Origin of the sequence: Kitasatospora saccharophila, assembly GCF_039529925.1 — a bacterium.
GTDB classification, from domain to species: domain Bacteria; phylum Actinomycetota; class Actinomycetes; order Streptomycetales; family Streptomycetaceae; genus Kitasatospora; species Kitasatospora saccharophila.
In genome coordinates this window covers 54,658-110,228 of record NZ_BAAANS010000029.1, presented here as the reverse complement: position 1 = coordinate 110,228, position 55,571 = coordinate 54,658, and the positions used below count along the sequence as shown (strand labels likewise).

The window sequence follows — 55,571 nt, the reverse complement described above, 5'->3', positions numbered from 1 at the left end:
GGGGGCGGGGGGGGGGGGGGGGGGGGGGGGGGGGGGGGGGGGGGGGGGGCGCCGGCCGGGGGCGGGCGGCGGCGGGGCGCCGCGGCCGGCGAGGCCGCCGGAGAGCTGGGCGGGGCCGCCGCTGGAGGGCAGCAGGTCGTGCCGCGGGGGCGGCGGGAGCGCGCCGGGACCGCCGCGGCCGCCGGAGCGCTGGACGGGGCCGTCGTAGGAGGGCAGCAGGTCGTGCTGCCGGGGCGGGGGCGGGGCGCCGGGCCCGCCGCGGCCGAGCGGGCCGGGGGCGCCGGGGAGACCGGTGGCGCCGGGCAGCAGTTCGCCGGGGCCGGTGGCGGCGGGCAGGCCCATCAGGCCAGGCGGGCCGTCGGTGGCGAGCATGGTCGCCGCGTAGTTGACCGCGGGCCCGGGCCCGGCGGGGGCGGCGGGCGCGCCGGGCGCGGGGTACGGCGGGGTGGCGCCGAGCGGCACGGGTGCGGGCGGCTGCACGGCCGGCGGCGCGGGCGGCACCGGCCCGGGCGCGACGGGAGCGGGCGGCACGGGCGCGGCGGCCACCGGTGCGACGGGCGCGGGCGGCTCGGCGATCCGGTCGGCCTCGGCGGCGACCGCGGCGGCCCCGGCCTCCAGCAGCCACTGCGGGGGGCTGAGCAGGAAGGAGGTGGCCTCGACGTCGCCGCGCACCGGCTTGGCGGCGCCGGCCGGGTTGGGGGCGCTCCCGGTGCCGTACAGCTCCTCGTACTGCCGGACCACCTCGTTGACCGGCAGCGGCGGCCAGAGCGTGCTGGCGCCGCTGTCGCGGGCGATCACCAGGCGCAGCGAGCTGCCGGGGCCGCCGGTGTGCTCGCTGCCGTCGACGGCCCAGCAGACGTAGCCGAGGTCGAACTCGCGGACCTTCACCTCGCGGTGCTGCGAGCGCGGCACCCCGGCGTTGATCCAGTCGTCGGCGGTCTCCTGCGCCTGCGCGTACGTGGTCACCACGTCTCGTCCCTCCCCTGTTCCTTCGGTCAGTTCGCCGGGACGGCGCGGGCGAAGCCGCCGTCCACCATGAGTTCGGCGACGGTCTCCAGCTCCGCGGGGCTGCCGGCCAGCCGCAGCAGGAACGCGTCGAAGCTGTCGCCGCAGGGCAGCAGGAGGCGCTGCACGCGCTGTTCGACGGGCTCCTCGGAGCCGTCGTCGCGGGCGTCGTCGTAGGGCAGGAAGCCGACCGAGCCGGTGCCCTCGCCGCGGACCTTGACGGTCAGCAGGCCGCCCTGCAGGTAGGCGACGGCGAGGTGGTCCTTGGTGAGGTGGTCGCGCAGGCACTTGTTGGCGTACACCAGGTCGTCGGTGCCGTACTCCTCGCTGAGGGTGAGGAACGGCTGGTCGACGAGCAGGCCGAGGTCGACGTCGAGGGCGACGCCGACCGGGCCGCGGCCGCCGGTGACCTTCAGGAAGTCCCGGTAGGCGGTGGGCAGCGGGTGGCCGAGGCGCTGTTCGGCGCGCTGGACGAGGTCCTCGGTGACGGTGACCGGGTCCCCGCCGTCCTTGGCGAGCGAGAAGTGCGCGGGGCGGTGGTCCTGGAGCGGGCGGGTGCCGCGGCGGCCGTGGTCGGCGGTGGAGCGGGCCAGGCCGCCGTGGTGCCGCAGCAGGGCCTTGACCTCGACCGGGACGAGTTCCATCCGGCGCCAGCCCTCGGGGGCGCCGCCCACCGCGTGGTGCCAGGTCCAGCCGGGCGGGGTGGCGACGGCGCTGTCCAGGTCGGCCCAGAGCTCGTGGCCCTGGGTGTAGAGCGCGGCGTTCGCCGACACGTAGTCGGTCAGGCGCAGTTCGTCGACGCCGAAGCCCTCCGGCGGGTCGGCGACCTCGGCGACGGCGGCCGCGTACGGCGAGAAGTCGGGGTACCCGTTCTCGTCGACGTGCACGCCCCGGGGGTGGCGCTGGGCCCGGACCGGGTCCGGGAACTGCACCACCTGGCCCGCGTAAGCCGCGTTGGGCACGGCGGTGGTGCCGGGCCGACCTGTCGTCATCTGTGGTCCCCCACTGGCAGAAGCCGATGTCCTCGGGGACCAGCGTAGGGCAACGGCCGTTCGCGTTCGGGGGCACGGGCCCACCCGGCCGGACCGCCCGCCCGGCCGGGTGTCCGGCGCGGGTCAGCGGCGGCGCAGCGCGGCGGCCAGCGCCTCGGCCACCCGGGCCTGTTGGTCCTCGGTGAGCTGCGGGAACAGCGGCAGGGTGAGCAGTTGTCCGGCGGCCCGCTCGGTGACCGGGAAGGCGCCCTCGCCGTGCCCGAGGTACCGGAACGCGGGCTGCAGGTGCACCGGGACGGGGTAGTGGACGCCGGCGCCGATCCCGGCCTCCTGGAGGGCGGCCAGCACGGCGTCGCGGCCGCGCTCGACCCGGACCGCGTACAGGTGCCAGACGTGCTCGTTGCCGGGCAGGGTGCGCGGCAGGGCGATGCCGTCCAGGCCGCCGAGCAGCTTGTCGTAGCGTTCGGCGGCGGCCCGGCGGGCCTCGTTCCAGGCCGGCAGCCGGCGGAGCTTGGCGCGCAGCACCACGGCCTGCAGGGTGTCCATCCGGGAGTTGAAGCCGAACTTCTCGTGGACGTACTTGCGGGCCGAGCCGTGGTCGCCGATCAGCCGCACCGCGTCGGCGAGTTCGGCGTCGTCGGTGACGACCGCGCCGGCGTCGCCGTACGCGCCGAGGTTCTTGCCGGGGTAGAAGCTGGTGGCCGAGATCCGCCCCCAGCTGCCGGACGGCCGCCCGTGCCGGGTGGCGCCCTGCGACTGGGCGCCGTCCTCGACCACCGGCAGGCCGTCGGCGATCTCCAGCAGGCCCTCCATCGGGGCGAGTTGGCCGTTCAGGTGGACGGGCAGCAGCGCGACGGCCTCCCCCGTCCTGGCCGCCGCCTGCTCGACGTCGATCAGCAGGTGCTCCTCGTCCGCGTCCACCAGCACCGGCCGCAGTCCGGCCCGGACCACCGCCTCGGCGGTCGCCACGAAGGTGTTCGCGGGCAGCACCACCCCGCCGCCGGGCTTCAACTCCAGCGCCCGCAGTGCCAGTTCCAGCGCGTCGGTGCCGTTCGCCGTCCCCACCGCGTGCCCGGCGCCGCAGAACGCCGCGTACTCCCGCTCGAACGCGGCCACGTCCGGGCCCTTGATGTAGGCCCCGCTCGCCAGCACCGCGTCGAAGCCCGCGCGGACCTCGTCGGCGATCTCGGCGTGCGAGGCGTGCAGGTCGACCAGGGGGATGTTCGTCACGAAGGTGGGACCTCTCAGACCAGGGGCGCGAGGAACTGCGCGATTCGGAAGACGAACGACGGAAAGACCGCGGCAGGGGCGGGGGGCGCGCGTGGTGGCGCCCCGCGTCAGCGCCCCAGGGCCGCCTTGAGCGCCGAGACGACGTGCTCGACCTGTTCGTGGGTGAGCGAGTGGTAGAGCGGCAGGATCAGCGTCCGGGCGGTGATCTCCTCGGTCACCGGCAGCGGCACCCGCCCGGTGCCCTTGTACGGGGCCTCCAGGTGGGCGGCCATGATGCCGCGCCGGGCGGAGACGCCGTCGGCGGCCAGCCGGGTCAGGACCTCGCCGCGGTCGGGGGCGTCCGCGGGCAGCCGCAGCCAGAGCGACTGGAAGTTGGAGCTGCCGTGCGCCGGGTCGTCGACCAGCCGGGCGGCCAGCTCCTCCCCCAGCGACTCCCGGTAGTGGGCGGCGAGTTCGCGCCGCCGGGCGACCATCGCGGGCAGCTTGCCGAGCTGGACGAGTCCGATCGCGGCCTGGACGTCGGTCATCCGGTGGTTGAAGCCGATCTCGTCGTAGGTCTCCACGACGCCCGCCCCGCCCGCGCCGGCGTGCCGGTCGGCGGCCGAGACGCTCATCCCGTGCTCGCGCAGCCGCCGCAGCCGGGCGGCGAGTCCGGCGTCCCGGCAGGTGACCATGCCGCCCTCGCCGGTGGTGAGGAGCTTGCGCGGGTGGAAGGAGTACGCGGCGATCTCGGCGCCGGCCCCGGCCGGGCGGCCGCGCAGCAGGGAGCCGGCGGCGCACGCGGCGTCCTCGACCACGGTGATGCCGCGCGGTTCGGCCAGCGCCCGGATCGCGTCCAGGTCGACCGGGACGCCGCCCTGGTCGACGGCGACGACGGCCCGGGTGCGGTCGGTGAGCAGCGGGGCGACGGTCTCGGGCGTGAGGTTGCCGGTGACCGGGTCGACGTCGGCGAAGACCGGGGTGGCGCCGACGTAGGTGACGGCGTTGGCGGTGGCGATGAAGGACAGCGAGGGGACGACGACCTCGTCGCCGGGGCCGGCGCCGGCGCCGATCATCGCCAGGTGCAGGGCGGTGGTGCAGGAGGAGACGGCGACGGCGTGCGGCACGCCGACCGCCTCGGCGAACGCCCGCTCGAACGCGGCCACCCGGGGGCCCTGCGCGACCCAGCCGGAGCGGACCGCCTCGGCGGCGGCCTCGGCCTCCTCCTCGCCGAGCCACGGGATCATGACGGGGATGGTGGACATGGTGGTGCTCCTTCGCATCACGCACGGTTCCGCTTGGCGCGGTCCTACGGGGGTGGCGGCGGCCGTCCGCCTGCCGGGGGCCGCCCGCCCGCCGGGGGCCGTCCGCCCGCCGGGCGGCTGTGCCCGACGCGGCACTAGACCTGCTCGCGCCACCAGGCGACGAGCCTGCGCAGCCCGTCGGTGAGCCCGAGTTCGGGCTTCCAGCCGAGGTCGCGCTCGGCGGCGGAGACGTCGGCGAGCCGCCGGACCACGCCGCCGGCGGTGCCCCGGGCGGGTCCGTGCTCGACGTCGAGGTCGGAGTCCATGGCGGCGAGCAGCGCGTCGGCGAGGCCGCGCAGCGAGACCTCGGTGCCGGAGGCGATGTTGTAGACCCGGTCGGTGACGGGGGCGGCGGCGGCCAGCAGGTTGGCCCGGGCGATGTCCTCGGTGTAGACGAAGTCCATGGTCTGGGCGCCGTCGCCGAAGATCAGCGGGGGCTGTCCGGCGGCGATCCGCTCCATCCAGCGGATGAACACCTCGGTGTAGCGGCCGTGCACGTCCATCCGGGGGCCGTACACGTTGAAGTACCGCAGGGCGACGTAGTCGAGGCCGTACATGGCGTGGAAGCTGCGCAGCAGGCCCTCGTTGAAGACCTTGGCGGCGCCGTACAGGGTGTCGTTGTGGTACGGGTGCTGGGTCTCGGGCGTCGGGAAGACGTCCGCCAGGCCGTAGACCGAGGCGGTGGAGGAGGCGACCACCTTGCGCACGCCGGTCTCGGCGGCGGCCTCGACCACGTCGAAGGCGCCGTCGACCATGACCTCCAGGGCGAGCCGGGGTTCGGCGGCGCACTGGGTGATCCGGATCGCGGCGAGGTGGAACAGCACGTCGGTGCCGGGGCCGAGCAGTTCGCGCAGCAGGGCGCGGTCGCGGATGTCGCCGTCGACGACCCGCAGTCGGCCGGGGGCGGCCAGCTCCTGGGCGCGGGCCAGGTTGGCGGCGCGGCCGCGGACGAAGTTGTCGAGGACGACGACCTCGCGGGCGCCGGCCTCGATCAGCTGGTCGACGACGGTGGAGCCGATGGTTCCGGCGCCGCCGGTGACCAGGCAGCGGGAGCCTTCGAGGGGGACGGCGGCGTTCATCGGGCGGTGGCCTTCTGCTGGGCGGGGAGCTGGCGGGTGATCAGACCGGCGTCGTCGGGGCCGTCCAGCGGGACGGTCGCGCCGCCGAGTTCGAGGCTGCGGGAGGCGGCGTGCAGCAGGCGCAGCACGCGCAGCCCGGCGCGGCCGTCGGTGAGCGGGGCCCGGCCCTCGGTGATGGCGGCGGCGAACTCGCCCATCACGTTGCGCAGCGCCTCCTGCTCGACCAGCGCGGGGGCGACCACGTCGCCGACCCGGTAGGAGATCAGGGCGCGGTGCCGGATGGCGTCGGTGAGTTCGTCGGGAGGGGTGAGGTCGACGCCGCGGTCGTGGACGGCGAGCCGGGCCTGCGGGTTGAGGTCGTCCCAGACCAGGGTGCGGCGGGAGCCGCCGATCAGCGTGGTGCGGACCTTGGTCGGGGAGAGCCAGTTGACGTGGCAGTGGGCGAGCGCGCCGTTGGAGAGCCGGAGCGTCAGGTAGGCGACGCAGGCCCGGCCGGCCCCGATCGGGTCGGCGGCCTGGGCGCTGACGCCGACCGGTTCGACGCCCGGCGGCAGCACGAAGTCGAGGATGGACAGGTCGTGCGGGGCGAGGTCCCACAGCACGTCGACGTCGGGCTGGACCAGCCCGAGGTTGATCCGCACCGAGTCGAAGAACTGAATGTCGCCGATCTCGCCGCCGTGCACGAGTTCGCGGATCCGCCGCACCACCGGGGTGTAGCAGAAGGTGTGGTCGCACATCAGGACCAGGCCGCGCTCGTCGGCGAGGGCGACCAGGTCGGCGGCCTCCTCGACGGTGGTGGTGATCGGCTTCTCCACCAGGACGTGCTTGCCCGCCTCCAGGGCGGCCCGGGCCAGCCGGTGGTGCGCGCCGGCCGGGGTGGCGATGGCCACCGCCCGGACCCGCTCGTCGGCGAGCACCTGCTCGTAGGAGGTGGTGGAGGCGACCGTGGAGTACTCGCCGAGGACCTTGCGGGAGCGCTGTTCGTCGAGGTCGCACAGCCAGTGCAGCCGCAGTGCGGCGGTCTGCTGGGCGTTGCGGACCAGGTTCGGCCCCCAGTAGCCGGCGCCGACCACGGCCAGGCCGATCCGCCGGTCGGGTTGCTGTTCGGTGCTGCCCGGTGTGGGCACGTGTTCCCCTGGCGCCTCGTGCGCCACGACGTTCGACCCCATCGCAAGACCCCCCTTGCCGCCGCGTCGCTCGAACGGTACCGGCCCGGCCGGGCCCATCGGGGCACAATCGGCAAAACCGGTGCGGGCCACCAGGGGCGCGCGGGGCGGGAGTTCGGCCCTGCGTACACCTCCGCACGCCCCGTGTCCGCACCCCGGCGCGGCGCGTCGCGAACCGGTTTGGCAGGCTGGACGCCCTGGGGTGAGGATTCACTGTCCGTGGGTCCCGCTACCCTGCGTCATCCACCGTCCGTCAGCAGACCCCCGGCAGCGGAGAACTGCCGGTGCGCCGCACCACAACGCCGAGGAGCAGTCATGGACCAGTCGGGCCCGCCGCCCGTGTTGCGCCACCAGCGCGACAGCCTGCTGCCCGCGGTCGCGGCCGCGCTGTCGCTGCGCGGCGGCGACGTGCACACGCTGGCCGGGGACAAGTCGGAGCTGCCGCCGATACTGCACCCGCTGGTCGGCGAGTTCCTGGCGGGGCTGCCGGTGGAGAAGCGCGAACGCTTCCTGGGCCGCTGCCCGGAGGCGGCGCTGCTGTCCCAGTACCTCGGGCAGGTCGACGCGGCCCGCTCGAAGCGGGCCTCGCGCAAGCCGATGACGGTGCAGGAGGCGCGCAAGGCGCTCAAGGGGGCCCGGATGACCACGCTGCGGATCCGCGAGGAGGGCGACCCGGCGCACGGCACGCACGCGCCGCCGTGCCGCTCCTGCGCCCCGCTGCTGGAGCACCTGAACGTGGCCAGCGTCGCGGTCGGCCCGCCCGCCCGCTAGCGGTCCCGTCCCCCGTCCCCGAACCACCGGAGCACGCCCTGAACGCCAGCACCGTCCGCACCCAGCCCCGCTTCCCCGCCGACGTGGCCGCCGCCCTCAAGCAGGCCGGCTGGCACCCGGGCCGCTGGGAGATCCGGCAGGCCGAACTGTGGGCCGACGCCCTGGTCGCGCACGGCGGTCCGCTGGAGCCGCAGCACGCGGTGTTCCCGGCCGCGATCGAGGCGTGGGCCGAGTTCGGCGGCCTGGCCTTCGACGTCCCGGGCGCGGGCGACACGCTGGCCCGCACCCCGTTCCTGCTCGACCCGCGCTGCGGCCTGCACGCCCCGCGCACCCTGGCCGACCTCGGCCGGGCCCTGGACACCCGGCTCGCCCCGCTCGGCGAGGAGCTGTACGGGCAGGCCCTGCTGGCGATCGACGAGCGGGGCCGGGTCTACAGCCTCGACCACACCGGCGAGTGGTACCTGGGCCCCAGCGTCGACCGGGCGATCGGCACCCTGGTGCTCGGCCGGGCCCCGCACCGGCTGCGCACCGCGGACGCCGCGGAGTAGGCCCGACCGGCCCCGACCCGACCCGGCCCCCGGCCCCGGCCCCGGCCCGAGCCCCCGGCCCCCGGCCCGGTCAGCCGGGCGGGGCCACCGCGCGCCGCAGCCGGGACGGCAGCACCGCCTCGACCCGGAACCCGCCGTCCCCCTCCGGCCCGGCGTGGAAGGCCCCGCCGAGCGCCACCACCCGCTCGCGCATCCCGACCAGCCCGTTGCCGCCGCTGGGCAGCGCCACCGGCGCGGCGGCCCCGCCCGGGCACTCGTTCACCACCGACACCCGCACCCCGTTGGGCACGTACGCCAGCAGCACCGACACCCGGGCCCCGCCCGCGTACTTGTGCGCGTTGGTCAGGCCCTCCTGCACCACCCGGTACGCGGTCTGCTCGGCCTCGGCGACGTAGGACCGGCGCTCACCGCTGACCGTCAGCGCCACCGCCATCCCGGCCACCCGGGACTGCTCCACCAGGGCGGGCAGTTCGGCCAGGCCGCCCACCGGGGCCTCCACCTGCTCCTGCGCCTCGGTCATCCGCAGCACCCCGAGGATCTCGCGCAGTTCGTCCAGCGCCTGCCGGCCGGTCTCGCCGATCAGCTTCGCCGACTGCTGGGCCTTCGCCGGGTCCTTGGGGACGATCCGCTCCACCGCGGCGGCGTGCACCACCATCAGGCTGACCCGGTGCGCGACCACGTCGTGCATCTCCCGGGCGATCCTGGTGCGCTCCTCGACCCGGGCCCGCCAGGCGCGCTCCCGGGCCTGCTCGGCCAGCAGCGTCAGCTCGGTCTCCAGGCCCAGCGCCCGGTCCTTCAGCGACTCCACCAGCCGCCGCCGCGCCCCCACGTACAGGCCGGTGACCATCGGGGCCACCGCCATGCCGACCGCGACGAACGCCGCGATCACCGCCAGCACCCAGGTGGGGGGCAGCGGTTCGGTCGGCGGCGTCTTGGGCGGCGCCGTCATCGCGAGCAGCACCATGCCGAAGGTCTCGACCATCGCGACCGCCGACAGCACCACCACCCGGGCCCGCCGCGAGGGCCACTCCCAGGTGGCCGCGAGCGTGTACAGCGACACCACCAGCAGCACCACGCCGAAGAAGCCGGGCACGAACACCAGCGCCACCACCACCGGCACCACCGGCCACCGGCGCCGCACCACCAGCGACGCCCCGGCGAGCGCCCCCAGCACCACGCACACCACCGTGGCGGCCGTCCCCCAGTGCAGCCGGTCCCGGACCAGCCCGTACGCGCCGACGGCGCACTCCACCCCGGAGACCGCCGCCAGTCCCACGTCCAGCACCGCGCTGCGCCTTCGCGCCCACCACCACAGGCCGTCCCCCGCCGGCTTCTCACTCATGCCCGACACGATACGCAGTCGCCCCCGCCGACAGGTGCGCCAGCGCACGCCCGGCGGGCTCCCGGCGTTCGGCGACCTGTCCGCCATCCGGCCACCTCTCCGTGCTGGCACCCCGTGCCACCTATGCTGTTGCCCGTCGGACAGCGCGGTCCGCACCCGTCACCCGCACCGCGGTGATGTCAGAGCCGTTGCCGAACCCCACCACCACAGGGAGACAGCCGTGACCGCTCCGGTCCCCACTCCGGCGGACAACCCTTCCGTGATCGCCGACGCGGACGACAATGCCGCGCTGCGTGCGGACATCCGCCGCCTCGGCGATCTGCTCGGGGAGACCCTGGTCCGCCAGGAGGGCCCCGAACTGCTGGGCCTGGTCGAGCAGGTGCGCCTGCTGAGCCGCACCGACGGCGAGGCGACGGCGCAGCTGCTGGCGGAGATCGACCTGGAGACCGCCGCGAAGCTGGTGCGCGCCTTCTCCACCTACTTCCACCTGGCGAACGTCACCGAGCAGGTGCACCGCGGCCGGGAGTTCGCGGCGCGCCGGGCCCGGGAGGGCTCGCTGCTGTCGCAGACCGTGGACGAGCTGAAGGAGGCGGACCCGAAGCACCTGGCGGACACCCTGGCCAACCTCGCGGTGCGCCCGGTCTTCACCGCCCACCCGACCGAGGCGGCCCGCCGCTCGGTGCTGAACAAGCTGCGCCGGGTCGGCGAGCTGCTGGAGCGCATCCACCGCGAGCAGGACGTCACCGGCCGGATCGACAGCGCCCGGCAGACCTCGGCCCGCCGCCAGGCCGACCGCCGGCTGGCCGAGGTGATCGACCTGCTGTGGCAGACCGACGAGCTGCGGATCGCCCGCCCGGAGCCCACCGACGAGGCCCGCAACGCCGTCTACTACCTGGACGAGCTGTACCGCGAGGCCGTCCCGGAGGTGCTGGAGGAGCTGCACGAGGAGCTGGCCCGGGTCGGCCTGACGCTGCCCGAGGGCGTGCGCCCGCTGACCTTCGGCACCTGGATCGGCGGCGACCGCGACGGCAACCCGAACGTCACCCCGCGGGTCACCTGGGACGTGCTCAACCTGCAGCACGAGTACGGCATCAAGGACGCCCTGGAGGCGGTCGACGACCTGCGCGCCTCGCTCTCCACCTCGGTGCGCCTCGCCGGGGCCTCGGAGGAGCTGCTCGCCTCGCTGGACGCCGACCTGGAGCACCTGCCGGAGCTGAGCCCGCGCTACAAGCGGATGAACGCCGAGGAGCCGTACCGGCTGAAGGCCACCTGCATCCGGATCAAGCTGGAGAACACCCGCGACCGGCTGGCCGCGGGCACCCCGCCCACCCCGGGCCGCGACTACGTCGGCACCCGCGACCTGATCGCCGACCTGCGGCTGATCCAGGACTCGCTGCGGGCGCACCGCGGCGGCCTGATCGCCGACGGCCGCCTCGCCCGGGCGATCCGCACCATCGAGGCGTTCGGCCTGCAGCTGGCCACCATGGACGTGCGCGAGCACGCCGAGGCGCACCACCACGCGCTGGGCCAGCTGTTCGACCGGCTCGGCGAGGAGGCGTGGCGCTACACCGACATGCCGCGCGAGTACCGCCAGCGCCTGCTGTCCAAGGAGATGCGCTCGCGCCGCCCGCTGGCCCCGACCCCGGCGCCGCTGGACGCCGCGGGCGCCAAGACGCTGGGCGTGTTCACCACGATCCGCGAGGGCTTCGAGCGGTTCGGCGACGAGATCGTCGAGTCGTACATCATCTCGATGTGCCAGGGCGCGGACGACGTGTTCGCGGCCGCGGTGCTGGCCCGCGAGGCCGGCCTGATCGACCTGCACGCGGGCATCGCCAAGATCGGCATCGTGCCGCTGCTGGAGACCACCGACGAGCTCCAGGAGGCCGACCGGATCCTGGACGAGATGCTCTCCGACCCGTCGTACCGGCTGCTGGTGTCGCTGCGCGGCGACATCCAGGAGGTCATGCTCGGCTACTCGGACTCCTCGAAGTTCGGCGGCATCACCACCTCGCAGTGGGAGATCCACCGCGCCCAGCGCCGGCTGCGCGACGTCGCGCACCGCTACGGCATCCGGCTGCGGCTCTTCCACGGCCGCGGCGGCACCGTCGGCCGCGGCGGCGGCCCCTCGCACGAGGCGATCCTCGCCCAGCCGTGGGGCACCCTGGAGGGCGAGATCAAGGTCACCGAGCAGGGCGAGGTGATCAGCGACAAGTACCTGCTGCCGTCGCTGGCGCGGGAGAACCTGGAGCTGACCCTCTCCGCCACGCTGGCCGCGTCCGCGCTGCACACCGCGCCCCGCCAGGCCCCCGAGGAGCTGGCCCGCTGGGACGCCGCGATGGACCAGGTCTCCGAGGCCGCGCACACCGCGTACCGCGCCCTGGTCGAGCAGGAGGACCTGCCGAAGTACTTCTTCGCCGCGACGCCGGTCGACCAGCTGGCCTCGCTGCACCTGGGCTCCCGCCCGTCCCGCCGCCCGGACAGCGGCGCGGGCCTGGACGGCCTGCGGGCCATCCCGTGGGTGTTCGGCTGGACCCAGTCCCGGCAGATCGTGCCCGGCTGGTACGGCGTGGGCTCCGGCCTGGCCGCGGCCCGCGAGGCCGGCCTGACCGACGTGCTCGACGAGATGCACGGCAACTGGCACTTCTTCCGCAACTTCCTGTCCAACGTCGCGATGACGCTGGCCAAGACCGACCTGCGGATCGCCCGCCACTACGTCGAGCAGCTGGTCCCGGCCGAGCTGCACCACGTCTTCGACCAGATCGTGGCCGAGCACGACCTCACCCTGCGCGAGGTGCTGCGGCTGACCGGCGAGTCGGAGCTGCTGGAGCACAACGAGGTCCTCAAGCAGACCTTCAACGTGCGCGACGCCTACCTCGACCCGATCTCCTACCTGCAGGTCGCGCTGCTGCGCCGGCAGCGCGAGGAGGTCGCGGCCGGCCGCCCGGAGGACCCGCTGCGCGCCCGCGCGCTGCTGCTCACCGTGAACGGCATCGCGGCGGGCCTGCGCAACACCGGCTGACCGGTCCCGCCCGCGGCACGACGGCGGCCCGCCCCCTCGTTCACCGAGGGGGCGGGCCGCCGTCCGTCGTCCCGGGTCAGACCTTCTTGCGCTTGCGCAGCCAGGCGGCCGCCCCGCCGGCCACCACCACCAGGCCGCCGCCCACCGCGTACACGCCGGACGAGCCGACGGAGCCGGTGGGCGGGGCGAGCCGGGCGGCGGCGGGCTCCGGGCCGGTGCTGGGTTCGGCGGCCGCGGCGGCGCCGGCGGTCCACCCTCCGGCGGCCAGGCACAGCACGGTGCCTCCGACGACCTTGCCCACTCGCTTCGACCGGATCACGGTCCATACCCCCATAGACGGCACTTCAATCCCTGCTGTACCGGCTTCGACGGTATCGGATTCCGTGGCGTTTCTGACCCCAGGTCAGCTTCCTCGGGGCAAGCGTTGCATGAACGTTGTGTACGGAAGGTGGTGGCGGGCGGGTCAGGAGTTGTAGTTCTGCTGGGCCCGCTCCAGGCCGTCCGAGAGCAGCGCCTCGACGGCGTCGGCGGCCCGGTCGACGAACCAGTCGAGGTCCTTGCGCTCGGTGGCGGAGAAGTCCTTGAGCACGAAGTCGGCGACCTCCATCCGACCGGGCGGGCGGCCGATGCCGCAGCGGACCCGGTGGTAGTCGGGGCCGAGCGACTTGGTGATCGACTTGAGGCCGTTGTGGCCGTTGTCGCCGCCGCCGGTCTTCAGCCGCAGCGCCGCGTAGTCGAGGTCGAGCTCGTCGTGGACGGCGACGACCGCCGACGTCGGCACCTTGTAGAAGTCGCGCAGCGCGGTGACCGGACCGCCCGAGAGGTTCATGAAGGTCATCGGCTCGGCGAGGACGACCCGCCGGCCCGCCAGCCGCCCCTCGGCGACCTGGGCGCGGCTCTTGTGCGCCTTGAACCTGGCGCCGATCCGCTGGGCCAGCAGCTCGACCACCATGAAGCCGATGTTGTGCCGGTTGCGGGCGTACTCCTTGCCCGGGTTGCCGAGGCCCACCACCAGCCAGGGGCCGTCGTACTCGCTCATGCCGCTCCTCACGCGGGTGTTCTCCGTACCGTCACATCATCCCGGACACGCCGCTGCCCCGGCCGTCCGCGCACGGGGCGGGACGGCCGGGGCAGCGAAGCGGTGGTGATCAGGCCTCGGAAGCGGCCTCGTCGGCGGCGGCAGCCTCGTCGGCGGCCTCCTCCTCGGTGGCCTCGGGGGCCTGGGCGCCGATGACCTGCAGCACGACGGCGTCGGCCTCGACGGCCAGCGAGACGCCGGACGGCAGGGCGATGTCGCCGGCGGTGATGGCGGCGCCGGCCTCCAGGCCCTCGACCGAGACGGTGACCGACTCGGGCAGGTGGGTGGCCTCGGCCTCGATCGGGAGGGCGTTCAGCACGTTCTCGATCAGGTTGCCGCCGGGGGCCAGCTCGCCCTCGGTGTGGACCGGGATCTCGACGGTGACCTTCTCGCCGCGCTTGACCAGCAGCAGGTCGACGTGCTCGATGGTGCGCTTGATGGCCTCGCGCTGCACGGCCTTCGGCAGCACGAACTCGTCCTTGCCCTCGATCGGGACGACCAGCAGGGCGTTCGGGGTCTTGAGCGCCATCATCAGGTCGTGGCCGGGCAGGTTCAGGTGCACCGGGGCGTGGCCGTGGCCGTAGACGACACCGGGGACGAAGCCGGCGCGACGGGCGCGACGGGCGGCACCCTTGCCGAACTCGGTGCGGGACTCGGCGGCGATGCGGATCTCGGACACGACTGCACTCCTCGTGAAGCGAAGGGGTGCAGGAACGACAGAACCGCCGGGCCACACCCTCAAGTGTTGGGGGGACGCTCGGCGGTTCGATCAAGGCGCATCGTTCTCGCGCGTCGATCACGGAGCACCAGAAGGGCATCCCTCGCCGAGCAGTCTCCCAAGACTAACCGGGGTGTGGCGCGGACGTGAAATCGGCCCCCCGCTCGGCGTGGAGCGGGGGGCCGACCGACGGTCTGACGAGGGGTCAGTGCACGCCCTCGAAGAGGCTGGTGACCGAGCCGTCCTCGAACACCTCGCGCACCGCGGCGGCGATCGACGGGGCGATCGACAGCGTGGTGATCTTGTCCAGCTGGAGCTGGGCCGGGGTCGGCAGGGTGTTGGTGAACACGAACTCGCTGACCCGGGAGTTCTTCAGCCGGTCCGCGGCGGGGCCGGAGAGCACGCCGTGGGTGGCGGCCACGATGACGTCGGCGGCACCGGCGTCGAACAGCGCGTCGGCGGCGGCGCAGATGGTGCCGGCGGTGTCGATCATGTCGTCCACCAGGACGCAGACCCGGTCCTTGACGTCACCGACCACCTCGGCGGACAGGATGGTGTTGGCCTGCGACATGTCGCGGCGCTTGTGGATGATCGCCAGCGGGGCGCCGAGGCGGTCGCACCACTGGTCGGCGACCTTCACCCGGCCGGCGTCCGGGGAGACGATGGTCAGCTTGGAGCGGTCGGGGACCCGGTTGCCGACGTAGTCGGCGAGCATCGGCAGCGCGAACAGGTGGTCCACCGGGCCGTCGAAGAAGCCCTGGATCTGCGCGGTGTGCAGGTCCACGGCCATCAGCCGGTCGGCGCCGGCGGTGCGGAGCAGGTCGGCGACCAGGCGGGCCGAGATGGGCTCGCGGCCGAGGTGCTTCTTGTCCTGCCGGGCGTAGCCGTAGAACGGCAGGATCGCGGTGATGCTGCGGGCCGACGCGCGCTTGAGCGCGTCGATCATGATCAGCTGCTCCATGATCCACTGGTTGATCGGAGCCGTGTGGCTCTGGATCACGAAGCAGTCCGCGCCGCGGGCGGAGTCCAGGAAGCGGACGTAGATCTCGCCGTTGGCGAAGTCCAGCGCCTTGGTCGGGACGAGTTCGGTGCCCAGCTCGCGGGCGACCTCCTCGGCAAGTTCGTGGTGGGCACGGCCGGAAAAGAGTTTGAGCTTCTTCTCACCGGAGGTCGTGATCCCGCTCACTGCACCGTCTCCTCGTGTATTGCCACTCTGGGTGAGTACGCCGAGGCACGGCCGAACAGGCCCGATGGCGCACGTGTGTACTTCAGGTTACGCGCCCCGCCGCCGGTGCGGCGGCCGGGGACCACTCCTCAAGATCCCCGGCCGCCCCGTCCGACCTACTGCGTCCCGGCCGCCTCAGCGGCCGCCCGGGCGGAGGCCGAACCCGGCCGCTTCCGCTCAACCCAGCCCGCGATGTTGCGCTGCTGGGCCCGCGCGACACCCAGCGAACCGGCCGGGACGTCGTTGGTGATCACCGACCCGGCGGCCGTGTAGGCGCCGTCACCGACCGTCACCGGGGCGATGAACATGTTGTCGGAACCCGTGCGGCAGTGGGCCCCGATGACCGTCCGGTGCTTGTTCACCCCGTCGTAGTTCACTGTGACGGACGCCGCACCGACGTTGGTGCCCTCGCCGATCGTCGCGTCCCCGATGTACGACAGGTGCGGGACCTTCGCCCCCTCGCCGAGCTCCGAGTTCTTGATCTCGACGTAGGTGCCGGCCTTCGCCGCCCGGGCCAGCCTGGTGCCGGGCCGCAGGTACGCGTACGGGCCGACGGTCGCCTCCGGGCCGATCTCGGCGCGGTCGGCCGTGGTGTTGCTCACACGGGCGCCCGCGCCGACCGTGGTGGCGGTCAGCGTGGTGTTCGGGCCGACCTCGCAGCCCTCGCCGAGGTGGCTGGCGCCGTGCAGCTGGGTGTTCGGGTGGACCAGCGCGTCCGGCTCGTAGGTCACCTGCACGTCGAACCAGGTGGAGGCCGGGTCGACCACGGTGACGCCGGCCCGCATCGCGTCCGCCAGCAGCCGGTCGTTGAGCAGCCGGCGGGCCTCGGCCAGCTGCACCCGGTCGTTGATGCCGACGATCTCCCGGTGGTCGGCCGCCACCGACGCGCCGACCCGGTGGCCCTCGCGGCGCAGGATCCCCAGGGTGTCGGTCAGGTACTCCTCGCCCTGCGTGTTGTCGGTGCCGACCAGCGACAGGGCCAGCGCCAGCAGCTTGGCGTCGAAGGCGAACACCCCGGAGTTGATCTCGTCCACGGCGAGCTGCTCGGCGGTGGCGTCCTTGTGCTCGACGATCGCGGCGACCTCGCCGTCCGGGCCGCGCAGGATCCGGCCGTAGCCGGTCGGGTCGGGGACCCGGGCGGTCAGCACGGTGACGGCGTTGCCCTGCTCGGCGTGCGCGGCGGCCAGCGCGGCCAGGGTGGCGCCGGTGAGCAGCGGGGCGTCGCCGGTGGTGACCAGCACGGTGCCGTCCGGCTCCACGCCGTCGGCGGCGAGCGCCTCCAGCGCGGTGCGCACGGCGTGGCCGGTGCCGTTCTGCTCGGTCTGGACGACCGGGCGGGCGGCCGGGTAGTGCTCGGCCAGGTGCGCCTGGACCAGTTCGCGCAGGTGGCCGACCACCACCAGCAGCTGGCGGGGCGTCAACTCCTGGGCCGCGCTGACCGCGTGGCCCACCAGGGAGCGGCCGCAGATCTCGTGCAGCACCTTCGGCAGGGCCCTGGACTTCATCCGGGTGCCGCCCCCGGCGGCGAGCACGATCACGGCGGCAGGCTGGTTGGCACTCACGCGGGAGGACTCCTCGGTCGATGCGGGATTGAGGGCGCACCGAGGATACCGAGCGGAAAACAACGGAAACCGTCCGAAACGGTCCGGAGGGCCGGAAACCGGCCGGAAGGGGCTCCGCCGCTAGGATTCGAACCCAGACAAAGGCCTCCAAAGGGCCCTGTGCTGCCATTACACCACGGCGGAAAGGGCGCGTCGCGCGCCCAGCACAGCCTACGGGTTGACGGCCCGTTGCTCCACCACCTTCGGCGAAGGCACACGAACGACGCCCGGTCCCCGGCCCGCCGACCGCCCGGGGACCGGGGGGCGAACAGTGCGACACGTCCGCCCGGGGCCCTTCCGCTTGTCCGGGCCCGGTACTTACGATGCCGTAGGTTACGGCCACGTAGGTATCTGTCGGACCCTCTCCCCCCAGGAAGCGCCATGACCATTGAGGCCGGGCAGGCGCCGCCGCGCGCCGCCGAGAACGACCGCACCGCCACCGCGGACGACCGCACCGCCGCCGAGCGGGGCGCGACCATACTGTCCGCGACCAGGGGCGGCGAGAAGCAGGGCGCGCTGGAGCGCGTGACGCTGTCCCTGTTCATCGCCGTGCCGTTCCTCGCCGTGGCCGCCGCCGTCCCGCTGGCCTGGGGCCGGGGGCTGTCCTGGCTGGACGCCGGCCTCGCGGTCGGCATGTACTTCCTGACCTGCCACGGCATCACCGTCGGCTACCACCGCTACTTCACCCACGGCGCCTTCAAGGCCAACCGCCCGCTGCGCCTGGGCCTGGCGGTGCTCGGCTCGCTGGCCGTCGAGGGCCCGCTGGTGCGCTGGGTCGCCGACCACCGCAAGCACCACCGCTACTCCGACAAGGACGGCGACCCGCACTCGCCGTGGCGCTACGGCGAGAGCGTCCCCGCCCTGCTCAAGGGCCTGTGGTGGGCGCACATGGGCTGGATGTTCGACGAGGAGCAGACCCCGCAGCTGAAGTACGCCCCCGACCTGGTCCGCGACCCGGCCATAAGGCGGATCTCCCGGCTGTTCTGGCTGTGGACGCTGCTCTCGCTCGCGCTGCCCCCGGTGGTCGGCGGCCTGGTCACCTGGAGCTGGCAGGGCGCGCTGAGCGCCTTCTTCTGGGGCTCGCTGGTGCGGGTCGGGCTGCTGCACCACGTCACCTGGTCGATCAACTCGATCTGCCACGCGGTGGGTTCGCGCCCCTTCAAGTCCCGCGACCGCTCCGGCAACGTGTGGTGGCTGGCCGTGCTGTCCTGCGGCGAGTCCTGGCACAACCTGCACCACGCCGACCCCACCTCGGCCCGGCACGGCGTGCTCCGCGGCCAGGTCGACTCCTCCGCCCGGGTCATCCGCTGGTTCGAGCGGGCGGGCTGGGCGCACGACGTCCGCTGGCCCGGCGCGGAGCGGATCGCCGCCCGCCGCGCCGCATGAGGCAGCGCCTGCAGCATGATGGGGGGGTGAACGGGACCAACGGAGACAGCGCCGGCCATCGGCAGCCCTCGCGCCGCAGCGGGGGCAAGGTGGCCGGCCGGGTGCGGATGACCGGCAAGCAGCGCCGCGAGCAGCTGCTGGAGATCGGCCGGACGGTCTTCGCCGAACGCGGCTACGACGGCACCTCGGTGGAGGAGATCGCCGAGCGCGCCGGGGTCTCCAAGCCCGTCGTGTACGAGCACTTCGGCGGCAAGGAGGGCCTGTACGCGGTGGTCGTCGACCGCGAGATGCAGCTGCTGCTCGACATGGTCACCGGCGCGCTCACCGGCGGGCACTCCCGCGAGCTGCTGGAGCAGGCCGCGTTCGCGCTGATGGACTACATCGACACCTCCACCGACGGCTTCAAGATCCTGGTCCGGGACTCGCCGGTGGCCCAGTCCACCGGCTCGTTCGCCTCGCTGATCGGCGACATCGCCACCCAGGTCGAGGACATCCTCGGCCTGGAGTTCAAGTCCCGGGGCTTCGACGCCCGGCTGGCGCCGATGTACTCGCAGATGCTGGTCGGCATGGTGGCACTGACCGGCCAGTGGTGGCTGGAAGTGCGCAAGCCCGCCAAGGCGGAGGTCGCCGCCCACCTGGTCAACCTCGCCTGGCACGGCCTGGAGGGCCTGGAGCGGCACCCCAAGCTGGTCGGCGACCGCAAGAACTGACGACCGGCCCGGGCCGCATCGGGATCCCGGGCCGCCCTCCGCGACAGGAGCACCCGTGGCGGTCTTCCTGCTGGCCCTCGGCGCCGCCTGCTGCCTGGGCGCCGGGTTCGTCCTGCAGCAGCACGCCGCCCAGCGCGCGCCCAGCGGCGACCTGCTGCGCTGGCGGCTGCTGCTCGACCTGATGCGGATGCCCGACTGGCTGCTCGGCATCGCCTTCATGATCGGCGGCCAGGTGCTGTCCGCGCTCGCCCTCAGCCAGGGCGAGGTCGCCCTGGTCGAACCGCTGCTGGCCACCAACCTGGTCTGGGCGATGCTGCTGGCCCGCCGGATCACCGGCACCCGGCTGGGCCGCCCCGGCTGGATCGGCGTCGCCCTGATCGCCCTCGGCGTCACCGCGTTCATCGCCGCCGGGCAGCCCCGGGGCGGCGGGGCCGCCGCCGGGCCGCTGCGCTACTGGCTGGTGTTCGGGGTCGTCTCCGGCCTGGCCCTGCTGCTGGTCGCGGTGGCCCGCCGGCTGCCGCTGTTCGAGGAGGCCACCCTGCTGGCGCTGGCCGCCGGGCTGCTCTACGGCCTGCAGGACGCGCTCACCCGCACCACCTTCGACCGGATCGACCGGGACGGGGCGGCGGCCGCGCTGGTCTCCTGGCCGCCGTACACGGTGCTCGGGCTGGGCGTGATCGGCCTGCTGCTGGTGCAGTCCGCGTTCGAGGCGGCGCCGCTGCGGATGTCGCTGCCCGCGCTGACCGCCGCCCAGCCGCTGGCCGGGATCGCCTGCGCGGTCGGCTTCCTCGGCGACCGACTGCGCCTCACCCCGGGGGCGCTGGCCTGGCAGAGCGCCGGGCTGGCCGCGATCGTGGTCGGCGTCGTGGTGCTGGGCCGCCACCCGGCGCTGCCCGGCGCGAAGTGACGCCGCGTCAGCGCTTGACGGCGACGGCGAAGACCCGGCGGAACGGGAACAGCGTGCCGTGCCCGGTCGCCGGGTACGCCCGGCGCAGCAGCGCCCCGTACTCGGCCAGGAACTCCGCCCGCTCCGCCGCCCCGGGCAGCAGGTCCAGCACCGGGCGCAGGGTGGAGCCCTTGACCCACTCCAGCACCGGGTCGGGCCCCGGCAGCACCATCGTGTACGTGCTCTCCCAGACGTCCGCGGTGCAGCCCGCCGCCAGCAGGGTCCGCGCGTAGCGGTCCGGTGCGTGGCAGGAGGCGTCCGGGCGGGCGGGGGCCAGCCGGTCGCGCCAGCGCGGGGTGCGGCGCAGGTCGGCGAGCAGGGTGTGGCTGGGGGCGGCGAAGTTGCCGGGCAGTTGGAAGGCGATCACCCCGCCGGGACGCAGCGCGGCCGCCCAGCGGGGCAGCAGTTCCAGGTGGTCGGCGGTGTCGGTGTCCATCCAGTGCAGGGCGGCGTTGGAGGCGATCAGGTCGGGCCGCTCGGGCGCCGGGTCGTAGCCGGTGACGTCCTGCTCCCGGTACTCGGCGACGGGCCCGCCGTCGGCGCGGCGGGCCTCGGCGCGGCGGGCCTCGGCGAGCAGGTCGGGCGAGGAGTCCAGGCCGAGCAGCCGGGCGTCCGGCCAGCGGCGGCGCAGCGCGGCGGTGGAGTTGCCCGGTCCGCAGCCGAGGTCCAGCACGGTGGGGCGGGGCGGGAGTTCGGGGACCCGGGCGAGCAGGTCGGCGAACGGGCGGTTGCGCAGGTCGGCGTAGCGGAGGTACTGGTCGGCGTCCCAGTGGGCGGGCACGGTGCGGCTCCCGAAAGTATCTCGACGTCAAGATATCTGTGTAACGCCGAGAGTTCCTTTGTTATCTCTTGATGTCAAGAGACTTCACATCGACACACCCCCCGATACACTGATCGTCATGGAGGACGAGGTCGACCGCCTGGTCGCAGCATGGCGCCGAGAGCGCCCCGACCTCGACGTGGAACCGCTTGAGGTCCTCAGTCGGGTGAGCCGCCTCGCCCGGCACCTGGACCGCGCCCGCCGCACCGCCTTCGCCGAGCACGGTCTCGAACCCTGGGAGTTCGACGTCCTCACCGCGCTGCGCCGCGCCGGGGCCCCCTACCAGCTCTCCCCCGGCCAGCTCCTCACCCAGACCCTGGTCACCTCCGGCACCATGACCAACCGGATCGACCGCCTCACCGCCAAGGGCCTGGTCGTCCGCCTCCCCGACCCCGACGACCGCCGCGGCGTCCTGGTCCGCCTCACCGAAGCCGGCCGCGACAAGGCCGACCAGGCCCTGGCCGGCCTCCTCGCCCACGAGCGCGAGATCCTCGCCCAGCTCGCCCCCGCCCAGCAGACCGAACTCGCCGCCCTGCTGCGCAACCTGGTCGCCCCCTTCGACCGCGCGGGGCAGTAAGGGCTCACGAGAGCGCGCGTTCAGGGGCTCGGGGCTCGGCCGTTCCCCGAGCACCTGATCTCGCCCCCTCTAGAAACCGTCCGGGTACGGGGTGGCCGGGGCCGGGGTCTTGGGGTGGGCGGTCTGGTAGCCGGGGAGCAGCGCCGCCAGGCGCTCGCGGACCTCGGGGTCGGAGTTGACGGTGGCCGCGCCGTAGAGGCCGGTGAGGCCGCCCGCCAGGTCCTCGGGGACGGTGGCGTGGTCGGCGACGGTGGCGAAGATCCGGGGGTGGGCGGTGGGGAGGCGTTCCTCGTTGTCGGAGAACAGCGCCTCGTTGAGCTTCTCCCCGGCCCGCAGGCCGGTGTAGCGGATCTCCACCTCGTCCGCGCCGAGCTGCACCTGTTCGGCGAAGTTGTGCACCAGGTCGACGATCCGGACCGGCTCGCCCATGTCGAGGACGAACACCTCGCCGCCCTCGGCCATCCGTCCGGCCTCCAGGACCAGGCCGACCGCCTCCTCGATGGTCATGAAGAACCGGGTGACGTCGGGGTGGGTGACGGTGACCGGGCCGCCGCTGCGCAGCTGTTCCTCCAGCACGGACAGCAGCGAGCCGCGCGAGCCGAGGACGTTGCCGAAGCGGACGGCGGCGAAGACGCCGGTGCCCAGGTTGCGGGCGTCCCGGGCGTTGGCCTGGACGATCAGCTCGGCCAGCCGCTTGCTGGCGCCGAGGACGGAGGTCGGGTCGGCGGCCTTGTCGGTGGAGATCAGCACGAAGCGCTCCACGCCGGTGGCCAGCGCGGCCTCGACCAGGTGGTCGGTGCCCAGCACGTTGGACTTGACCGCCTCGCTGGGGTGGCGTTCCAGCAGCGGCAGGTGCTTGTGCGCGGCGGCGTGGAAGACCACGTCGGGGCGCAGGTCGCGGAAGATCTGCTGGATCCGGGGGCGGTCCCGGATGTCGGCGATCACCAGGGACTCGTCGGTGAGCAGCGCCTCGCCCCAGATGTCGAGCTGGAGCCGGTGCAGGTTGGACTCGTCGTGGTCGAGCATGTAGAGCGCGGCGGGCCCGAACGCCTGGACCTGGCGGCACAGTTCGCTGCCGATCGAGCCGCCGGCGCCGGTGACCAGGACCCGGCGGCCCTCGATCACGGTGCGCACGTCCGGGGAGGCCACGTGCACCTCGTGCCGGCCGATCAGCCGGTTGACGTCCAGGGTGCGCATGTCGGAGCCGACCACCTCGCGGCGCAGCGCCGACAGGAAGGACGGCAGGTAGCGGACGGCCGCGCCGGCGGCGGCCGCGGCGGTGGCGAGTTCGCGCACCCGCTGGTGCGGGAGGCCGGGGATGGCGAGGACCACGACCTGGACGCCGTGGGCGAGGGCCAGGCCGGTGAGGTCGGCGAGCGGACCGAGGACGGGGCTGCCGGAGACGTCCAGGCCGGCCTTGCCGGGGTCGTCGTCCAGCACCCCGACCGGTTGGAGCCCGAACTCCGGGGTCCGGTCCAGGTCGCGGACCAGGGCGGTCCCGGCGGAGCCGGCCCCGACGACGAGGGTGCGCAGGCCGGTCGAACCGGCCCGCTGGGCGGGCAGCAGGGTGCGCGCCCCGGACGGGCGTGCGGCAGTGCGGTGCGGCGACATCAGACCTCCGGTCTACCTGACTCACGGAGTGGAGCGTGCGGGAAGGGGCGGGGCTCGTTCAGCCCGCGCCGGGGCCTGTGACAGAGGCGACGGTCGGCGGAGGGACGGGAGCGGACGCGGCTGGCGGCCCGGGCGGGTCGGTGGGGGCGATCCCGGCCCGGCGGGCGACCGCGACCGCCGCGAGCGTGGAGTGCACTCCCAGTTTGCCCAGGACGTTCTGCATGTGGGTGCGGACGGTGTGCGGGGAGAGGAACAGCCGCTCCGCGACGGCCTGCCGACCGAGGCCGGCGACCATGCAGCGCAGCACCTCCTCCTCGCGGGGGGTGAGCGCGGCGACCAGGCGCTCGCTCTCCGAGCGGTCCCGGCGGGCCGAGGTCAGTTCGCGGATCACGCCGGTGAGCAGCGCGGGCGGCAGGTGCGTCTCGTCGCGCCGGACGCCGCGCACCACGGTCATCAGCGCGCCGAGCGTGCTCTCCCGGGCCACCCAGCCGTGCGCCCCGGCCTGCAGCGCGCGGGCGGCCCGCTGCGGGTCGTCCGCGGCGGCCAGCAGGACGGCCCGCACCTGCGGATGGGCCCGCCTGATCCGGGCGACCAGGGCGATCCCGTCGGTCAGCGGCCGGGCCTCCTCGACCCGCCCGCCCACCACCTGACCGTGCGTCAACTGTGCTTCCACCGGCTTGGTTCGCACCCCCGACGGGGCGCGCCGGGGAGCGGGTAACGAGGCCGGGCCGCGGGTCGGCGCCGGCACGGCGCCCAGGTCGACGTCGACCAGCGCCACGTCGTACGGGCGGTGTTCGGCCACCGCCCGCTCCAGCGCGCGTTCGGCCGCCGCCGCACTGCCCGCCGCCCTGACGTCCACGTCGGGTTCCGCGGCCAGTGCCGTGGCGAGCGCCTCGGCGAAGATCCGGTGGCCGTCGACCACCAGGACGCGTGTACGCCCCATTCGTCCTTGCCCCCCTGCTCCTGGCCCGACCCCCACCGGTGCCTTGGACCGCCCGGTGAATGGAGGGCGGTCCCACCCAGCCTACGGGCGCCCGCCAGTACGCGTGGGGGTTTGGTGAAGTTCCTGTACACAGGGTCTTCGGGGGTGGTGATCGGGCCCGGGAGCGGGCAGGTCAGGCGCGGTGGGCGAGGGTGAACTCCCAGGCGTCGGCGACGATCCGGTCGAGGTCGGGGTGCTGCGGGGTCCAGCCGAGGGCCTCGCGGGCGCGGTCGGCGGCGGCGACCAGGACGGCCGGGTCGCCGGGGCGGCGGCCGGCGACCCGCACCGGGATCTCGCGGCCGGTGACCCGCTTGACCGACTCGATCACCTCGCGCACCGAGAAGCCGGTGCCGTTGCCCAGGTTGCAGATCAGGTGCTCGCCGGGCTTGGCGGCCTCCAGGGCCAGCAGGTGCGCCCGGGCCAGGTCGGCGATGTGGATGTAGTCGCGCACGCAGGTGCCGTCCGGGGTCGGGTAGTCCTCGCCGAACACCGCGATGTGCGGGCGCTGCCCGAGCGCGGCCTGGAACACCAGCGGGATCAGGTGCGACTCCGGCTCGTGCCGCTCGCCGTAGCGCCCGTACGCCCCGGCCACGTTGAAGTACCGCAGGCTCACCGCCGCCAGGCCGTGGGCGACGGCCTCGGAGGTGATCAGGTGGTCCACCGCCAGCTTGGTGGCGCCGTAGGCGCTGGTCGGCGAGGTGCGCGCGCTCTCCTTGATCGGCACCTGCTCCGGCTCCCCGTACACCGCCGCGGTGGAGGAGAACACCAGCTTGCCGACCCCGGCCTTGCGCATCGCCGCCACCAGTTCGAGCGAACCGGCCACGTTGTTGCGCCAGTACTTCTCCGGATCCGCCACCGACTCCCCCACCTGCGAGGACGCCGCGAAGTGCAGCACCGCGTCGAACGAGGAGTCCAGCACCCGCGCCGCGTCCTGGATCCGGCCGCGCACGAACTCCGCACCCTCCGGCACCCCCTCCGCGAACCCGGTCGACAGGTCGTCCAGCACCGTCACCCGGTGGCCCGCCTCCAACAGGTGCGCCGCCACCACGCTCCCGACGTAGCCGGCTCCGCCCGTGACCAGGTACTTGCTCATGCCCTCTGACCTCCGCGACTTTCGGGTGTTCCTCCCCCGGGAGCATATGGCACCCGTCTGAACGGCCGGTTCAGGCCAGTTGGTCCAGCAGCCCGGTCCGGGCGGCCAGCGCGGCGGCCTCCAGCCGGGAGCGGGCCCCGAGCTTGGTCAGCACCCGCTGGACGTGCGTGCGGGCCGTCGACGGGGCGATCCGCATCGCCGCGGCGATCGCCGCGGTGTCCTCGCCGTCCGCGATCCGGGCCAGCACCTGGACCTCGCGCCGGGTCAGCAGCCGCAGCAGCCGCAGCGCCTCGTCGTCCGGTTCCGCCACCGGCCACAGCAGGTGCTCGAACGCGGCCCGCAGCACGTCCACCGCGACCGCCACCTCACCCGCCCGGACCCGCGCGATCGACCGGTCCACCACCTCGATCCGCTCGTCGCTGCGCACGTACCCCGCCGCCCCCGCCGCGAACGCCGCCGCCACCCGGCCCGGCGCGCCCAGCGGCCCCAGCACCACCACCGCGATCTCCGGCCGCTCCCGCCGCAACCGCCGCAACGGCTCGAACGGGTCCTCCGCCCCGCCGCCCGTCCCCAGCAGGCACACCTCCGGCCGCCGCCCCGCGACCAGCTCCAGGACGGCCCCGCACGGCGACCCGATCCCCAGCACCCGGTGCCCGCGCTGCTGCAGGGCGGCCCCCAGCGCCTCGGCCATCAGCCGGTGGTCGTCCACCACCACGAGCCGTGCGCTCATCCCGCCCCCACTCCCCGGCCCGACAGACGCACCATCAGAGCGCACAATCGCCCGGCCCGCCAGAGGACCTCCGGAAGCGGAACCGGCGGGGAACGCGAAAGGCCCCGCCTTCCGGCGGGGCCTTCCCGATCTGAGCCCCCATGCGGAATCGAACCGCAGACCTTCTCCTTACCATGGAGACGCTCTACCGACTGAGCTATAGGGGCTTGTTGCTCCGGGCGCCTCGCGGCTCCCCTTGCGACGAGGAAGACTTTACATGCTCCGCCGACCGCTTGGGAAATCGGCTTCGGCCAGGTCGGAGGGCTAAACTGCCCGAGAAGACCCGATCTGCCGTGCAATGTCGCCCAGCAGCCGCGAACACCATTGCAGCGAAGGCGCGTGATCCTGTGTCAGCCCCCGGCCGCGGCCGTGCTCCCGGTGGTCCCTCCGCCTGGTGGGCGCTGGCCCTGCGGCCGGCCAGGCCGGTGGTGCCGCGGGTGCTGGTGGTGCGGGCCGCGGTGGGGATGGCGGTGCCGCTCGGGGTGGGGCTGGTGTGCGGACGGCTGGCGCTGGGGGTGTTCGCGGCGCTGGGGGCGATGCACGCGACGATGAACGACCGGGTGGAGCCGCTGCGGCTGCGGGCGCCGCGGATCGCGCTGGCGCTGGCCGCGTCCACGGCCGGGATGCTGATCGGGGCGGAGCTGCAGTACCGGGGCGCGGGCGGGCTGGAGATCGGGGCGGCGCTGACCCTGGTGGGCTTCGCGGGCGGGGCGCTGTCGGCGACCGGTCCGCGCGGCTCGGCGGCCGGGATGCTGCTGCTGGTCTCGGCCTCGCTGGGCGGCGGGATGGCGCTGCCGCACCCGTGGTGGGCGGCGCCCGCGATGATGCCGTGCGGGGCGGCGCTGGTGCTGCTGATGGGGGTGCGCTACCGCACCGACGTGCGCACCGACCCGCGCACCCTGGCGCTCGCCGACGTCTACCTGGCGCTCGGCGGCCTGCTGGCCGCCCTCGGCACCCCGGACGGCGCGGCCGCCCGCCGCCTGCTGACCGGCCGGCTCAACCAGATGCAGGACCTGCTGCCGCCGCCCCGCCCGGGCCGCCGCGAGCCGGAGCGGCTGCACCGGCTGCGCCGCTCGTACGAGGCCGCGCTGGGCGCGACCGAGGCGGCGGCCGGGCTGCTGTGGGCGTGGCGCCCGGTGCCGCCGGAGCTGGCGGCGTTCCCGGCCCGGCTGGCCGCGCAGATCACCGGCGGCCCGGAGCCCGGGTACCCGGACTGGCGGCCGGACACCCCGTCCCGGACGGCGTTCGACACCGCGCTGCGGGCCGCCGCCGACACCGTCGCGGGCCGCTGGGCGCCGCTGGACACCGCCGCCCCGCCGCCGCCGGACCCGTGGCGGCTGCGGGCCCGGCTGCTGTCGCGCGGCTCGGTGCGCTACGGGCTGCGGGTGGCGCTGTGCGTGGCGGTGGCCGAGGCGGCGGTCAACCTGCTTCCGCTGGAGCGCAGTTACTGGGTGCCGATGACGGTGGCGTTCGTCCTGAAGCCGGACCTGGGCTCGGTGTTCCAGCGGGCGGTCAGCCGGGCGCTGGGCACCGTGCTGGGCATCGCGGTCGCCGCGGTGCTGCTGGCGCTGACCACCGAACCCTGGGCGCTGAGCCTGGCCATCGCGCTGTGCGTGGCGCTGCTGCCGTACTCGACGGCCGCCCACTACGGGCTGAACACCATCGTGATGACGCCGGTGGCGCTGCTGCTGGTGCAGCTCGGCGGGGAGAGCGGGTCGGCCGAGTTCTGGCCGCGGGTGCTGGACACCGCGCTGGCCAGTGCCATCGTGCTGGTCTTCGGCTACCTGCTGTGGCCGGAGCGGCCGCCGCACCGGATCGAGCCGGGCATCGTCACCGCCGCGAACGCCCTGCGGCGCTACCTGACGGCGGTGGTGGCGGGCCGGTCCGCGCCGGTCGCCGAGGTGTGGCTGCGGCGCACCGCGTACCGGGCGCTGGCCGACGCCCGGCGGCAGGTGGACCTGGGCCTGGCCGAGCCGCCGCCGGCCGGGCGGCTGGCCGAGCGCTGGATGCCGACCACCGCCGCGCTGGAGCGGCTGTCCGGCGCGGTCGCCGCGTACGCCGCGCAGCTGCGCTACGGCGGGCGGCAGCCGGAGCCGGAGGTGATCGGACGGGTGCTGCGCTCGCTGGAGCGGATCACCGCCGCCGCCCGCGACTACCGTCCCCCGACCGGCCGGATCGCCCGGCCGACCGCCCCGCACGACCCGGACCGCAGCGCGCTGGCCCGGGCCGCCGACGAGCTCGACCTGCTGCTGGACGGCTGACGGCCCGGGCGGGCGGGATCAGACCTGCTCGGCCAGCTCCAGCCAGGACATCTCCAGCTCCTCCTTGTCCTCGCGGACCTTGCGCAGCTGCGCGTCCAGCTCGGCGACCTTGGAGAAGTCGGCGGCGTGCTCGGCCAGTTGGGCGTGCAGCTTGGACTCCTGCTCGTCCAGCTTGGCGATCTGCCGCTCCAGCTTCTGCATCTCCTTCTTGGCCGCCCGCAGGTCACCCGCGGACAGGCCGGTCTGCTCCGGCGCGACCGGGAGCTTCGCCGCGGCGGCCGCGGCGGCGGCCTCCGCCATCGCGGTGCGGCGCTCCAGGTACTCGTCGACGCCGCCCGGCAGCATCCGCATCCGGCGGTCGCCGAGCAGCGCGTACGCGGTGTCGGTGGTGCGCTCGATGAAGAACCGGTCGTGGCTGATCACGACCATCGAGCCGGGCCAGCCGTCGAGCACGTCCTCCAGCTGGTTGAGGGTCTCGATGTCGAGGTCGTTGGTGGGCTCGTCGAGGAACAGCACGTTGGGCTCGTCCATCAGCAGCCGCAGCAGCTGCAGCCGGCGCCGCTCACCGCCGGAGAGGTCGCCGACCGGCGTCCACTGCTTGTCCTTGCCGAAGCCGAACTGCTCGCACAGCTGCCCGGCGCTCATCTCCCGGCCCTTGCCCAGGTCGACCCGGCCGCGGACCTGCTCGACGGCCTGCAGCACGCGGGTGGTCGGGTCCAGCTCGGCGACCTCCTGGGAGAGGTACGCGAGCCGGACGGTCTTGCCGACCTTGATCACGCCGCCGGCCGGCTGCACGTCGCCCTCGGTGGCGTACGCGGCCTGCATCGCGCGCAGCAGCGAGGTCTTGCCGGCGCCGTTGACGCCGAGCAGGCCGATCCGGTCGCCCGGGCCGAGCTGCCAGGTGAGGCGCTCCAGCAGCAGCTTGTCGCCCGCCTTGACGGTCACGTCCTCCAGGTCGAAGACGGTGCGGCCGAGCCGGGCGTTGGCGAACTTCATCAGTTCGGACTTGTCGCGCGGCTCCGGGACGTCCGCGATCAGCGCGTTCGCGGCCTCGATCCGGTAGCGCGGCTTGGAGGTGCGGGCGGGGGCGCCGCGGCGCAGCCAGGCCAGCTCCTTGCGGGCCAGGTTCTGCCGCTTCTGCTCCTCGGTGGCCTCGATCCGGGAGCGCTCGGCGCGGGCGAACACGTAGTCCGAGTAGCCGCCCTCGTACTCGCGGACCTCGCCGCGCTGGACGTCCCACATCCGGGTGCAGACCTGGTCCAGGAACCAGCGGTCGTGGGTGACGCAGACCAGCGCGGAGCGGCGGTTCTGCAGGTGCTTGGCCAGCCAGGCGATGCCCTCCACGTCGAGGTGGTTGGTGGGCTCGTCCAGCACGACCAGGTCGGGCTCGCCGAGCAGCAGCTTGGCGAGCGCGATCCGGCGGCGCTCGCCGCCGGAGAGCGGGCCGATCACGGTGTCCAGGCCGTTCGCGAAGCCGGGCAGGTCGAGGCCGCCGAACAGGCCCTGGATGATGTCGCGGATCCGGGCGTCGCCGAGCCACTCGTGGTCGGCCCGGCCGGCGATCACCTCGTGCCGGATGGTGGCCTCCGGGTCCAGCGAGTCGTGCTGGGTCAGCACCGCCAGCTGGAGCCCGCCGGAGTGGGTGATCCGGCCGGTGTCGGGTTCCTCCAGCTTGGCCAGCATCCGGATCAGCGTCGTCTTGCCGTCGCCGTTGCGGCCCACCACGCCGATCCGGTCGCCCTCGCTGACGCCGAGGCTCACCCCGTCCAGCAGGGCCCTGGTGCCGTACACCTTGGTGACGGACTCGATGGTGGCGAGGTTGACGGCCACGAAGCTGCACTCCTGAGGAAGGGGCTGGAACGAGCCTCCAGCCTAGTGCCGTGGCCGCCCGTGCTCCCCGCCCTAGCGGGCGGCGTCCAGCAGGGCCCGCTGCTCGGCGGTCAGTTCCAGGTCCAGCGCCGCCAGGCTCTCGTCGAGTTGGGCCACCGAGGAGGCGCCGACCAGCGGGATCACCGGGAGTTCGCCGCCGAGCAGCCAGGCCAGCACGACCTGGTTGCGGGTGGCGCCGGTCTGCCGCGCCACGGTGTCGAGGGCGGCGAGGCGGGTGGGGGTGCCGGCGTGGTCGAAGGACGGGCCGAGCGGCTTGTCCTCCCGGACGTAGCCGCCGCCGAGCAGCGGGGAGTAGGCGACCAGGGTGAGCTCGGGGCTCTCCTTGAGGTACGTGACCAGGTCGCCCTGGACGGCGGCCTGGTCGCCGTCCGCGCAGGTCAGGCCGGGCAGGTCGGCGCGGCGGCGCAGGTAGGTGTGGCCGTACTGGAGCACCTCGTAGCCGGGCAGTCCGGCCCGCGCGGCGAGGTTGCGGGCCCGCTCGACCCGCCAGGACCAGTGGTTGGAGACGCCGAGCAGGCCGACCGTCCCCTCGTCGACGAGTTCGCCGAAGGCGTGCACGGTCTCGGCCAGCGGCACCGTCCGGTCCTCGACGTGCGCGTACAGCAGGTCGAGCTTCTCGACGCCCAGGCGCTTGCGGCTGGCCTCCGAGGAGGACCGGATCACCTCCGCCGACAGGCCCTCGCCGTTCTCGACGAACCCGGTGCCCGGGGCCTTCGGACGGGCGCCGAGCTTGGTGGCGATCACCACCTCGTCGGTGATGCCGCGGCTGGCCCGCCACCGGCCGAGGACCTCCTCGCTGGCGCCGCCCTGGCTGTCGTCCTGCCAGTACGCGTAGTTGTTGGAGGTGTCGACGAAGCTGCCGCCCGCCTCGACGTAGCGGTCCAGCAGCGCGAAGGAGGTGGCCTCGTCGGTGAGCGTGCCGAACAGCATCGCGCCGAGGCTGAGCACGCTGACCTCGCGGCGGGTGCGCGGGTCGGTTCCGATGGTGCGCTTGCGCATCCGGGTTCCCCTCGTTCTCCGCGGCCCGCCCGGTGCGGGCCGCGGTCACGAGTCTGGAACCCGGAGCGCGCTCCAGGTCAAGCAGAGGTGTGGACCACCTCGACCACCCGGGCGCCCGGGACCGGGCCGTGGGTGGCGTGGGCGGTGCGGCAGGTGCCGGAGGCGCGGAGGGCGGCGGCGATGTGGGCGGCGGCGTCGGCGTCCTTGGCGAGGAAGGCGCAGGTGGGGCCGGAGCCGGAGACCAGGGCGGCCAGGGCGCCCGCCTCGGTGCCGGCGTGCAGGGTGTCGGCGAGGGCGGGGCGCAGCGAGACGGCGGCGGCCTGCAGGTCGTTGGCGAGGGCGGCGGCCAGCGCGACCGGGTCGCCCTCGGCGAGGGCGGCGAGCAGCGCGGGGTCGGCGTCGGGGGTGGGGACGTCGGCGAGCGAGGAGCCGAGGCCGGACTCCTCGCGCAGCCGGTCGCACTCGCGGAAGACCGCCGGGGTGGACAGGCCGCCGTCGGCGACCGCGAACACCCAGTGGAAGGTGCCGGCCACCGGCAGCGGCTCCAGCAGCTCGCCCCGGCCGCGGCCCAGCGCGACGCCGCCGAGCAGCGCGAACGGGACGTCGGAGCCGAGCTCGGCGGCGAGTTCCAGCAGGACGGGCAGCGGGGTGTCCAGGCCCCACAGCGCGTCGCAGGCGAGCAGCGCGGCGGCGCCGTCCGCGCTGCCGCCGGCCATGCCGCCGGCCACCGGGATGGCCTTGTCGATGTGCAGGTGGACGCCGGGGTCGGCGAGGCCGTGGTGGGCGGCGAGCAGCCGGGCGGCGCGGGCGGCCAGGTTGTCGTCGTCGAGCGGGACGGCGTCGGCGTCGGGGCCCTCGCAGCTGAGCGTGACGCCCTCGCCGGGGGTGGCGGTGACCTGGTCGCCGAGGGCGACGGCGAAGAAGACGTTCGCCAGGTCGTGGTAGCCGTCGGGGCGGACCCCGCCGACGCCGAGCTGGACGTTGACCTTGGCGGGGACCCGGACCGTGACCATGTTCAGTGTTCCTCCGCTGCCTCTGTGGCCTTGGGCTTGTGCTCGGCGATCGCGGCGAACTGCTCCACCGTGAGCATCTCGCCGCGCAGCGTGTGGTCGATCCCGGCGCCGCGCAGCGCCTCCTCGGCGGCGGCGGGCGAGCCGGCCCAGCCCGCCAGCGCGGCCCGCAGCGTCTTGCGGCGCTGCGCGAAGGCGGCGTCCACCACGGCGAACACCTCGCGGCGGGTGGCGGTGGTGGCCGGCGGGTCGCGGCGGACCAGCGAGACCAGGCCGGAGTCGACGTTCGGCGCGGGCCAGAACACGTTCCGCCCGATCGCCCCGGCGCGCTTCACCTCCGCGTACCAGTTGGCCTTCACCGAGGGCACGCCGTACACCTTGTTGCCGGGCTTGGCGGCGAGCCGGTCGGCGACCTCGCTCTGCACCATCACCAGGGTGCGCTCGATGCTGGGGAACTGCGCCAGCATGTGCAGCAGCACCGGGACGGCCACGTTGTACGGGAGGTTCGCGACCAGCGCGGTCGGCGGCGGGCCGGGCAGCTCGGTGACCTCCATCGCGTCGCTCAGCACCAGGTCGAAGCTGTCCGCCTTCGCGGGCATCCGCCCCTTGACGGTGTCCGGCAGGTGCCGCGCCAGCACCGGGTCGATCTCCACCGCCGTGACGTGCCGCGCCACCTCCAGCAGCGCCAGCGTCAGCGACCCGAGCCCCGGCCCGACCTCGACCACCGCGTCCTGCTCCGTCACCTCCGCCGCCCGGACGATCCGCCGCACGGTGTTCCCGTCGATGACGAAGTTCTGCCCGCGCTGCTTGGTCGGCTTCACGCCGAACGCCTCGGCCAGCGCGCGGATGTCGGCGGCGCCCAGCAGGTGGCCGTCGGAGGTGGGTTCGGTGGTGCTCACCCGCCAAGGATACGGGCCGGTCAGTAGCCGAAGGCGCGGGCGGTGTTGGCGGCGATCGCCGTGGCGAGTTCGTCCTCGCCGAGCGTCAGGTGGTCGGCCATCGCGCGGAGGGTGACCGGGATCAGGTAGGGGGCGTTGGGGCGGCCCCGGTAGGGGTGGGGGGTGAGGAAGGGGGCGTCGGTCTCGATCAGGACGCGGTCGAGGGGGGTGGCGGTGAGGGCCTCGCGCAGGGGGTGGTTGGCCTTGTAGGTGACGGGGCCGGCGAAGGAGAGGTACCAGCCGTGTTCGGCGCAGGTGCGGGCCATCGCGGCGTCGCCGGAGTAGCAGTGGAAGACGGTGCGCTCGGGGGCGCCCTCTTCGAGCAGGAGGTCGATGACGTCCTGGTGGGCGTCGCGGTCGTGGATGACCAGGGCCTTGCCGTGCCGCTTGGCGATCTCGATGTGCCGGCGGAAGGACTCCTTCTGCAGGTCGACGCCCTCGGGACCGGTGCGGAAGTAGTCGAGTCCGGTCTCGCCGACGGCGAGGACCTGCGGGAGGGCGGCGAGGCGGTCGATCTCGGCGAGGGCCTCGTCGAGGGCGTCCTGCCCGCCGGCCTTGCGCTGCTGCCCGGACCAGCCTCCCCCAGCCCCAGGGGGCTGGGAGGTGCCCCCTGGGTCGCCGAGGAAGATCCGGGGGGCCTCGTTGGGGTGCAGGGCGACGGCGGCGTGCACCTGTTCGTACCGGGCGGCGAGGTCGGCGGCCCACTGCGAGCCGGGGACGTCGCAGCCGACCTGGACGACGGTGGTGACGCCGACCGAGGCGGCCCGGGCCAGGCCCTCGGCGGGGGTGCCGGACTGCATGTCGAGGTGGGTGTGCGAGTCGGCGACCGGGACGGCCAGCGGCTCGGGGAGCGGCGGCGGGGTGCGGTCCTGTTCCTTCTTGCTGCCGGCCATCAGGCGTCCGCCTTCTCTTCGAGTCGCGGGAAGAGGATCTCGCCCTTGGTGACGGTGGCTCCGGCGGGCAGCCGGCCCCAGTCGGCGACGGTGGCGATCGGCTGGTCGGCGAGCGCGCCGAGCGCGGGTTCGGCGCCGAGCGAGGCCCAGAGCTTGGCGGCGGAGTCCGGCATCAGCGGGTTGAGCAGGACGGCGGTGGCCCGCAGCGCCTCGGCGGCGGTGTACAGGACGGTGGCGAGCCGGTCCTGCCCGTCGGGGGACTTGGCGGCCTTCCAGGGTTCCTGTTCGGTGAGGTAGCCGTTGACCAGTTTGACGAACTCGAAGACGGCGGCGATGCCGCCGGCGAAGTCGAGTTCCTCGCCGATCTTCCGGTCGGCCTCGGCGGTGGCCCTGACCAGCGCGTCGGCGAGGGCCTGTTCGGCGGGGCCGTGGGCGGTGGCGGCGGGGAGCGCGCCGTCGAAGTACTTGCCGACCATCGCGGCGACCCGGGAGGCCAGGTTGCCGAAGTCGTTGGCGAGTTCGGAGGTGTAGCGGGCGGTGAAGTCCTCCCAGGAGAAGGACCCGTCGGTGCCGAACGGGATGGCCCGCAGGAAGTAGTAGCGGTACGCGTCGACGCCGAAGTGCGAGGTCAGGTCGGTGGGCGCGATGCCGGTCAGGTTGGACTTGCTCATCTTCTCGCCGCCGACCATCAGCCAGCCGTTGGCGACCACCCGGCGCGGCAGCGGCAGTCCGGCGGCCATCAGCATGGCGGGCCAGATGACGGCGTGGAAGCGCAGGATGTCCTTGCCGACCAGGTGCACGGAGGCGGGCCAGAGCCGGGCGAAGCGCTCGGGGTCGGTGCCGTAGCCGGCGGCGGTGATGTAGTTCTGCAGGGCGTCGACCCACACGTACAGGACGTGCTTGTCGTCCCAGGGCAGCGGGACGCCCCAGTCGAAGGTGGAGCGGGAGATCGACAGGTCCTTGAGGTCCTGCTCGACGAAGCGCAGCACCTCGTTGCGGGCGGAGGCGGGCTGGATGAAGTCCGGGTTGGCGGCGTAGAACTCCAGCAGCTTCGGGCCGTACGCGGAGAGCCGGAAGAAGTAGTTCTCCTCCTCCAGCCACTCGACGGGGCGCTTGTGGACGGGGCAGAGCTTCACGTCCTTCCCGTCGGGCCCCGTCTCGGTGGCGCCGGGCAGCAGTTCGCCGGGGAGCTTGTACTCCTCGCAGCCGACGCAGTAGGGGCCGGTGTAGCTGCCCCGGTAGATCTCGCCCTTGTCGTACAGGTCCTGGACGAACTCCCGGACCCGGTCGGTGTGCCGGGCCTGGGTGGTGCGGATGAAGTCGTCGTTGGCGATCCGCAGGTGCTCCCAGAGCGGCTTCCAGGCTTCCTCGACCAGCTTGTCGCACCACTCCTGCGGGGTGACGCCGTTGGCCTCGGCGGTGCGCAGGATCTTCTGGCCGTGCTCGTCGGTGCCGGTGAGGTACCAGACGTCCTCGCCGCGCTGGCGGTGCCAGCGGGTCAGCACGTCACCCGCGACGGTGGTGTACGCGTGGCCCAGGTGGGGCCGGTCGTTCACGTAGTAGATCGGGGTGGTGACGTAGTACGCGTCAGTGCCGGTGTGCTGTTCCAAGGCCGCCATACCCCGGAATCCTAGTGGTGCGGCCGCGTCGGCCCGGCCCCGGTGGGCGGGGCCGGGCCGGCGGGCGCCGGGTTCAGCCGGCCCGGCGGTGCAGCCAGGCCAGCCAGTGGCGGCGGGCCCGCATCCGGGCGGGCTCGGGCGGGCCCTCGGGTTCGGCGGTGGGCGCGTAGCCGGAGCCCTTCTCCATGACGGCGGCCACGCCGGCCACCCGCCCGGCCCGCATGATCCGGACCCGTTCGCCGCCGCAGCCCGGGCAGGCCAGCTCGCGCAGCGGGGAGGGGACCCGGACCCCGTTCGCCGTGTACTCGACCACGGTGTGGCCGTCCCTGGCCGTGTGGTGCTCGATGTCGTACGCCTGCTCCCAGCCGTAGCCGCAGTTGAGGCAGGCGAAGGAGTACGCCTCGTGGACGGTCTGCACGGGGGCGGGACGGCTGGTCGTGCCGAGGCCGCTGGGTGCTCCGCCGTTCCGGGGGCTGTCGATCGTGTCGCTCATGCGCCACCTCGCTTCGCTCGGAGCCCGTCGCCCGGTCTTCCCGGCCGGGTGCGGGACGTTCCATCCCAGGGAATGCCCGGGAGGGTCCGTCCGATGCCCGGCTTGCCAAGTCTTGGTCCCGAATTGGCCCTCCGCTGGGGTGCTCATTCCAACGTACGCGCGATTCCGGCCATTGCCATACAAAACGATCAGCGCACCGCGTGATCCGGGTCCGGGCCCCGCTCAGGGCGCGTGCTTGGCCGCCACCACCGCGTCGAACACGATCGACTTGCGCAGCCCCAGCTCGGCGGCGACCGCGGCGATCGCCTCCTTGCGGCGCTCCCCGGCCTCCTCCCGGACGGCCACCCGGCGGGCCAGCTCGGCCGGGCCGACCTCCTCCGGCGCGGCGGGCGGGGCGCCGGCCACCACCACGGTGATCTCGCCCCGGACGCCGTCCGCGGCCCAGGCCGCCAGCTCGCCCAGCGGGCCGCGCTTGACCTCCTCGTACGTCTTGGTCAGCTCCCGGCAGACCGCGGCGGGGCGGTCGGCGCCGAACGCGGCGGCCATCGCCTCCAGCGTCTCGGCGATCCGGTGCGGGGCCTCGAAGAACACCATGGTGCGCGGCTCGGCGGCGACCTGGGCGAGCTGCCGGGAGCGGTCGCCGGCCTTGCGCGGCAGGAAGCCCTCGAAGGTGAACCGGTCCACCGGCAGCGCGGACAGCGCCAGCGCGGTCAGCACCGCGGACGGGCCGGGCACCGCGGTGACCTTGATCCCGGCGGCGACGGCGGCGTCCACCAGCCGGTAGCCGGGGTCGGAGACCGAGGGCATGCCCGCGTCGGTGACCAGCAGCACCCGGGCGCCGCCCTGCAGCGCGGCCACCAACTCGGGGGTGCGGCCCACCTCGTTGCCCTCGAAGTAGGACACCACCCGGCCGGTCGGCGCGACGCCGAGCGCCTGGGTCAGCCGGCGCAGCCGCCGGGTGTCCTCGGCCGCGATGACGTCCGCCCCGGCGAGTTCGGCGCGCAGTCGGGGGGGCGCGTCCTCGACGTCGCCGATGGGGGTACCTGCCAGTACGAGAACACCAGTCACGGGCACCATCCTCCCCTACCGGGGGCCGGTCCGTGGCTGGTGAAGGGGGGCCGGGGGAGGTGCGAGGGTCGGGGACCCCTTGTGACTTCAGCCATTGCCCCTACGATGTGGCCCGTGAACGGCGACATGGAGAGTGGTATGGACCACCCCGAGCGGGGCGGCGTGACCGTGCTGGAACCGGCCGACCCGGCCGCCGTTCCGGCTCCGCGCGCGGAGCCCGAACCGGCCTCCCGATGGGCCCGCGCGCTGGCCGGCGTCGGCTACCGGGAGCGCCGACGCACGTCCCTGGCCGAGCAGTTGGTGCCGCCGATGCCGGACGGCCCGGGCGTCACCCCGGCGCTCGTCGAGCCCTCGCCGCTGCTCGTCCGGCTGGGCGTGCGGCTGCCCGCGCCGCTGTGGTCCTGGCTGTGCCGGTGGGCCGGCTGGCTCGGGCCGCTCGCCGTCGCGCTGTTCGCCGGCGTGCTGCGCTTCGTGAACCTGGGCAGCCCGCACGCGCTGATCTTCGACGAGACGTACTACGCCAAGGACGCGTACGCGCTCTGGCACCTGGGCTACGAGAGCAACTGGTCCAGCGAGGCCAACGGCCTGATCACCGCGCCCAATCCGACGGTGCCGCTGAACAGCACCAGCGCGGCGTTCGTGGTGCACCCGCCGGTCGGCAAGTGGATCATCGGCCTGGGCGAGCGGTTCTTCGGCATGGACCCGTTCGGCTGGCGCTTCATGGTGGCCGTGCTCGGCACCCTCTCGGTGCTGATGCTGGCCCGGATCGCCCGCCGGATGTTCCGCTCCACCCTGCTGGGCTGCGTGGCCGGCCTGCTGCTGTCGGTGGACGGGCTGCACTTCGTGCTCAGCCGCACCTCGATCCTCGACCTGGTGGTGATGTTCTGGTTCCTGGCCGCGTTCGGCCTGCTGCTGGTCGACCGGGACAAGAGCCGCGCCCTGATCGCCGAACGGCTGGCCCGGGGCGAGAGCGCCGACTGGTGGCACCTGGGCTGGCGGCCCTACCGGCTGGCCTCGGCGGTCTGCCTGGGCCTGATGACCGGCACCAAGTGGAGCGGCGCCCCGGCCGTCCTGGCGCTGGTGCTGCTGGCCGGGTTCTGGGACTCCTCGGGCCGCCGGCTGGCCGGCGGCGGGCGCAACCTGCGCGGCCTGTGGGACTTCGCCTGGGCCGGGGTGTCCGTCGCCCTGACCGCCGCCGTCACCTACCTGCTGACCTGGACCGGCTGGATCCTCTCCTCCCCCGCGCCCGGCAAGGGCGGCTACCTGCGCGACTGGGCCGCGCTGAACCCCAGCGACACCTGGGGCTGGGTGCCGGACTGGGCCCGCAGCCTGTGGCACTACCACCACGAGATCTGGCACTTCAACGTCAACCTGCACGACCCGCACACCTACCAGTCCAACCCGTGGAGCTGGCTGCTGCTGGGCCGCCCGGTCTCGTTCTTCTACGAGTCGCCGAAGAACGGCCAGGCCGGCTGCACCACCACCGAGTGCGCCCGCGAGGTGCTGGCCATCGGCACCCCGTTCCTGTGGTGGGCGGGCATCGTCGCGCTGCTCTACTGCCTGTACCGCTGGCTGATGCGCCGCGACTGGCGGGCCGGGGCGATCCTGTGCGCGCTGGCCGCCGGCTACCTGCCCTGGTTCAACTACCAGGCCCGGACGATCTTCCTGTTCTACGCGGTCTGCTTCGTCCCGTTCCTGGTGCTCGCGGTGACCATGATGATCGGCGCGATGCTCGGCCGGGCTGACGCCTCGCCCGACCGCAGGCTGGCCGGGGCCACCGGCGCCGGGCTGCTGGTGGTCGCGGTCATGTGGAACTTCCTGTACTTCTACCCGATCTACACCGGCCAGACGATCCCGATGGACGACTGGCGGGCCCGGATGTGGCTGGACACCTGGATCTAGCCCCGTCCCGGCCACCACTCCCGCACACGTGTACCGGAACTGTCACAAAAGGTTCCCGTGTCGTGAGTGCACGGAAGAGGTCTGCCTATGGTGTCGTGGCCGCTGAACTCCGACGGCCACGACACAGCATGGGGGACTCGACGTGAACAACGGCGCGAAGATCGGCGTCTCGGTGCTCGCCGCGGCCGTGCTCCTCGGCGGCGGGTACGGGGCGTACGCCCTGGTCTCCGGCGACGGGGGCTCCGGCAAGGACGAGGCGAAGAAGCCCCGCACCGTGGTCGCCGAGCCCCCGAGCCAGGAGCTCGCCGCCTCCGGCGCCACCGCGTTCCTGGACGCCTGGGCCAAGGGCGACCTGTTCGGCGCCGCGAAGCTCACCGACGACCCGGACAAGGCGCAGGCCGCCCTGCAGGCGTTCCAGGACAACGTGAAGCCCAGCGCCGTCCACCTGACCGTCGGCGGCCCGACCACCGCGCCCAGCCCCGCCGCGGCCAAGTCGGCGAGCGCCCCGGCCTCCGGGACGGCCTCGGCGTCCGCCTCCGGGAGCCCGGCGCCCACCGGCGTGCTGGAGAGCTTCAAGGCGTCCGTCGAGTTCGCCGAGAGCGGCACCCCCTGGAACTACAACGGCGTCCTCGGCGTGGTGAAGATGAGCGACGGCACCGCCGCCGTCCACTGGGCCCCCAGCGTCATCCACCCCCGGCTGGACGCGGGCGAGACCATCGCGGTCAAGCCGGTCTACGCGACCCCGGCCACCGTCACCGACCGCAAGGGCAAGCCGCTCACCGGCTACCCCTCGCTGGTCGGCCTGCTCAACCAGCTCAAGAGCGCGGCCCCGCAGGACGGCGACCCGACGGACGCGGGCAGCGGCGTGATGATCTCCACCCCGGCCACCTCGGGCGGCAAGGCCACCGACGAGAAGCTGTTCACCGTCAAGGAGCCCCGGGCCGTCCCCAACCTGAAGCTCACCATCGACGCGGACCTGCAGAACGCCGCCGAGCAGCAGGTCACCGCGCAGGGCGGCAAGCCCGCCTCGCTGGTGGCGATCGAGCCCAGCAGCGGCAACGTCCTGGCGTACGCGTTCTCGCCCTCCACCGGCCAGAACCGGGCCTTCTCCGGCGGCACCGCGCCCGGCTCCACCATGAAGGTGCTCACCACCGCGGCCCTGCTGGAGGCCGGGGTCACGCCCAGCACCGGGATGCCCTGCCCGGAGACCACCATGGTCACCGGCAAGGCCGTCACCAACGACGAGCCCGGCGCGCACCCGGACTACACGCTCACCGACGCGTTCATCCACTCCTGCAACACCTCCTTCATCGAGAAGGGCAAGGACGTCCTCAAGCCGGGCAGCCTGCCCGCGATCGCCAAGGACGTGTTCGGGCTCGGCCTGGTCTGGCACACCGGCCTGACCAACTTCGACACCGACATCCCGGTCGAGGGCAACATGGCCGGCGCGGCCAGCGAGTTCATCGGCCAGGGCAAGATCCGCACCAACCCGCTGGGGATGGCCTCGGTCGCGGCGACCGTGCAGTCCGGGGTGTTCCGGCAGCCGATCCTGATCCCCGGCACGGCCCAGACCCCGGCCGCCCGCAACCTCTCCCCCGAGGTCCTGAACAGCCTGCGGTCGCTGATGGTGAAGACCGTCCAGTCCGGCACCGCCTCCGAGGTCTCGCCCGCGCTGCCGGCCGGGTCCGGCGCGAAGACCGGCACCGCCGAGGTCGACACCAGCGACAAGGCGAACTCCTGGTTCACCGCCTACTCCGGCAACCTCGCGGTCGCCGCCGAGGTCGAGGGCGGCGGCCACGGCTCCGCGGCCGCCGGCCCGGCGGCCTCCCGGGTGCTGGCGGTCGGCAACAAGGGCTGAGCGCCGGGGGCCCCGCCAGGGGCCCGGGGAACGGCGGGTCCGTGCTGCGCAGTGGCCCCGATAGGGGCCCGGGGAACGGCGGGTCCGTGCTGCTGACGGCCGGAGCCCATCGGAGGTTCGTGCTGCTGCGTGTAGTAAACGGAACCGGAAGCCGATGCGCGCTCCGGCAGTGCACCGTCAGCAGCCTGGGCCTCGCCGTTCCCCGAGCCCCTGGTTTCCCCTCCCGTCGAGCCCCTGAACGTTTCAGCGCTCACCGGCGAGGCGGGAGTGCCTCCTGCTGTAGCCGAAGTAGAGCACCGCCGCGACCGCGAGGACGACCGCGAAGGCGACGAAGGTGTCGGTGTGCAGCTTGGTGATCAGGTAGACGCAGAACGCGGCACTGAGCAGCGGGGTGACGGGGTAGAGCGGCACCTTGAAGCCGCGCGGGAGGTCGGGGCGGGTGCGGCGGAGCACGACGATGCCGATCGAGACCGCGGTGAAGGCGACCAGGGTGCCCATCGAGGTCATGTCGGCGAGCAGTTTGAGCGGGAAGACCGCGGCGAGGACGGCGACCGCGGTGCCGACGACCAGGGTGTTCCAGACGGGGGTGCCGGTGCGGGCGGAGACCCGGGTGAAGGGGCGCGGGAGGAGGCCGTCGCGGCCCATCGCGTAGAGGATGCGGGTCTGGCCGTAGATCACCACGAGGGTGATGGAGAAGATCGAGACGATCGCGCCGGCCGCGAAGACCAGGGCGGGCCAGCTGTGGCCGGTGACGTTCTGGAGGATCTGGGCGAGCCCGGCCTCCTGGCCGTCGAACTCCTGCCAGGGCTGGGCGCCGACCGCGGTGACGGCGACGGCGATGTAGAGGGTGGTGACGACGACCAGCGAGACGAGGATGGCGAGCGGGAGGGTGCGCCGCGGGTCGCGGACCTCCTCCCCGGCGGTGGAGACCGCGTCGAGGCCGATGAAGGAGAAGAAGATGGTGGAGGCGGCGGTCTGGACGCCGTCCCAGCCGTTGGGCGCGAACGGGGTGAAGTTGCCGGCGGTGAAGCCGGTGAGTCCGACGGCGACGAAGAGCACCAGGATGACGAGCTTGATCGCCACCATGACGGCGTTGACCTTCGCGGACTCGCCGACGCCGCGGATCAGCAGGACGGTGACCAGCACGACCAGCACGACCGCGGGGAGGTTGAAGACGCCGCCCTCGCCGGGCGGGGCGGTGAGCGCGGCGGGCAGGTGCAGGCCGAAGGCGAGGTCGGAGAACTGGTCGAGGTACTGGCCCCAGGTGACGGCGATCGCGGAGGCCGAGACGCCGTACTCCATCAGCAGGCAGACGCCGACGCCGAAGGCGACGAGTTCGCCCATGGTGGCGTACGCGTACGAGTAGGAGGAGCCGGCCACCGGGATGGCGGAGGCGAGTTCGGCGTAGCAGAGCGCGGTGAGGCCGGCCGTGACGGCGGCGATCACGAAGGAGAGCACGACGGCGGGGCCGGCCTCGGGGACGGAGGTGGTGAGGACGAAGAAGATGCCGGTGCCGACGGTGGCGCCGATGCCGATCGCGGACAACTGCCACAGGCCGATGGTGCGGCGCAGGTGTCCGGCTCCGGTGCCTCCTGCTTCGGCGATCAGGGTGTCGACGGGCTTGCGCCGCAGCAGGCCGGTGGTGCTCATCGGTGTCCTTCTGGTGGGGAATCGAACCGGACCTTACCAAATCACGGCTTTTCGGCGTTTTGCGCCCGGCTACCGGTTCAGCACGGCCTGCATGACGGACTTGGCGATGGGGGCGGCGAGCCCGCCGCCGGTGACGTCGGTGGCCTGGCTGTCGGCGACGACCACGGCGACGGCGACCGGCGGGACGCTGCCGGAGCCGGCCGGGCGGGCCCAGGCGATGAACCAGGCGTAGGGGGTGCCGGAGTTGTCGACGCCGTGCTGGGCGGTGCCGGTCTTGCCGCCGACCTCGGCGCCGGGGATCCGGGCGTTGCGGCCGGTGCCGTTCTCCACCACGTCGACCATCAGCTGCTGCAGTTGCCGGGCGACCCCGGAGCCGAACGCCTGGTGGTAGAGGCTCGGGTGCATCAGCTGGACCTGGCTGCCGTCGGCCTTGGTGAGCTTGTCGACGAGCTGGGGGTGCATCACCTGGCCGTCGTTGGCGGCCCCGGCGGCGACCATGGCCATCACCAGCGGGGTGGCGGCGGTGTCGTACTGGCCGATGGAGGAGAGCGCCAGTTGGGAGGTGTTCATGGTGGTGTCGAAGTTGGAGCGGGCGGCCCGCACCGGGGTGTCGAGCTTGGCGTCGTTGAAGCCGAAGTTCCGCGCCATCGCGGTCATCCGGTCGAGGCCGGTCTGCACGCCGAGGTAGCCCATGACGCTGTTGCAGGACAGCGTCATGGCCTCGTCCAGCGAGAGCCCGGCCCGGTCACAGGCGGTGGTGTCGTTGTTGAGCGGGGTGGTGGTGCCGGGCATGACGTACGGGTAGGGGGCGTCGGTGGGGGCGTCGATGTCGGTGACGACGCCGCTCGCCAGGGCGGCGGCGGCGGTGACCACCTTGAAGGTGGAGCCGGGCGGGTAGATCTGGCGCAGCGCCCGGTTGAGCATCGGCTGGTCGGGGTCGTCCTGGAGCTTCTTCCAGGCGTCCTGGTCGGCGTTGGACGTCCCGGCGAAGCTGCCGGGGTCGTAGCTGGGGGTGGAGGCGAGGGCGAGGATCCGGCCGGTGGCGGGTTCGATCGCGGCGACGGCGCCCTTCTGGTTGCCGAGGCCCTGCACGGCGGCGCGCTGGGCGGCGGGGTCGATGGTGGTGACCACGTCGCCGCCGGGCTGCTGCTGCCGGGTGACCGCGTCCCAGACGGCCCAGCCGGCCAGCGCGGGGTCGGTGCCGGAGAGCACGTCGTCGTAGACGCCCTCCAGTTGGGTGTTGCCGTAGGTCTGGGACGAGTAGCCGGTGACGGCGGCGTACAGCGCGCCGTCGCTGTAGGTGCGCTTGTAGGCGTAGCGGCCGCCGGTCTCCGTGGAGCCGGTGACGGGCTGTCCGGCGACCAGCAGGTTGCCGCGGGGCTGGGAGTAGCGCTGGATGGTGGCGCGCTGGTTGGCGGCGTTGTGGTCGAGTTCCTTCTTCTGGAACACCTGGACCCGGGTGCTCTGGACGGCGAGGGCGACGATCAGCAGCATGCAGAAGGTGCCGGCCCGGCGTCCGGTGGTGGAGATGCCGGGCAGCCCCTGCGGGCCGCCGTTGGTGCCCGCGGGCCGGGTGAACCTCACGCGTCCTCCTCGGGGGCGGGGCGCCGGGCGAGGTCGCTCGTCCGGACCAGCAGCGCCACGATGATCCAGTTGGTGACCACGGACGAGCCGCCCTGGGCGATGAACGGCAGCGTCATGCCGGTCAGCGGGATCAGGTCGAGGACGCCGCCCGCGACCACGAACACCTGGATGGCGACCAGCGCGGCCAGGCCGATGGCGAGCAGCCGCCCGAACGGGTCGCGCAGCGCGATGCCGGTCCTGAAGCCGCGGGAGACCAGCAGGGCGTACAGCAGGAAGACCGCGAACAGGCCGGTCAGGCCGAGTTCCTCGCCGACGGTGGCCAGGATGAAGTCGGACTTGGTGGCGAAGCCGATCAGCGCGGAGTGGCCCAGGCCCAGGCCGGTGCCGAGCTGGCCGCCCCAGGCGAAGGCGAACAGCGACTGGGCGATCTGGTTGGCGCCCTGCCCGGCCTCGATCGAGGCGAGCGGGTGCAGCCACTCGGTGACCCGGCTGTGCACGTGCGGGGAGAGCCAGCCGACGCCGACGGCGGCCAGCGCGGACAGCAGCAGGCCGATCACGATCCAGCCGGTGCGGGCGGTGGCGACGTACAGCATCACCACGAACAGGCCGAAGAACAGCAGCGAGGTGCCGAGGTCGGTCTCCAGGACCAGCACGCCGACGAACGCGGCCCAGATCAGCAGCACCGGGCCGAGCACCCGGCCCAGCGGCAGCTGGAACCAGAGCACCTTGCGGCCGGTCAGCGCCAGCGCGTCCCGGTGCGCGGCCAGGTAGGCGGCGAAGAAGACCGCCAGCAGGACCTTGGCGAACTCGCCGGGCTGGAAGGACAGCGGGCCCAGCGTGATCCAGATCCGCGAGCCGTACACCGGCGGGAAGAACACCGGCAGCACCAGCAGGACGAGGGCGACGAACGCGCCGACGTAGGCGTAGCGCTGGAGCCGGCGGTGGTCGCGCAGCAGGAGCAGCACCGCGATGAACAGGCCCACCCCGAGGGTGGACCAGAGCAGTTGGGTGGGGGCGGCGGCGCTGCCGGGGTTGCGGTCCAGCCGGTAGATGACGACCAGTCCGATGCCGTTCAGCAGGACGGCGATCGGCAGCAGCAGCGGGTCGGCCCACTTGGCGCGCCAGCGGACCGCGGCGTGCGCGAGCAGGGCGAGCACGCCGAGCGCGGCGCCGTACTGGGCGGCGTCCGGCGGGGCCGTGCCGTCGAGGTTGACGCCGACCTCGACGTAGCCGAACACCGCGAGGCCCACCGCGGCCAGCACCAGCAACAGTTCGGTCCAGCGCCCCGTCCCGGGCCGCCGGGCCCGGGGCACCCGGGCCGCCCGGGTCGCGGAGTCAGTCGCCACCACCAGCCGTCCTCGCCAGCTCGAAAGGGCACGGACGGCGGGGTGCCGGGCGACGCGCGCCCGGCACCCCGCCGGAAGGGAACCGCGGTGGTGTCAGAGCGTGGACGCGGGGTAGGCGGCCTTGGCGATCTCCCGCAGGTGCTCCTCCTCCTCGTGGCTGAGCGAGGTCTGGATCAGCTCGCCGCCGAACTGCGCGACGGCCGGGATCACCTTGTCCTGCGTCGCCGAGCGGACGAGCGCGAAGACCGCGGCCTTGCCGGGCTCCAGCTTCTCGCCGATCTGGCGCATGAAGTTGTCGTCCACGCCGGTGTCGGTGGACGCGCCGACCGCGGCGCCGGTCGCGCCGCCGACCGCCGCGCCCAGGAACGGCATGAAGAACAGCAGGCCGATCACGCCGCCCCACAGCGCACCCGAGGCGGCGCCCATGCCGGTGTTGGAGACCGCCTGGTGCAGCTTGATCTTCCCGTCCTCGCGGCGCTCGACCACCACGACGTCCTCCAGGTCGACCAGCTTCTGCTTCTGCAGGCCGACCAGCTCGTCGCGGACCTTCTGCGCGGTGGCGACATCCGGGTAGGCGATCGCGAACAGGTTGCTCACGGCGGGCTTCCTTCCGACAGGCTTCCAGGCTTCGGGCACGTCCTCCAGCACCCTAACCAGGATTGGCCGTATTTCATCCGATCTGGTCGGTGTGTCCGTTTCCCACCGGCGGGCCCGGCGCTCAGTCGCCGCGCCGCACCGCGGCCGCCACCGCCGCCCAGCAGCACCCCGCCGCGAACACCAGCGCCGCCGGGAGCGTCCACCACGGCACGCTCAGCGCGCCCCGGGCACCCAGCACCAGCGCCCGCACCACCGCGTTCGCGGGCGAGCCCGGCACCAGCAGCACCGCCACCACCCCGCCGAGGCCCAGCGGCACCGCGTACGCCCCCGTCACCACCGGGCGGTTGCACAGCGCCCCCACCGCCGCCCCCGACAGCACGCACACCACCGTCGCCAGCGCACCGGCGGCGACCGCCGCGCCCGAGCCCCCGCCGCCCAGCAGCACCGCCGCCGCCAGCCCCGCCAGGCCCAGACCCAGCCCGGCCAGCACCGCCGCCAGCAGCGCCGCCAGGTGCACCCGCGGCCAGCCCGCCGCCGCGACCAGGCAGGCCCGCGACTGCGCGGGCTCCGCCCCGACCGCGGCGCGCACCAGCCAGGCCGCCACCGGCACCAGCAGCCCGGCCGAGAAGGCGGCCGCCCCCGCGGTGTCGTCCCCGCCCGACAGGCCCAGCCCCAGCACCACCACGTACGCCAGCCCGGGGGCGAGCCAGCGCTGCGAGCGGACCAGCAGCTCCAGGTGGTACCGCGTCAGCACGCGCAGCGTCACGGTCGGCCTCCTTCGGCGTGCTCCGCGGGGGCCACGCTGTGGACGTGCACCGGCGGCACGGAACCGAGGAGCCGGCGCAGCAGGGTGTCGGAGTGCGCGGCGGCCACCTCCAGCCGGACGGCGCCGTCGGCGAGCGGCGTGCGCCCGGGGTTGCCGGGGAGGTGCTCGGGGAGGCGTTCGGCGCGCACCACGATCGCCGTGCGGGGGCCGTCCGGCCCGGCGGCGGCGACCGGGATCCCGTGCAGGGTGCCGTCCTTGACGAGGTGTCCGGCGGTGGTGAGGCCGGCCAGCCGGCCCGGGTCGTGGTCGACGAACACCACCAGCCCGCCCGCCGCGGCCCGTTCGGCGACGGCCGCGTCCAACTCGCCGCGGGCGGCCCGGTCGAGCCCGGTCCAGGCTTCGTCCAGCAGCAGCAGGTCGGCCTCGGCGAGCAGCGCCTGGGCGACCGCGACCTTCTGGCAGGTGCCCTTGGAGAGCCGGCCGATCGGGGTGTCCGCGTACCCGGCGATGCCGAAGCGCTCCAGCCAGTGGTCGGCCCGGCGGCGGCCCTGCCCGGCGCTCAGGCCGCGCACCCGGGCCAGCTGGCGGAGGTAGTCCCGGGCGGTGAACGGCAGGGCGGGCGGGAAGCGTTCGGGCACGTAGGCCCGGCGGCCGGCGACCTCGACGGTGCCCCGGTCGGCCCGCTCGACACCCGCCAGGACCTTCAACAGGGTGGACTTCCCGGTGCCGTTGGCCCCCTCGACCCGGACGATCCCGCCGGGCGGCAGCGCCAGCGCGACGTCCCGCAGGATCCACCGGCCGCCGCGCCCGTAACGCTTGCCGACCCCGGCCAGACGCACCGTCATGCGCTCTCCTCGCCCGCTCCGCCCGTGCGTTCAGGGTAGGCGCCGCCCACCACCCGCGTCGGGCGATTCGAACTGACGGTCCCCGGGGCGCGTCTGACGATTCCCGTCGGATCAGCGGGCGGCGTTGGAGTGCGTGCGTCGGCGGCGCGGAGGAAGAAATCCATGCGGAGCATAGGTGACTGACGACGAGCCGGCGAGGGGCGTGCTCCGGCGTCGCCCGCCCGGCGGGAATCGTCTGACACGCCCTAGGATGCGGCGGGTGATCACACCCACCACACCACGACGGACGGCCCGCGCGGCCGCCCTGCTCGGGGCCCTGACGATAGTCGTGGCCACCGGGTTGGGCACCTTCCCCGCGGCGGCCGACGAACCCGGGGCTCCGGCCGCCGCGACCGAGGCGCCCAAGGTCGACCTGATCCTGGACGGTTCGGGGTCGATGCGCACGACGGACATCCAGGGCAAGAGCCGGATGGAGGTCGCCCAGCAGTCGATCAAGGAGGTCATCGACGCGCTGCCGGAGGAGACCGAGTTCGGCATCCGCACCCTCGGCGCGACCTACCCGGGCAACGACCAGAAGGAGGGCTGCAAGGACACCCAGCAGCTCTACCCGGTCGGCAGGACGAACAAGGTGGAGGCCAAGACGGCCGTCGCCACCGTCCGCCCGACCGGCTGGACCCCGATCGGGATCGCGCTGCGGGCCGCCGCCCAGGACCTCGGCACCGGCCCGACCACCCGCCGGATCGTGCTGATCACCGACGGCGAGGACACCTGCGCGCCGCCGGACCCGTGCGACGTGGCCCGCGAACTGGCCAGCCAGGGCATCCACCTGGTGGTCGACACCCTCGGCCTGGCCCACGACGACAAGACCCGGCAGCAGCTGATCTGCATCGCCAACGCGACCGGCGGCACCTTCACCGACGTGCGCAGCCAGGACCAGCTGACCAAGCGCGTCAAGCAGTTGGTCGAGCGCGCCCAGGACACCCACACCGTCGCCCCGGCCCAGGTGACCGGCGCCGACAAGTGCGCGGACGCCCCGGTGCTGTCCCCCGGCGTGTACACCGACCGGGAGAAGTTCTCCGAGCACCGGGTGTACCGGGTGCCGGTGAAGGCGGGCGAGGAGCTGCGCGCCTCGGTCAGCGTCACCCCGGACCGGGCCGTGGCCCGGGACTACGGGGTGCTGCTGCAGGCCACCGACAGCGGCGGCCAGGAGCTGGTGCGCGGCAGCGACGCCGGTTCGGGCCGCACCGACGTGGCGTCGACCGGCGTGCGCTGGTCCGCGTCCGAGGACGACTCCGACGCGGCCTCCGCGTCCCCGTCGAAGGGCTCGGGCTCGGCCTCGACCGCCCGGACGGTGTGCCTGGTGGTCAGCAACTCCTTCGCCCCGCAGGCGGCCGTGCAGGCCGACCCGGGTCTGCCGCTGGAGCTGACCGTGGACGTCGCCGCCGCCTCCCCGGCCCCGGACGGCCCCGCGATGGGGCTGGGCCGCGGCTGGATCCTGCTCGGTGTCCTCACCCTGGCCGGCCTGCTCGCCGGTCTGGTCTTCGGCTGGCTGGCACGCTGGCGGATCTCCGTCTGGCGGGAGAACTGACGATGCGCAACTTCCGCACCGCCGCGGCCGCGGCCGCCGCGTTCACCGGCCTGCTGCTGCTGGCCCCGACGACGGCCTCGGCCGCGTCCCCGTCCGCCTCGCCGTCCGCGTCCGGCACCGGAAAGCCGGTGCTCAACTCGGTGGGCACCAGCTTCCTGACCGCGACCACGCTGGCCTCCGGCCAGGACGCGGACGTCCCGGTCTCCACCGGTGACTACCTGTACTGGGCGTTCCCGGCCTCCGAGGGCCAGACCCCGACCGTCCAGGTCACGGTCACCCTGCCGGACGCCGCGGACCGGCACGGCGCGCAGACCTGGACGGTCGAGCTGTTCGACGGCCTGCGCCGCCGGCAGTCCTGCACCGCGGGGCCGCAGGACGGCACCGCCGAGCAGAGCGCGACCACCCTGGAGCTGAGCTGCACGCTGCGGCAGATCCGCTCCTGGGCCGAGCCCTGGTCCGGCGACCCGCTGCCCGGCACGTACTACGTCCGGCTGTCCACCACGGACATCCCGCAGACCGACCTCGGCCTGGCCTCCACCGTCCACGTGCACGTCGCCACCAAGGGCGGCGCGGACGACGCCCAGCCCGAGGGCGGCGCGCTCAAGGACCCGCTGGTGCCGCCGGTGAACGCCGGGGCGACGGCGGCCGCCGCGGCGGCCACCCCGGCGCCGAGCGCGAGCGCGACGTACGCGGCCGCGCCCGCCGCGGAGGAGACCCACTGGTACTCGGACCTCTTCTCCGGCTGGAACACCCGCTGGTGGTGGACCGTCTCCGGCGGTGTGCTGGCCGCGCTGGCCGGCGTCCTCGGCTACACCCTCACCCGCCACCCCCGGGGCCACCGGCACCACCCGCACCGCCCGGCGCCCGCTCCCGTCCCGCACCAGGGACCCCCGGTGCAGCCGCGGCAGGACAGCTGGCAGTGACGGCACCCGACTGACGGGACGGGGGTTCCGGGATCCTTCCCGGGCCCCCGTTCCGGCGTTTCGGCGTTCCGGCGTTTGGCGTTTCAGCGGCCGATCGTCTGCAGGATCCGCATCGCCGAGGTGCCCAGCTCCGCCGGGAGGGCCGTCTTCGGGGCGAAGTGCCGCCGCAGCACGTCGTCGGTGTAGCGCTCGCACCGCTGGTGCCAGTTGAGGACGGCGGCCATCCAGTCCTCCAGCTCGCGGACGTACCCGTCGAGGGCCTGCGCGGCCTCGCCGTCGAGCGCGAAGTCGTGCTTGAGGAGCGGGAGTTCGCCCTTGACCACGTGCGCGAACTGGCTGAGCCGGGAGGCCATCAGGTCGGCCACGATGGCGACCGCGACCGGGTGGTCGCAGGAGAAGAAGTTCTCCACCACCCGGACCAGGTTGTGGAACTCGCCCTCGTACTCGACCTCCTTGCGGTACGAGTGCAGGTCGTTGACCAGGCAGCCGTAGTCCGCGGCGGAGTTCTCGATCGCCCGCAGGGTGCCGCTCGCGTAGACCTCCTCGGGGATCACCTCGCCGCGGCCGAGCCGGGCCAGGCTCATCGTCAGGTCGGAGCCGAAGGTGGCGCGGCGCATCTCGATGTAGTCGACCGGGTCCGGGATGCGGTTCTGGGCGGTGTTGGCGAGCTCCCACAGCCAGCTGTCGAGCATGTCCCCGACGGCCTTGCGGAACTTGGCCCGGGCGCCCTGCTCGAACGGGGCGACGGTGCGCCGCCAGAGGTCGGCGAGGCCGGACTCCAGGGCGTTGCGCGGGGCGAACGGGAGGCTGCCGTCCAGCGTCATCAGCGCGTGCAGCCGCTCGTTGGCGGCCTTCGCGCCGAGCAGGTCGCGGGGGCGGCCGAAGACGGCCGGGTAGTAGTCGTCGGCGTAGGTGCCCCAGGTCAGCCAGGCGGAGGAGAGGTCGAGCTCGGCGGGGGTGGCGTCGGGGTCGATGCCCGCGGCGCACAGCGCGAAGTCGTAGTCGCGGAGCTTGCGCTCGTCCCAGACGTCGGAGCCGGGGACGCCGGGCTCCGGGTCGAGCAGGCCGAACTCGCGGGCCCAGCGGACGACGTACTCCCGGGAGCCGTCCAGGTGCGGGTTGAGCGTGAGCGGGTACGGCATCGGGAAGGCGGGCAGCGGCACCGGGCCGACCCTGCGGTGCGGGGTGTGGACGAAGCTGCGCAGGCCGCGGACGCCCGCCGCGAGGCGGATGTCGGCCGCGGAGGTGCCCAGGCCGCGGGGGCCGGTGGCGGGGAGGCCCGCGCCGCCGCCGTTCATGTACCGGCTGGAGCGCATGTGCCACTCGTGGCCGCCGGACTGCCAGTCCTGCATGCCCTTGACGTAGGCCAGGACCCGGGCGACCTCCGCCGGGCCGAGCGCGTGCTCGACCACCAGCGGGGCGAGTTCGGTGAGCGCGGTGTTCTCGAACTGCTGCAGCCGGGAGGTGAGCAGGTCGTTGACGGCGTCCGCGGCCTGCTGGGTGGAGCAGCCCAGGAAGGTCTCCAGCACCAGGACGCCGTTGGACAGTTCGCCCTCCTCGCCGATCTCGCGCTCGTACGAGAACAGGTCGTTGCGCAGGTGCACGCCGTCCGAGAAGGCGTCCCGCAGGACGCGCAGCGGCCGCGAGTGCGCCACCGACTCGGGCACCTCGGCGTTCGCCGCGTACTCGATCAGCCCGGCCGACCAGGGGGCGCCGCCGACCTTGCGGCGCATCTCGATGTACTCGACCGGGTTGGAGACCCGGCCCTCGTTGATGTTCGACAGCTCCCAGAGCGACTCGTTCAGCAGGTTCCTGGTCGACTCGGCGAACCGGGCCCGCCAGTCGGCCGACATGTGCGGGACGGTGCGCTGCCACAGGTCGGCCAGGCCGGCCTCGACCGGGTTGGTGGCCTCCGGGTAGCCGTCCGCCAGGTCCATCGGCATGAACGCGGGCAGCCGGTCCAGGTACGCCTTGCCGCCCTCGCGGTCGAGGGTCCGCTTGAAGGTCTCCAGGAAGTGGTCGTCGAAGAAGAAGACCCAGGTGTACCAGTCGGTGACGAGGTCCAGCGCCTCGCTGTCGCAGTCCGGGTGGGTGTAGGAGCAGAGCAGCGCGTAGTCGTGCGAGTCGAGGTCGTGCTCCTCCCAGATGCCCGACCCCTCCAGCATGCCGAAGTCGCGCGCCCACTCCTTGGTGTGCACCCGCGCCCCCTCGTAGTGCGGGTTGATCCGGGCCGGGTACGGCACGTAGAAGTCCGGCAGTTCGAACGGCTGAGCCACTGGGTCCCGCCCCTAAGGTGTTCGTCGACAGAGATCGGCGCGATGCCTAACGAGCCCACCGGCCCGCGGTCACCGATACCCCGCTGGGCCACCCGGATTCCACAATCCACTCGTACGAGTGACACCCCCGCGCGCCGCCCTGACGCCGCCGGCGCACCTGACGACCAGGTGCACCGGCGGAGCCCCGGAGCCGTCTACCCCCGCCGCCTCACCCCCACTGCCCGGGCTGCTGCTGGTAGGGGTTGGGCTGCTGCTGCGGGTACTGCTGCTGGTACCCCTGCGGCTGCTGATAGGGCTGCTGGTACCCCTGCGGCTGCGGCTGTTGCGGCTGCGCCTGGAACAGGCCGACGTACTGGAAGCGCGCCGTCTCCCAGCGCACCTGCCAGCCGCGCCGGGCGGCGACCGCGGCGAGCCCTTCGAGGCCGATGCCCCGGTAGGAGCCCCTGGACAGCGTGATCGTGGGCACCAGCGACGGGCCGACGAAGCCGCACGGGTACTTGCCGCTGTCGTTCTTCTCCCGCCGGCGCTCCACCTCCTCCTGCGCGTACCGGATCAACACGTCCAGGACCCGGTCGAGCGACGCCTCCCACTCCTCCCGGGTACCGCGCCGTTCGAGGCGGTACCGGGACGGGGGGAGGGTGAGCCCCCAGCCGCCGTCGAGCACGAAGTACCGGACGGGCGTCCAGAACCACTGCAGGCAGAACTCCAGCCACAGCCCGACCACCGAACGCTTGCGCAGCGGGCCGGTGTGGAGGCCGGGCGGGGCCGGCGGGTGCCACGTGCTCATCCGGTCACCCCCGGCTGGATCTGGGAGAGGTGGATCTCCGAGCTCCGCGCGTCCCGCCAGTCGATCTGCCAGCCGCGGCGGGCCGCCAGCACGGCGAGCCCTTCGGCGCCGATGCCGCGGTAGTAGCGCCGGCGGATGGTGGTGCTGGGCACGAGGCCGTCCCCCTTCACCTGGTAGCGCGTCTTGCCGGTGTTGTAGTGGTCGATGGCGTTCATCACACCGAACGTCGCCGCGGCGATGCCCTGGCCCAGGGCGCGGTCGGCCCAGGCCTCCCACTCCTCCCGGGTGCCGCTGCGTTCGAGGCGGTACCGGCTCGGAGTGAGGACGAACTTGCCGTAGCCGTGCCCGTCGGCCACGCAGTCCCGGGCGGGGTTGTCGAACAACTGCCAGACCACCCGGAAGGGCAGCCAGACCCACTGCAGGCAGAACTGCAGCCACAGCCCGACCACCGAGCGCCTGGGCAGCGGGCCGATGTCGATGCCGGGCGGGGGCGGCGGGTGCACTGTGCTCATCCGAACATCTCCGTGATCCGGCTGGCCGATTCCTGGCTGATCGCCGGGGCCCGCGGTTCTGCGCCCGGCTCGTCGTAAACCACGCTGTCGACCAGCATCCCGAGCATTCCGACGTACTCGGGGAAGTCCGCCAGCGTGGGCGTGCTGATGGTCATGGTGAGTAGCGTGTCGGCGCGCGGCACCGGGATGTACGCGGACGCCTGGGCGAGGGTGAGTTCGGTCTTGCCCCCCGCACCGTCGTCGAACTCGGCGATGGTGCCGAAGGCGCTGACCACCACGGGGCCGACCGGGGCGGCCACGTCGAAGACGTCGTTGGCCGGGTCGGCGGAGAGCATCTCCAGCAGGGAGGCGGCCACCGCGTCGGCGTCCTGGGTGTCGGCCGGGTCGGCCTGGATCAGCAGGGTGGCGACGGTGGCCCGGTCGTCCGGGGTGCGGGCGATCAGGATGCCCGAGTAGACGGCGCCCTCTTCGGCGGCGGTGTCCGCGACGTCCCGGTACCAGGCGGCCACGGTGGTGCGCTGGAACTCGTTGCCGCCGGACCAGATCTCCTCGGACACCTCGGCGAGGTGCGCGTCGCGCTCCTCCTCGGGCAGTTCGACGCCCAGGGAGTGGAACTGCGCGGGCACCTCCCAGTGGAGGTTCAGGGGATCGTCGATGATCACTTCGGAGAGCGGCGTGAGGACGGTCTCCTCCCCGCGGGGAGCCGGGACCGGCTGTTCGTTCTGTTCCGCCATCACTGCCCCATCACCGCGTGGTAGCCGAGGCTACCGAGCTTCATGCCGATCTGGGTGCCGCGCGAGTACCAGCCCTTGGGGTCGAGGATCTCCTGGGTCACCTTGGTCACTACTTTCTCGCCGTCCACGACTGCCTTGACCTCCTTCGTGACGAAGGAGGTCGTCAGGCCGGGCAGCTTCTGTAGCGGCGTCTTGGTGAAGATCGGCGTGAGGATCTTGTTGTTCATGAAGGAGCCCTCGCCGTGGCGTATCGCGTTCGACAACCCCTTGCCGACTTCGGCGAGTTTCCCACCGGCCACGACCAGGCCCTCGCCCTTCGCCAGGGCCAGCCCGCCCTTCACCGCACCCTTGGCGCCCTTGAAAGCGGTGCCGCCGAACGGGATGGCCCCGATCCCGTCCCCGATGAGGGTGCCCCAACCGACGTCCGCCCCACCGAGCTTGGCCATGCCGTGGGCGCCGAGGGCGACCGCGGAGGCACCGGCCGAGGCCACACCGAGGGTGGCCGACAGCGGCGGGCACCACATGGTGGCGAGCGCGGCGATGGCGAGCACGCCGGAGACGGTGCTCGCGATGTCGCCGATCTTCTTGAGCACGTCGGCGTGGTCCGTCGCCCACTTCTTGATGGACTTGCCGATGTCCTTGAACTTGTTGCCGATCTTCTCCCACATGCCGATGTCGGGAGCGTTCTGGTTGGCCCGGCGCAGCGCCTTCGAGGTGCGGCCCGCGTCGTCCTGGTGGTGGAAGTAGAGCTCCCGGGCCTGCTTGACGACGGCTTCCAGCTCGTCCTCGATGGCCTTCAGGTCGCGGCTGGCGTTCTCCAGCGCGTCGCCGGCGGCCTGGTACTCGGCGCTGGCGGAGTCGATCTGGTTCTGCGCCTGGGCGAAGGTGGCCTGGTCGTCGAAGTGCCGGCCGATCAGCATGAAGGCGGGGTTGTCGGACGCCTTGTCGTAGCGGTCGGACGCCTGCTCGCGGGCCTTCTTCGCGGACTCCAGGCGGCTCTTGGCGTTCTGGGCCTCTTCCTCGTACCGGCGGGCGGTGTCCTGGTAGGAGGAGAGCTGGCTGCGCCAGCTGTTGAGCGCGG

At 73.8% G+C, this 55,571-nt stretch carries 47 protein-coding genes, 2 tRNA genes and 1 pseudogene (1 of these 50 running past the window's edge); 12 read left to right on the top strand and 38 right to left on the bottom strand.

Annotated elements, in window-relative coordinates; translation table 11 throughout:
* The 6 genes and pseudogenes from ABD345_RS21885 to ABD345_RS21860 form a co-directional block, all read right to left on the bottom strand.
* A pseudogene (locus ABD345_RS21885) lies at positions 1-969 on the bottom strand (SUKH-4 family immunity protein); the annotation flags it as partial.
* Positions 970-995: 26 nt separating this feature from the next.
* Positions 996-1,997: an HNH endonuclease gene (locus ABD345_RS21880; RefSeq protein ID WP_344554179.1), complete on the bottom strand. Its 1,002-nt coding sequence runs from the start codon at positions 1,995-1,997 to the stop codon at positions 996-998.
* Positions 1,998-2,120: 123 nt separating this feature from the next.
* Entirely contained in the window at positions 2,121-3,227 is a 1,107-nt protein-coding gene (locus tag ABD345_RS21875; protein WP_344554178.1) for a DegT/DnrJ/EryC1/StrS family aminotransferase, read from the bottom strand.
* 107 nt (positions 3,228-3,334) lie between these two features.
* Positions 3,335-4,471 carry a DegT/DnrJ/EryC1/StrS family aminotransferase gene (locus tag ABD345_RS21870; protein WP_344554177.1) on the bottom strand — a complete coding sequence of 379 codons (1,137 nt, stop codon included), beginning with the start codon at positions 4,469-4,471 and terminating at the stop codon, positions 3,335-3,337.
* A 134-nt stretch (positions 4,472-4,605) separates the two neighbouring features.
* Positions 4,606-5,589: an NAD-dependent epimerase/dehydratase family protein gene (locus ABD345_RS21865; RefSeq protein WP_344554176.1), complete on the bottom strand. Its 984-nt coding sequence runs from the start codon at positions 5,587-5,589 to the stop codon at positions 4,606-4,608.
* Complete coding sequence (locus ABD345_RS21860) at positions 5,586-6,716, bottom strand: Gfo/Idh/MocA family protein (RefSeq protein ID WP_344554175.1); 1,131 nt, start codon at positions 6,714-6,716, stop codon at positions 5,586-5,588. Before ABD345_RS21860 ends, ABD345_RS21865 begins: the two co-directional genes overlap by 4 nt.
* A 354-nt stretch (positions 6,717-7,070) precedes the next feature.
* On the opposite strand from ABD345_RS21860, the gene ABD345_RS21855 reads away from it, so the two are divergent.
* Both ABD345_RS21855 and ABD345_RS21850 read left to right on the top strand, forming a co-directional pair.
* Positions 7,071-7,526: a YwqJ-related putative deaminase gene (locus tag ABD345_RS21855; RefSeq protein ID WP_344554174.1), complete on the top strand. Its 456-nt coding sequence runs from the start codon at positions 7,071-7,073 to the stop codon at positions 7,524-7,526.
* Between the two features lie 83 nt (positions 7,527-7,609).
* Positions 7,610-8,074, top strand: a complete 465-nt coding sequence (locus tag ABD345_RS21850) for an SUKH-3 domain-containing protein (RefSeq protein ID WP_344554173.1) — start codon at positions 7,610-7,612, stop codon at positions 8,072-8,074.
* A 70-nt stretch (positions 8,075-8,144) separates the two neighbouring features.
* Here the strand turns inward: ABD345_RS21850 and ABD345_RS21845 are convergent, their stop codons facing one another.
* Entirely contained in the window at positions 8,145-9,416 is a 1,272-nt protein-coding gene (locus ABD345_RS21845; RefSeq protein WP_344554171.1) for a sensor histidine kinase, read from the bottom strand.
* Between the two features lie 262 nt (positions 9,417-9,678).
* Here ABD345_RS21845 and ppc point away from each other — a divergent pair, with 262 nt between their 5' ends.
* On the top strand, positions 9,679-12,435 hold the full coding sequence (gene ppc / locus ABD345_RS21840; protein WP_344554190.1) for a phosphoenolpyruvate carboxylase: 2,757 nt from the start codon (positions 9,679-9,681) through the stop codon (positions 12,433-12,435).
* A gap of 76 nt (positions 12,436-12,511) precedes the next feature.
* On the opposite strand, the gene ABD345_RS21835 is transcribed toward ppc, so the two are convergent.
* The 6 genes from ABD345_RS21835 to ABD345_RS21810 all read right to left on the bottom strand — a co-directional run bounded on the left by ABD345_RS21835 (position 12,512) and on the right by ABD345_RS21810 (position 17,201).
* Complete coding sequence (locus ABD345_RS21835; protein WP_344554170.1) at positions 12,512-12,769, bottom strand: LPXTG cell wall anchor domain-containing protein; 258 nt, start codon at positions 12,767-12,769, stop codon at positions 12,512-12,514.
* Between the two features lie 129 nt (positions 12,770-12,898).
* The gene (pth, locus tag ABD345_RS21830; protein WP_344554169.1) at positions 12,899-13,474 is read right to left on the bottom strand and encodes an aminoacyl-tRNA hydrolase; all 576 of its coding nucleotides are present in this window, start codon (positions 13,472-13,474) and stop codon (positions 12,899-12,901) included.
* Between the two features lie 109 nt (positions 13,475-13,583).
* Complete coding sequence (locus ABD345_RS21825; protein ID WP_344554168.1) at positions 13,584-14,192, bottom strand: 50S ribosomal protein L25/general stress protein Ctc; 609 nt, start codon at positions 14,190-14,192, stop codon at positions 13,584-13,586.
* A gap of 244 nt (positions 14,193-14,436) precedes the next feature.
* Positions 14,437-15,417, bottom strand: a complete 981-nt coding sequence (locus tag ABD345_RS21820) for a ribose-phosphate diphosphokinase (protein ID WP_344554167.1) — start codon at positions 15,415-15,417, stop codon at positions 14,437-14,439.
* A gap of 155 nt (positions 15,418-15,572) precedes the next feature.
* Positions 15,573-17,018 (bottom strand): bifunctional UDP-N-acetylglucosamine diphosphorylase/glucosamine-1-phosphate N-acetyltransferase GlmU, encoded by a 1,446-nt coding sequence (gene glmU, locus ABD345_RS21815; protein WP_344554166.1) that lies wholly within the window; start codon positions 17,016-17,018, stop codon positions 15,573-15,575.
* 112 nt (positions 17,019-17,130) lie between these two features.
* A tRNA-Gln gene (locus ABD345_RS21810) sits at positions 17,131-17,201 on the bottom strand.
* 237 nt (positions 17,202-17,438) lie between these two features.
* Here ABD345_RS21810 and ABD345_RS21805 point away from each other — a divergent pair.
* From ABD345_RS21805 to ABD345_RS21795, 3 genes are read left to right on the top strand one after another with little or no spacing between them, the layout of a single operon-like run.
* On the top strand, positions 17,439-18,443 hold the full coding sequence (locus tag ABD345_RS21805) for an acyl-CoA desaturase (RefSeq protein WP_344554165.1): 1,005 nt from the start codon (positions 17,439-17,441) through the stop codon (positions 18,441-18,443).
* Positions 18,444-18,469: 26 nt separating this feature from the next.
* Positions 18,470-19,153, top strand: coding sequence for a TetR family transcriptional regulator (locus tag ABD345_RS21800; protein ID WP_344554164.1), 684 nt, complete (start codon positions 18,470-18,472; stop codon positions 19,151-19,153).
* Positions 19,154-19,208: 55 nt separating this feature from the next.
* Positions 19,209-20,060, top strand: coding sequence for a DMT family transporter (locus tag ABD345_RS21795; protein WP_344554163.1), 852 nt, complete (start codon positions 19,209-19,211; stop codon positions 20,058-20,060).
* Between the two features lie 7 nt (positions 20,061-20,067).
* Here the strand turns inward: ABD345_RS21795 and ABD345_RS21790 are convergent, their stop codons facing one another.
* Positions 20,068-20,880 (bottom strand): methyltransferase domain-containing protein, encoded by an 813-nt coding sequence (locus tag ABD345_RS21790; RefSeq protein WP_344554161.1) that lies wholly within the window; start codon positions 20,878-20,880, stop codon positions 20,068-20,070.
* 118 nt (positions 20,881-20,998) lie between these two features.
* On the opposite strand from ABD345_RS21790, the gene ABD345_RS21785 reads away from it, so the two are divergent.
* Positions 20,999-21,496 (top strand): MarR family winged helix-turn-helix transcriptional regulator, encoded by a 498-nt coding sequence (locus ABD345_RS21785; protein WP_344554160.1) that lies wholly within the window; start codon positions 20,999-21,001, stop codon positions 21,494-21,496.
* 69 nt (positions 21,497-21,565) lie between these two features.
* Here ABD345_RS21785 and ABD345_RS21780 read toward each other — a convergent pair whose 3' ends face one another.
* The 5 genes from ABD345_RS21780 to ABD345_RS21760 all read right to left on the bottom strand — a co-directional run bounded on the left by ABD345_RS21780 (position 21,566) and on the right by ABD345_RS21760 (position 26,118).
* A complete protein-coding gene (locus ABD345_RS21780; protein ID WP_344554159.1) occupies positions 21,566-23,107 on the bottom strand; it encodes a polysaccharide biosynthesis protein in 1,542 nt (513 codons plus the stop codon).
* Between the two features lie 58 nt (positions 23,108-23,165).
* Positions 23,166-24,050 (bottom strand): LuxR C-terminal-related transcriptional regulator, encoded by an 885-nt coding sequence (locus ABD345_RS21775; protein WP_344554158.1) that lies wholly within the window; start codon positions 24,048-24,050, stop codon positions 23,166-23,168.
* Between the two features lie 172 nt (positions 24,051-24,222).
* Complete coding sequence (gene galE / locus ABD345_RS21770) at positions 24,223-25,182, bottom strand: UDP-glucose 4-epimerase GalE (RefSeq protein WP_344554155.1); 960 nt, start codon at positions 25,180-25,182, stop codon at positions 24,223-24,225.
* Positions 25,183-25,252: 70 nt separating this feature from the next.
* The gene (locus ABD345_RS21765) at positions 25,253-25,912 is read right to left on the bottom strand and encodes a LuxR C-terminal-related transcriptional regulator (RefSeq protein WP_344554154.1); all 660 of its coding nucleotides are present in this window, start codon (positions 25,910-25,912) and stop codon (positions 25,253-25,255) included.
* Positions 25,913-26,045: 133 nt separating this feature from the next.
* Positions 26,046-26,118, bottom strand: a tRNA-Thr gene (locus ABD345_RS21760).
* A 180-nt stretch (positions 26,119-26,298) separates the two neighbouring features.
* Here ABD345_RS21760 and ABD345_RS21755 point away from each other — a divergent pair.
* On the top strand, positions 26,299-28,212 hold the full coding sequence (locus tag ABD345_RS21755) for an FUSC family protein (RefSeq protein ID WP_344554153.1): 1,914 nt from the start codon (positions 26,299-26,301) through the stop codon (positions 28,210-28,212).
* An 18-nt stretch (positions 28,213-28,230) separates the two neighbouring features.
* On the opposite strand, the gene ABD345_RS21750 is transcribed toward ABD345_RS21755, so the two are convergent.
* The 8 genes from ABD345_RS21750 to rsmI all read right to left on the bottom strand — a co-directional run bounded on the left by ABD345_RS21750 (position 28,231) and on the right by rsmI (position 37,122).
* Positions 28,231-30,042 carry an ABC-F family ATP-binding cassette domain-containing protein gene (locus tag ABD345_RS21750; RefSeq protein WP_344554152.1) on the bottom strand — a complete coding sequence of 604 codons (1,812 nt, stop codon included), beginning with the start codon at positions 30,040-30,042 and terminating at the stop codon, positions 28,231-28,233.
* 72 nt (positions 30,043-30,114) lie between these two features.
* On the bottom strand, positions 30,115-31,101 hold the full coding sequence (locus ABD345_RS21745) for an aldo/keto reductase (RefSeq protein WP_344554151.1): 987 nt from the start codon (positions 31,099-31,101) through the stop codon (positions 30,115-30,117).
* 77 nt (positions 31,102-31,178) lie between these two features.
* Positions 31,179-32,114, bottom strand: a complete 936-nt coding sequence (locus tag ABD345_RS21740) for a 4-(cytidine 5'-diphospho)-2-C-methyl-D-erythritol kinase (protein WP_344554149.1) — start codon at positions 32,112-32,114, stop codon at positions 31,179-31,181.
* Between the two features lie 2 nt (positions 32,115-32,116).
* Positions 32,117-33,010, bottom strand: coding sequence for a 16S rRNA (adenine(1518)-N(6)/adenine(1519)-N(6))-dimethyltransferase RsmA (gene rsmA / locus ABD345_RS21735; RefSeq protein ID WP_344554148.1), 894 nt, complete (start codon positions 33,008-33,010; stop codon positions 32,117-32,119).
* 20 nt (positions 33,011-33,030) lie between these two features.
* Positions 33,031-33,942: a TatD family hydrolase gene (locus ABD345_RS21730; RefSeq protein WP_344554146.1), complete on the bottom strand. Its 912-nt coding sequence runs from the start codon at positions 33,940-33,942 to the stop codon at positions 33,031-33,033.
* Positions 33,942-35,561 (bottom strand): methionine--tRNA ligase, encoded by a 1,620-nt coding sequence (gene metG / locus ABD345_RS21725; protein ID WP_344554144.1) that lies wholly within the window; start codon positions 35,559-35,561, stop codon positions 33,942-33,944. The genes ABD345_RS21730 and metG overlap by 1 nt, the downstream gene beginning before the upstream one ends.
* Before the next feature lie 73 nt (positions 35,562-35,634).
* On the bottom strand, positions 35,635-36,054 hold the full coding sequence (locus ABD345_RS21720; RefSeq protein WP_344554143.1) for a hypothetical protein: 420 nt from the start codon (positions 36,052-36,054) through the stop codon (positions 35,635-35,637).
* A gap of 222 nt (positions 36,055-36,276) precedes the next feature.
* The gene (gene rsmI, locus ABD345_RS21715; protein ID WP_344554141.1) at positions 36,277-37,122 is read right to left on the bottom strand and encodes a 16S rRNA (cytidine(1402)-2'-O)-methyltransferase; all 846 of its coding nucleotides are present in this window, start codon (positions 37,120-37,122) and stop codon (positions 36,277-36,279) included.
* A 138-nt stretch (positions 37,123-37,260) separates the two neighbouring features.
* Between rsmI and ABD345_RS21710 the strand changes: the two genes are divergently transcribed.
* Entirely contained in the window at positions 37,261-39,024 is a 1,764-nt protein-coding gene (locus ABD345_RS21710) for a dolichyl-phosphate-mannose--protein mannosyltransferase (RefSeq protein WP_344554189.1), read from the top strand.
* 142 nt (positions 39,025-39,166) lie between these two features.
* Entirely contained in the window at positions 39,167-40,882 is a 1,716-nt protein-coding gene (locus tag ABD345_RS21705; RefSeq protein ID WP_344554140.1) for a penicillin-binding transpeptidase domain-containing protein, read from the top strand.
* A 243-nt stretch (positions 40,883-41,125) separates the two neighbouring features.
* On the opposite strand, the gene ABD345_RS21700 is transcribed toward ABD345_RS21705, so the two are convergent.
* The 6 genes from ABD345_RS21700 to ABD345_RS21675 all read right to left on the bottom strand — a co-directional run bounded on the left by ABD345_RS21700 (position 41,126) and on the right by ABD345_RS21675 (position 47,670).
* The gene (locus ABD345_RS21700; protein WP_344554139.1) at positions 41,126-42,532 is read right to left on the bottom strand and encodes an APC family permease; all 1,407 of its coding nucleotides are present in this window, start codon (positions 42,530-42,532) and stop codon (positions 41,126-41,128) included.
* A gap of 69 nt (positions 42,533-42,601) precedes the next feature.
* Entirely contained in the window at positions 42,602-44,026 is a 1,425-nt protein-coding gene (locus ABD345_RS21695) for a penicillin-binding transpeptidase domain-containing protein (protein WP_344554188.1), read from the bottom strand.
* Positions 44,027-44,112: 86 nt separating this feature from the next.
* The gene (locus ABD345_RS21690; protein ID WP_380276426.1) at positions 44,113-45,462 is read right to left on the bottom strand and encodes an FtsW/RodA/SpoVE family cell cycle protein; all 1,350 of its coding nucleotides are present in this window, start codon (positions 45,460-45,462) and stop codon (positions 44,113-44,115) included.
* Positions 45,463-45,555: 93 nt separating this feature from the next.
* Positions 45,556-46,059 (bottom strand): DUF1269 domain-containing protein, encoded by a 504-nt coding sequence (locus ABD345_RS21685; protein ID WP_344554137.1) that lies wholly within the window; start codon positions 46,057-46,059, stop codon positions 45,556-45,558.
* Positions 46,060-46,180: 121 nt separating this feature from the next.
* Positions 46,181-46,825 (bottom strand): ABC transporter, encoded by a 645-nt coding sequence (locus ABD345_RS21680; protein WP_344554136.1) that lies wholly within the window; start codon positions 46,823-46,825, stop codon positions 46,181-46,183.
* Positions 46,822-47,670 (bottom strand): ABC transporter ATP-binding protein, encoded by an 849-nt coding sequence (locus ABD345_RS21675; protein WP_344554135.1) that lies wholly within the window; start codon positions 47,668-47,670, stop codon positions 46,822-46,824. Before ABD345_RS21675 ends, ABD345_RS21680 begins: the two co-directional genes overlap by 4 nt.
* A 250-nt stretch (positions 47,671-47,920) precedes the next feature.
* On the opposite strand from ABD345_RS21675, the gene ABD345_RS21670 reads away from it, so the two are divergent.
* Complete coding sequence (locus ABD345_RS21670; RefSeq protein WP_344554133.1) at positions 47,921-49,258, top strand: VWA domain-containing protein; 1,338 nt, start codon at positions 47,921-47,923, stop codon at positions 49,256-49,258.
* A gap of 2 nt (positions 49,259-49,260) precedes the next feature.
* Positions 49,261-50,181 (top strand): peptidase, encoded by a 921-nt coding sequence (locus tag ABD345_RS21665; RefSeq protein WP_344554132.1) that lies wholly within the window; start codon positions 49,261-49,263, stop codon positions 50,179-50,181.
* Between the two features lie 83 nt (positions 50,182-50,264).
* Here ABD345_RS21665 and ABD345_RS21660 read toward each other — a convergent pair whose 3' ends face one another.
* The 5 genes from ABD345_RS21660 to ABD345_RS21640 all read right to left on the bottom strand — a co-directional run.
* Positions 50,265-52,457 (bottom strand): terpene synthase family protein, encoded by a 2,193-nt coding sequence (locus ABD345_RS21660; RefSeq protein ID WP_344554131.1) that lies wholly within the window; start codon positions 52,455-52,457, stop codon positions 50,265-50,267.
* Positions 52,458-52,665: 208 nt separating this feature from the next.
* Positions 52,666-53,244 (bottom strand): amidohydrolase family protein, encoded by a 579-nt coding sequence (locus ABD345_RS21655; protein ID WP_344554129.1) that lies wholly within the window; start codon positions 53,242-53,244, stop codon positions 52,666-52,668.
* Positions 53,241-53,756 (bottom strand): hypothetical protein, encoded by a 516-nt coding sequence (locus tag ABD345_RS21650; RefSeq protein ID WP_344554128.1) that lies wholly within the window; start codon positions 53,754-53,756, stop codon positions 53,241-53,243. Before ABD345_RS21650 ends, ABD345_RS21655 begins: the two co-directional genes overlap by 4 nt.
* On the bottom strand, positions 53,753-54,490 hold the full coding sequence (locus ABD345_RS21645; protein WP_344554126.1) for a hypothetical protein: 738 nt from the start codon (positions 54,488-54,490) through the stop codon (positions 53,753-53,755). Before ABD345_RS21645 ends, ABD345_RS21650 begins: the two co-directional genes overlap by 4 nt.
* Positions 54,490-55,571 carry the 3' portion of a putative T7SS-secreted protein gene (locus ABD345_RS21640; RefSeq protein WP_344554124.1) on the bottom strand. It continues 277 nt past the right edge of the window, so the window shows 1,082 of its 1,359 coding nt (coding positions 278-1,359); its start codon lies beyond the right edge, outside the window; it ends in the stop codon at positions 54,490-54,492. The genes ABD345_RS21645 and ABD345_RS21640 overlap by 1 nt, the downstream gene beginning before the upstream one ends.

Bases quoted from the DNA above. Each gene is read 5' to 3' on its own strand.
- ABD345_RS21880 (WP_344554179.1), bottom strand. From the start codon at position 1,997: ATGACGACAGGTCGGCCCGGCACCACCGCCGTGCCCAACGCGGCTTAC.
- ABD345_RS21780 (WP_344554159.1), bottom strand. From the start codon at position 23,107: ATGTCGCCGCACCGCACTGCCGCACGCCCGTCCGGGGCGCGCACCCTG.
- ABD345_RS21835 (WP_344554170.1), bottom strand. From the start codon at position 12,769: ATGGGGGTATGGACCGTGATCCGGTCGAAGCGAGTGGGCAAGGTCGTC.
- ABD345_RS21670 (WP_344554133.1), top strand. From the start codon at position 47,921: ATGCGGCGGGTGATCACACCCACCACACCACGACGGACGGCCCGCGCG.
- ABD345_RS21765 (WP_344554154.1), bottom strand. From the start codon at position 25,912: ATGAGCGCACGGCTCGTGGTGGTGGACGACCACCGGCTGATGGCCGAG.
- ABD345_RS21845 (WP_344554171.1), bottom strand. From the start codon at position 9,416: ATGAGTGAGAAGCCGGCGGGGGACGGCCTGTGGTGGTGGGCGCGAAGG.
- pth (WP_344554169.1), bottom strand. From the start codon at position 13,474: ATGAGCGAGTACGACGGCCCCTGGCTGGTGGTGGGCCTCGGCAACCCG.
- ABD345_RS21700 (WP_344554139.1), bottom strand. From the start codon at position 42,532: ATGAGCACCACCGGCCTGCTGCGGCGCAAGCCCGTCGACACCCTGATC.
- ABD345_RS21745 (WP_344554151.1), bottom strand. From the start codon at position 31,101: ATGCGCAAGCGCACCATCGGAACCGACCCGCGCACCCGCCGCGAGGTC.
- ABD345_RS21870 (WP_344554177.1), bottom strand. From the start codon at position 4,471: ATGTCCACCATCCCCGTCATGATCCCGTGGCTCGGCGAGGAGGAGGCC.
- ABD345_RS21650 (WP_344554128.1), bottom strand. From the start codon at position 53,756: ATGAGCACAGTGCACCCGCCGCCCCCGCCCGGCATCGACATCGGCCCG.
- ABD345_RS21645 (WP_344554126.1), bottom strand. From the start codon at position 54,490: ATGGCGGAACAGAACGAACAGCCGGTCCCGGCTCCCCGCGGGGAGGAG.
- ABD345_RS21805 (WP_344554165.1), top strand. From the start codon at position 17,439: ATGACCATTGAGGCCGGGCAGGCGCCGCCGCGCGCCGCCGAGAACGAC.
- ABD345_RS21855 (WP_344554174.1), top strand. From the start codon at position 7,071: ATGGACCAGTCGGGCCCGCCGCCCGTGTTGCGCCACCAGCGCGACAGC.
- ABD345_RS21730 (WP_344554146.1), bottom strand. From the start codon at position 33,942: ATGGCCGGCAGCAAGAAGGAACAGGACCGCACCCCGCCGCCGCTCCCC.
- metG (WP_344554144.1), bottom strand. From the start codon at position 35,561: ATGGCGGCCTTGGAACAGCACACCGGCACTGACGCGTACTACGTCACC.
- ABD345_RS21865 (WP_344554176.1), bottom strand. From the start codon at position 5,589: ATGAACGCCGCCGTCCCCCTCGAAGGCTCCCGCTGCCTGGTCACCGGC.
- ABD345_RS21695 (WP_344554188.1), bottom strand. From the start codon at position 44,026: ATGCTGCTGATCGTCGCCCTCGCCGTCCAGAGCACCCGGGTCCAGGTG.
- ABD345_RS21655 (WP_344554129.1), bottom strand. From the start codon at position 53,244: ATGAGCACGTGGCACCCGCCGGCCCCGCCCGGCCTCCACACCGGCCCG.
- ABD345_RS21675 (WP_344554135.1), bottom strand. From the start codon at position 47,670: ATGACGGTGCGTCTGGCCGGGGTCGGCAAGCGTTACGGGCGCGGCGGC.
- ABD345_RS21785 (WP_344554160.1), top strand. From the start codon at position 20,999: ATGGAGGACGAGGTCGACCGCCTGGTCGCAGCATGGCGCCGAGAGCGC.
- ABD345_RS21720 (WP_344554143.1), bottom strand. From the start codon at position 36,054: ATGAGCGACACGATCGACAGCCCCCGGAACGGCGGAGCACCCAGCGGC.
- ABD345_RS21775 (WP_344554158.1), bottom strand. From the start codon at position 24,050: ATGGGGCGTACACGCGTCCTGGTGGTCGACGGCCACCGGATCTTCGCC.
- ABD345_RS21740 (WP_344554149.1), bottom strand. From the start codon at position 32,114: ATGGTCACGGTCCGGGTCCCCGCCAAGGTCAACGTCCAGCTCGGCGTC.
- ABD345_RS21665 (WP_344554132.1), top strand. From the start codon at position 49,261: ATGCGCAACTTCCGCACCGCCGCGGCCGCGGCCGCCGCGTTCACCGGC.
- ABD345_RS21710 (WP_344554189.1), top strand. From the start codon at position 37,261: ATGGACCACCCCGAGCGGGGCGGCGTGACCGTGCTGGAACCGGCCGAC.
- galE (WP_344554155.1), bottom strand. From the start codon at position 25,182: ATGAGCAAGTACCTGGTCACGGGCGGAGCCGGCTACGTCGGGAGCGTG.